This is a genomic window from Mycoplasma sp. AC157 (assembly GCF_054343415.1).
This window is the reverse complement of sequence record NZ_JBTGVE010000006.1, coordinates 1-52,210: the sequence shown is the minus strand read 5'-3', so window position 1 is coordinate 52,210 and position 52,210 is coordinate 1. Positions and strand designations below refer to the sequence as shown.

At 24.7% G+C, this 52,210-nt stretch carries 51 protein-coding genes; 34 read left to right on the top strand and 17 right to left on the bottom strand.

The window, feature by feature from the left end; all coding sequences use genetic code 4:
• Positions 1-63: 63 nt before the first annotated feature.
• Positions 64-396: a hypothetical protein gene (locus tag ACXX84_RS01780; RefSeq protein ID WP_458572783.1), complete on the bottom strand. Its 333-nt coding sequence runs from the start codon at positions 394-396 to the stop codon at positions 64-66.
• A gap of 195 nt (positions 397-591) precedes the next feature.
• Here ACXX84_RS01780 and ACXX84_RS01775 point away from each other — a divergent pair, with 195 nt between their 5' ends.
• Genes ACXX84_RS01775 through ACXX84_RS01735 form a run of 9 tightly spaced genes read left to right on the top strand, consistent with a single transcriptional unit; the run spans position 592 to position 7,797 of the window.
• Entirely contained in the window at positions 592-1,647 is a 1,056-nt protein-coding gene (locus ACXX84_RS01775) for a phospho-furanose lactonase (protein WP_436358720.1), read from the top strand.
• A gap of 23 nt (positions 1,648-1,670) precedes the next feature.
• Positions 1,671-3,404, top strand: coding sequence for a PTS ascorbate transporter subunit IIC (locus ACXX84_RS01770; RefSeq protein WP_436358719.1), 1,734 nt, complete (start codon positions 1,671-1,673; stop codon positions 3,402-3,404).
• Positions 3,405-3,455: 51 nt separating this feature from the next.
• Positions 3,456-3,752 (top strand): PTS sugar transporter subunit IIB, encoded by a 297-nt coding sequence (locus ACXX84_RS01765; protein ID WP_436358718.1) that lies wholly within the window; start codon positions 3,456-3,458, stop codon positions 3,750-3,752.
• Positions 3,752-4,231 carry a PTS sugar transporter subunit IIA gene (locus ACXX84_RS01760; RefSeq protein ID WP_436358717.1) on the top strand — a complete coding sequence of 160 codons (480 nt, stop codon included), beginning with the start codon at positions 3,752-3,754 and terminating at the stop codon, positions 4,229-4,231. The genes ACXX84_RS01765 and ACXX84_RS01760 overlap by 1 nt, the downstream gene beginning before the upstream one ends.
• A gap of 10 nt (positions 4,232-4,241) precedes the next feature.
• Positions 4,242-4,898 (top strand): 3-keto-L-gulonate-6-phosphate decarboxylase UlaD, encoded by a 657-nt coding sequence (locus ACXX84_RS01755; protein ID WP_436358716.1) that lies wholly within the window; start codon positions 4,242-4,244, stop codon positions 4,896-4,898.
• The gene (locus tag ACXX84_RS01750; protein WP_436358715.1) at positions 4,873-5,748 is read left to right on the top strand and encodes an L-ribulose-5-phosphate 3-epimerase; all 876 of its coding nucleotides are present in this window, start codon (positions 4,873-4,875) and stop codon (positions 5,746-5,748) included. Before ACXX84_RS01755 ends, ACXX84_RS01750 begins: the two co-directional genes overlap by 26 nt.
• A complete protein-coding gene (locus ACXX84_RS01745) occupies positions 5,741-6,454 on the top strand; it encodes an L-ribulose-5-phosphate 4-epimerase (protein WP_458561101.1) in 714 nt (237 codons plus the stop codon). Before ACXX84_RS01750 ends, ACXX84_RS01745 begins: the two co-directional genes overlap by 8 nt.
• Entirely contained in the window at positions 6,438-7,304 is an 867-nt protein-coding gene (locus ACXX84_RS01740; RefSeq protein ID WP_436358713.1) for an HAD family hydrolase, read from the top strand. The genes ACXX84_RS01745 and ACXX84_RS01740 overlap by 17 nt, the downstream gene beginning before the upstream one ends.
• A 7-nt stretch (positions 7,305-7,311) precedes the next feature.
• Entirely contained in the window at positions 7,312-7,797 is a 486-nt protein-coding gene (locus ACXX84_RS01735; RefSeq protein WP_436358712.1) for an MPN499 family protein, read from the top strand.
• On the opposite strand, the gene ACXX84_RS01730 is transcribed toward ACXX84_RS01735, so the two are convergent.
• The 4 genes from ACXX84_RS01730 to ACXX84_RS01715 all read right to left on the bottom strand — a co-directional run bounded on the left by ACXX84_RS01730 (position 7,794) and on the right by ACXX84_RS01715 (position 13,649).
• A complete protein-coding gene (locus ACXX84_RS01730) occupies positions 7,794-8,417 on the bottom strand; it encodes a signal peptidase II (RefSeq protein WP_458561100.1) in 624 nt (207 codons plus the stop codon). The two genes, ACXX84_RS01735 and ACXX84_RS01730, sit on opposite strands and share 4 nt — an antisense overlap.
• Before the next feature lie 31 nt (positions 8,418-8,448).
• Positions 8,449-11,121, bottom strand: a complete 2,673-nt coding sequence (ileS, locus tag ACXX84_RS01725) for an isoleucine--tRNA ligase (protein WP_458572782.1) — start codon at positions 11,119-11,121, stop codon at positions 8,449-8,451.
• A 295-nt stretch (positions 11,122-11,416) separates the two neighbouring features.
• Positions 11,417-13,465, bottom strand: coding sequence for a heavy metal translocating P-type ATPase (locus ACXX84_RS01720; RefSeq protein WP_458572781.1), 2,049 nt, complete (start codon positions 13,463-13,465; stop codon positions 11,417-11,419).
• Positions 13,446-13,649: a heavy-metal-associated domain-containing protein gene (locus tag ACXX84_RS01715; protein ID WP_436358708.1), complete on the bottom strand. Its 204-nt coding sequence runs from the start codon at positions 13,647-13,649 to the stop codon at positions 13,446-13,448. The genes ACXX84_RS01720 and ACXX84_RS01715 overlap by 20 nt, the downstream gene beginning before the upstream one ends.
• A gap of 219 nt (positions 13,650-13,868) precedes the next feature.
• On the opposite strand from ACXX84_RS01715, the gene ACXX84_RS01710 reads away from it, so the two are divergent.
• From ACXX84_RS01710 to ACXX84_RS01700, 3 genes are all read left to right on the top strand, one after another.
• On the top strand, positions 13,869-14,144 hold the full coding sequence (locus ACXX84_RS01710; RefSeq protein WP_458560491.1) for a hypothetical protein: 276 nt from the start codon (positions 13,869-13,871) through the stop codon (positions 14,142-14,144).
• A gap of 108 nt (positions 14,145-14,252) precedes the next feature.
• A complete protein-coding gene (gene lepA, locus ACXX84_RS01705; RefSeq protein ID WP_458572780.1) occupies positions 14,253-16,055 on the top strand; it encodes a translation elongation factor 4 in 1,803 nt (600 codons plus the stop codon).
• Complete coding sequence (locus ACXX84_RS01700; RefSeq protein WP_458572779.1) at positions 16,055-16,921, top strand: MSC_0882 family membrane protein; 867 nt, start codon at positions 16,055-16,057, stop codon at positions 16,919-16,921. Before lepA ends, ACXX84_RS01700 begins: the two co-directional genes overlap by 1 nt.
• A 35-nt stretch (positions 16,922-16,956) precedes the next feature.
• Here ACXX84_RS01700 and ACXX84_RS01695 read toward each other — a convergent pair whose 3' ends face one another.
• On the bottom strand, positions 16,957-17,433 hold the full coding sequence (locus ACXX84_RS01695; protein WP_458572778.1) for a hypothetical protein: 477 nt from the start codon (positions 17,431-17,433) through the stop codon (positions 16,957-16,959).
• Between the two features lie 135 nt (positions 17,434-17,568).
• On the opposite strand from ACXX84_RS01695, the gene ACXX84_RS01690 reads away from it, so the two are divergent.
• Positions 17,569-18,561, top strand: a complete 993-nt coding sequence (locus tag ACXX84_RS01690) for an Eco57I restriction-modification methylase domain-containing protein (RefSeq protein ID WP_458572777.1) — start codon at positions 17,569-17,571, stop codon at positions 18,559-18,561.
• Positions 18,551-19,465 (top strand): hypothetical protein, encoded by a 915-nt coding sequence (locus ACXX84_RS01685; protein WP_458572776.1) that lies wholly within the window; start codon positions 18,551-18,553, stop codon positions 19,463-19,465. Before ACXX84_RS01690 ends, ACXX84_RS01685 begins: the two co-directional genes overlap by 11 nt.
• Positions 19,466-19,588: 123 nt before the next feature.
• On the opposite strand, the gene ACXX84_RS01680 is transcribed toward ACXX84_RS01685, so the two are convergent.
• The 8 genes from ACXX84_RS01680 to ACXX84_RS01645 form a co-directional block, all read right to left on the bottom strand.
• Entirely contained in the window at positions 19,589-19,942 is a 354-nt protein-coding gene (locus ACXX84_RS01680) for a hypothetical protein (RefSeq protein WP_436358703.1), read from the bottom strand.
• 19 nt (positions 19,943-19,961) lie between these two features.
• The gene (locus ACXX84_RS01675; protein ID WP_436358702.1) at positions 19,962-20,879 is read right to left on the bottom strand and encodes a DUF4231 domain-containing protein; all 918 of its coding nucleotides are present in this window, start codon (positions 20,877-20,879) and stop codon (positions 19,962-19,964) included.
• Position 20,880: 1 nt separating this feature from the next.
• Complete coding sequence (locus ACXX84_RS01670) at positions 20,881-21,402, bottom strand: hypothetical protein (protein ID WP_436358701.1); 522 nt, start codon at positions 21,400-21,402, stop codon at positions 20,881-20,883.
• The gene (locus ACXX84_RS01665; protein WP_436358700.1) at positions 21,395-21,631 is read right to left on the bottom strand and encodes a sigma factor-like helix-turn-helix DNA-binding protein; all 237 of its coding nucleotides are present in this window, start codon (positions 21,629-21,631) and stop codon (positions 21,395-21,397) included. Before ACXX84_RS01665 ends, ACXX84_RS01670 begins: the two co-directional genes overlap by 8 nt.
• Positions 21,624-22,715, bottom strand: a complete 1,092-nt coding sequence (ftsY, locus tag ACXX84_RS01660) for a signal recognition particle-docking protein FtsY (protein WP_436358699.1) — start codon at positions 22,713-22,715, stop codon at positions 21,624-21,626. The genes ACXX84_RS01665 and ftsY overlap by 8 nt, the downstream gene beginning before the upstream one ends.
• 66 nt (positions 22,716-22,781) lie before the next feature.
• Positions 22,782-23,099, bottom strand: a complete 318-nt coding sequence (locus ACXX84_RS01655) for a thioredoxin family protein (RefSeq protein WP_436358698.1) — start codon at positions 23,097-23,099, stop codon at positions 22,782-22,784.
• Between the two features lie 18 nt (positions 23,100-23,117).
• Positions 23,118-23,924: a hypothetical protein gene (locus ACXX84_RS01650; RefSeq protein WP_458560493.1), complete on the bottom strand. Its 807-nt coding sequence runs from the start codon at positions 23,922-23,924 to the stop codon at positions 23,118-23,120.
• A complete protein-coding gene (locus ACXX84_RS01645) occupies positions 23,914-25,575 on the bottom strand; it encodes a ribonuclease J (protein ID WP_436358696.1) in 1,662 nt (553 codons plus the stop codon). Before ACXX84_RS01645 ends, ACXX84_RS01650 begins: the two co-directional genes overlap by 11 nt.
• Before the next feature lie 194 nt (positions 25,576-25,769).
• Here ACXX84_RS01645 and ACXX84_RS01640 point away from each other — a divergent pair, with 194 nt between their 5' ends.
• Both ACXX84_RS01640 and ACXX84_RS01635 read left to right on the top strand, forming a co-directional pair.
• Positions 25,770-27,566 (top strand): LppA-related lipoprotein, encoded by a 1,797-nt coding sequence (locus ACXX84_RS01640; protein ID WP_458572775.1) that lies wholly within the window; start codon positions 25,770-25,772, stop codon positions 27,564-27,566.
• A 98-nt stretch (positions 27,567-27,664) separates the two neighbouring features.
• On the top strand, positions 27,665-28,582 hold the full coding sequence (locus tag ACXX84_RS01635; protein WP_458572774.1) for a hypothetical protein: 918 nt from the start codon (positions 27,665-27,667) through the stop codon (positions 28,580-28,582).
• Between the two features lie 53 nt (positions 28,583-28,635).
• On the opposite strand, the gene ACXX84_RS01630 is transcribed toward ACXX84_RS01635, so the two are convergent.
• Both ACXX84_RS01630 and ACXX84_RS01625 read right to left on the bottom strand, forming a co-directional pair.
• Positions 28,636-29,928: a glucose-6-phosphate isomerase gene (locus tag ACXX84_RS01630; protein ID WP_458560966.1), complete on the bottom strand. Its 1,293-nt coding sequence runs from the start codon at positions 29,926-29,928 to the stop codon at positions 28,636-28,638.
• Positions 29,916-30,251, bottom strand: a complete 336-nt coding sequence (locus tag ACXX84_RS01625) for a S1 RNA-binding domain-containing protein (protein WP_436358692.1) — start codon at positions 30,249-30,251, stop codon at positions 29,916-29,918. Before ACXX84_RS01625 ends, ACXX84_RS01630 begins: the two co-directional genes overlap by 13 nt.
• A 216-nt stretch (positions 30,252-30,467) precedes the next feature.
• On the opposite strand from ACXX84_RS01625, the gene ftsH reads away from it, so the two are divergent.
• The 14 genes from ftsH to ACXX84_RS01555 all read left to right on the top strand — a co-directional run bounded on the left by ftsH (position 30,468) and on the right by ACXX84_RS01555 (position 49,067).
• The gene (ftsH, locus tag ACXX84_RS01620; RefSeq protein ID WP_458560497.1) at positions 30,468-32,645 is read left to right on the top strand and encodes an ATP-dependent zinc metalloprotease FtsH; all 2,178 of its coding nucleotides are present in this window, start codon (positions 30,468-30,470) and stop codon (positions 32,643-32,645) included.
• A gap of 206 nt (positions 32,646-32,851) precedes the next feature.
• Entirely contained in the window at positions 32,852-34,318 is a 1,467-nt protein-coding gene (lysS, locus tag ACXX84_RS01615) for a lysine--tRNA ligase (protein ID WP_436358690.1), read from the top strand.
• Positions 34,319-35,134: an HAD family hydrolase gene (locus ACXX84_RS01610; RefSeq protein ID WP_458557578.1), complete on the top strand. Its 816-nt coding sequence runs from the start codon at positions 34,319-34,321 to the stop codon at positions 35,132-35,134. It abuts the gene before it with no gap.
• A gap of 115 nt (positions 35,135-35,249) precedes the next feature.
• Complete coding sequence (locus tag ACXX84_RS01605) at positions 35,250-36,866, top strand: ABC-F family ATP-binding cassette domain-containing protein (RefSeq protein ID WP_436358688.1); 1,617 nt, start codon at positions 35,250-35,252, stop codon at positions 36,864-36,866.
• Positions 36,866-38,194, top strand: coding sequence for a tRNA uridine-5-carboxymethylaminomethyl(34) synthesis GTPase MnmE (gene mnmE, locus ACXX84_RS01600; protein WP_458572773.1), 1,329 nt, complete (start codon positions 36,866-36,868; stop codon positions 38,192-38,194). The genes ACXX84_RS01605 and mnmE overlap by 1 nt, the downstream gene beginning before the upstream one ends.
• A gap of 206 nt (positions 38,195-38,400) precedes the next feature.
• The gene (locus ACXX84_RS01595) at positions 38,401-39,153 is read left to right on the top strand and encodes a hypothetical protein (RefSeq protein ID WP_458560501.1); all 753 of its coding nucleotides are present in this window, start codon (positions 38,401-38,403) and stop codon (positions 39,151-39,153) included.
• A 17-nt stretch (positions 39,154-39,170) separates the two neighbouring features.
• Entirely contained in the window at positions 39,171-39,905 is a 735-nt protein-coding gene (locus ACXX84_RS01590) for a hypothetical protein (RefSeq protein ID WP_458560502.1), read from the top strand.
• Positions 39,906-39,924: 19 nt separating this feature from the next.
• Entirely contained in the window at positions 39,925-40,377 is a 453-nt protein-coding gene (locus ACXX84_RS01585; protein ID WP_458560503.1) for a hypothetical protein, read from the top strand.
• Positions 40,378-40,568: 191 nt separating this feature from the next.
• Positions 40,569-41,045 (top strand): hypothetical protein, encoded by a 477-nt coding sequence (locus ACXX84_RS01580; RefSeq protein WP_458560504.1) that lies wholly within the window; start codon positions 40,569-40,571, stop codon positions 41,043-41,045.
• On the top strand, positions 41,026-42,546 hold the full coding sequence (locus ACXX84_RS01575; protein ID WP_458560505.1) for a hypothetical protein: 1,521 nt from the start codon (positions 41,026-41,028) through the stop codon (positions 42,544-42,546). The genes ACXX84_RS01580 and ACXX84_RS01575 overlap by 20 nt, the downstream gene beginning before the upstream one ends.
• Positions 42,547-42,750: 204 nt before the next feature.
• On the top strand, positions 42,751-45,054 hold the full coding sequence (locus ACXX84_RS01570; protein WP_458572772.1) for an alpha-amylase family glycosyl hydrolase: 2,304 nt from the start codon (positions 42,751-42,753) through the stop codon (positions 45,052-45,054).
• Positions 45,055-45,205: 151 nt separating this feature from the next.
• Complete coding sequence (locus ACXX84_RS01565) at positions 45,206-46,219, top strand: hypothetical protein (RefSeq protein WP_458560392.1); 1,014 nt, start codon at positions 45,206-45,208, stop codon at positions 46,217-46,219.
• Between the two features lie 24 nt (positions 46,220-46,243).
• A complete protein-coding gene (locus ACXX84_RS01560) occupies positions 46,244-48,055 on the top strand; it encodes a S8 family serine peptidase (protein ID WP_458560391.1) in 1,812 nt (603 codons plus the stop codon).
• 1 nt (position 48,056) lies between these two features.
• The gene (locus ACXX84_RS01555; RefSeq protein ID WP_458560390.1) at positions 48,057-49,067 is read left to right on the top strand and encodes a hypothetical protein; all 1,011 of its coding nucleotides are present in this window, start codon (positions 48,057-48,059) and stop codon (positions 49,065-49,067) included.
• Between the two features lie 23 nt (positions 49,068-49,090).
• On the opposite strand, the gene fmt is transcribed toward ACXX84_RS01555, so the two are convergent.
• Positions 49,091-49,930, bottom strand: a complete 840-nt coding sequence (gene fmt, locus ACXX84_RS01550; RefSeq protein WP_436358680.1) for a methionyl-tRNA formyltransferase — start codon at positions 49,928-49,930, stop codon at positions 49,091-49,093.
• A gap of 113 nt (positions 49,931-50,043) precedes the next feature.
• Between fmt and ACXX84_RS01545 the strand changes: the two genes are divergently transcribed.
• The 4 genes from ACXX84_RS01545 (at position 50,044) to ACXX84_RS01530 (ending at position 52,199) form a co-directional block, all read left to right on the top strand.
• The gene (locus ACXX84_RS01545) at positions 50,044-50,199 is read left to right on the top strand and encodes a hypothetical protein (protein ID WP_436358679.1); all 156 of its coding nucleotides are present in this window, start codon (positions 50,044-50,046) and stop codon (positions 50,197-50,199) included.
• Positions 50,200-50,274: 75 nt separating this feature from the next.
• Positions 50,275-50,514 (top strand): hypothetical protein, encoded by a 240-nt coding sequence (locus tag ACXX84_RS01540; RefSeq protein ID WP_436358678.1) that lies wholly within the window; start codon positions 50,275-50,277, stop codon positions 50,512-50,514.
• Entirely contained in the window at positions 50,504-51,730 is a 1,227-nt protein-coding gene (dcm, locus tag ACXX84_RS01535; RefSeq protein ID WP_436358677.1) for a DNA (cytosine-5-)-methyltransferase, read from the top strand. Before ACXX84_RS01540 ends, dcm begins: the two co-directional genes overlap by 11 nt.
• Positions 51,723-52,199: a hypothetical protein gene (locus ACXX84_RS01530; RefSeq protein ID WP_458572771.1), complete on the top strand. Its 477-nt coding sequence runs from the start codon at positions 51,723-51,725 to the stop codon at positions 52,197-52,199. The genes dcm and ACXX84_RS01530 overlap by 8 nt, the downstream gene beginning before the upstream one ends.
• The last annotated feature ends 11 nt before the right edge of the window (positions 52,200-52,210 follow it).

Here is a 52,210-nt window from a genome sequence, read left to right as displayed (position 1 = left end):
TAAAAATTCCTAATATAAAGGAATTTACTGTATTTTTAGGAATTTTCAAGTTTATACATATTTTTAATCTATTTCTGCTATTCATCTGTTTGTTAGAATAAATGCAGCTATTCAAACAAAGGGAATAACTGCAGCAAGAATTCAAGCAGTTTTAGCTTTTGCTGCACTTGGGTTATTAAATATAACTGATAGTTTTAATGTTAATAAAAATAAAAACACCAAATAAGTAATATAAATAGCAGAAGTTACCAATAAAAACAAACCTTTGAAAGCTAGTGCTCATAAATTAAAAAATAAGAAAGAAAATGTTATTAAAAACATTAAAACTATATTTACTATTGATAATATGAAACAAGTTAAATTATTTTTTCTAATTTGTTCTTTTTCAAATGACATTATTTTCTCCTTTCAAGATTTATATATCAATAAAAACATTATACAGTGAAACAAAAAAAAAAAAAAACGAAGCAAAAAATAGAAAATTTTAAGCGTTTTTACGCTTTTTGCCTTGCTGATTGAACTTTTATGAACTTTTTTGAACAAATATGAACAAATTAGTATATAATAAGATTGCAAAGAATTGGAGGAAAAATGAAAAAATTTGCTAGAACAGTTCTTGGAGATATTGATCCAAAAGAACTTGGAGTGGTAGATTGCCATGATCACCTTATAAAAAATTATGGACCAGAAGCACATGAACATCCTGATTTTGTTATGATGTCAGTTGATGCAGCATTAAAAGAAATGGATGAATTTGTTGCTAAAGGTGGAAAAACCATGGTAACAATGGATCCGCCTAATGTAGGACGTGATGTATATAAAATGTTAGAAATTGCTGAAAAATTAAAAGGCAAGGCAAACATTATTATGGCTACAGGATTTCATAAAGCAGCCTTTTATGACAAAGGAGCTTCATGATTATCACTAGCTCCAATTGATGATATTGTTGAAATGGTAAAAGCTGAAATTGAAGTTGGTATGGATGAAATGAATTACAGTGGACCTGTAGTTAAAAGATCTAAATCTAAAGCTGGAATTATTAAAGCTGGTACTGGATATGCAGCAATTGATAGACTAGAATTAAAATCTTTAGAAATTGCAGCAAGAAGCAGTATTGAAACAGGGGCTCCTATTTTAGTACATACACAATTAGGAACAATGGCTTATGAAGCAGCACAACACTTAATTGATTTTGGTGCTAACCCAAGAAAAATTCAATTATCACACTTAAATAAAAACCCAGATAAATATTACTATGAAAAAATAATCAAAGAATTGGGAGTTACTTTATGTTTTGATGGACCTGACAGAGTTAAATACTACACAGATGCAACTCTTGCAGAAAACATTAAATATTTAGTTGATAAAGGATACCAAAAACACATTACTATGGCTCTTGATGCAGGAAGAATTCTATATCAAAGACATTATGGAATTGAAAAAGGTAAACAAACATTTGGTTTAGGATATCTATTTGATAGATTCATCCCACTATTAAAACAAGTAGGTGTTAGTGATGAAGCAATTCAAGATATTCTTGTAAATAACCCAAGAGAAATTTTAACTTTTGATGAAAAAAGAACATATGATGTTTCAAAAGTTAATCCACGGGTATTAGAACTTAAAAAAGCTTTAAAAGTTAAATAATAAAAATAAAAGAAAGTAAAAAAATGATCGAAAAATTAAACAAAAAGAAAAAAACAGGTTTAATAGTAGGTTGAGTTGTTTTTGCAGTAATTAACTTAATAATTATTTTAACTACTTTATTAGTAAAAGCTGCAAATCACACAAATGCATGAAGTGGACAAGCATGATTAGATGCTTTCTTCTTCTTATTAAACAAAGTATATTTAGATAACTTCTTTAAACTTCCTGCCTTATTATTAGGTTCTTTAACTTTTGTTGGTTATCTAGTAATTGGTAGGGGTATTAGAGAATCCTTTATAGGTTTTCTAAAAACAGTTATAGGATTTATTTTATTACAAATAGGTTCTGGAACACTTGTTGGTTTAGCAAAACCTGTATTTAACGGAGTAAGTCACATTGGTGGAAATTCAGTAGGAATCGTTCCTTTAGACCCTTACTTCTCACTTGCTAGTCAGCAAGCCTTTTTCTCAGGAAAAGACTTTACTTCAAACTATGCATCTTTAATCTCATTTGCATTTATTTTAGGTTTTGTTGTAAATATTATTATGGTTGCTCTTAAAAAATGAACTAACACAAATAGTTTAATGATTACAGGGCACGTTATGTTACAACAAGCAGCCGTTGTTACAGCAATTTTCTATGCAATCTTATTTAGAGACTTTAGAATTTTTGATGGAACAATCACAGTTGGAGAACAAGTTGGATTAATAATTATGTCAGGGATTTTCCTTGGTGTTTATTGAGCTACTGCTTCAACTTCAACTGTAAAAGGAACAAATGTAGTAACACAAAATGCTGGATTTGCTGTTGGACACCAACAAATGTGAGCAATTGCTACTACATACAAACTAGGAAGATTTTTTGGAAACAAAAATGATTCAGCAGAAAATAAAAAATTACCTTCATATTTAAAAATATTTGAAGATAACATCTTTACACAAACAATAATTATTTTAGTATTATTTACAACATTATTTGTTATTTTAATTGCTGTAGATCATACAAAAGTTATTGAAAATGATTTAATTAAATTTACAAAAGATTATGCAATATGAAATAGTTCATTTGGTGGAGCTAACTTTGTATTAAATATCTTTGGTGGTTCTCTAAAAATAGTTGCTTCATTATTAGCAATTATTACAGGGGTTAGAATGTTTATAACAGAGTTACAACAATCATTCCACGGAATTAGTGAAAAAATAATTCCAGGAGCAGTTGTTGCGGTTGATGTTGCAGCTGTTTATGGATTCTCAATCAACTCTGTAACATTTGGTTTTTTATCCGGAGTAATTGGACAATTTTTAGGAGTAGCAATTGTTATTGGATTAGCAGCTATTCCAGGACAATCAGTTGTTTTTGTTGCAATTCCATTATTTATTACATTATTCTTTAACTCAGGTTCATTGGGAGTATACGCAAATGCAAGTGGTGGTTGAAAAGCGGCTTTAATCCTTCCTGGACTAATTGGTTTCTTAGAAATAATAATTATTTCCTTCGCAACAAGAGCAATTTCAAATGGATTTGGAACACATATCTCTCCAGTAGCAACTGGATATATTGGAATGGCAGATTGAAACTTATTCTTTGGGTTATTAATTTGAATTTCTTCATATCATATTGTTGTTGCTTGAATTTTAGTTTCTATAGCAATAATTGCTATGGTTGTTATGGGAATGATAGTAGATAACGGTTCACAAACAAAACCAACAATATTACAAAAAGTTCTAAAATTAAAACCAGCATTAGTGACAAACTAATTCTGAAAGGTTAGTTTATGCTAACCTTTTTTTAAAAGAAAAGAGGCAAAAATGAATAATAAAACTTTAAAAATTATAGCAGCATGTGGTAACGGAATGGGAACCAGTATGATTATAAAATTAAAAGTACAAAAAATTACAAAAGAATTAGGAATCGATGCAACCGTAGATGCTTTATCTATGGGACAATCAGTAGGAATGACTAATTCAGTTGATATCATTATTTCATCAAAACACCTATCAAGTATGTTTAATCACGATCAAAAAGCAAAAATTGTAGGTGTAACTAATTTAATGGATGAAAACGAAATAAGAGAAGCTATTAAATCCGCCTTGGAGATTCAATAATGGCAAAAATAAACCTATTAAATATTTTAAAAGAAAACGAAACAATTAATTTAAATTTAAGTGCAAAAGACTGAAAAGAAGCAGTGTATTTATCAATAAAACCATTAATTGATAAAAAAATGGTTGAGAAAAAATACTATGAAGCTGTTATTGAAAGCACACAAAAACACGGTCCTTATTATATTATTGCAGATAACTTAGCAATGCCACACGCACAAAGCGATGCTGGAGTTAATGAAAACAGTTTTTCATTAGTTACTTTAAAAGAACCAGTTTATTTTGAAAACGATTCAAGACCAGTTAGAGTTTTAATTGCTTTAGCAGCAACAAGTGCAGAAGTACACACTTCTGAAGCATTACCACAAATAGTTGCTGTTTTTGAAGATGAAAACAATTTAAAAGCAATAATGAACGCACAGACAAAAGAAGAAGTTTTAGAAATTATTTCAAAAACTGATTTTCAAAAATATTTACAATAAAAGGAGAAAAATGGCATTACCATTATTACAAATAGCTCTTGATAATTTAACAATTGAAGATGCTATTAAATCAGCAAAAAAAGCAGAAAAGTATATTGATGTTATAGAAGTAGGAACTATTTTACTTGCTTCTGAAGGGAAAAAAGCAATTAGTGAATTAAGAAAAGCTTTTCCTGACAAAATAATAGTTGCAGATGGAAAAATTGCAGATGCAGGGAAAGTTTTTGCAAAAATGTTTTTTGAAAGTGGAGCAGACTATGTTACTGCAATTTGTGCTGCAGAAAATGCAACAATGGATGAATTAGTAAAACTTTCACAAACATATGGGAAAAATAAAGAATTACAAATCGAAATGACAACAAATTTCACTTGAGAACAAGTTGAAAATTGAAAAAAATCTTTAGTTCCACAAATTGTTTGACACCGTTCAAGAGATGCACAAGCTTCTGGTGTAAATTGAGGACAAAAAGATATTGATACAGTTGCTAAATTAGCATCAATGGGATTTAAGGTAACAGTTACTGGTGGAGTTACTGTGGAAGATATTAAATTATTTAAAGATATTCCTGTATTTATTTTTATAGCAGGTAGATCTATTAGAGATGCAGAAAACCCAGAACTTGCTGCAAAGGAATTTAAAGATGAGTTTAAAAAATACTGAAACTAAAAAAAGATTTGTAGGAATATATGAAAAAGCAATTAACAATAAATTTGATTGAAGCGACAAAATAGATATAGCTAAAGCAGCTGGTTTTGACTTTATCGAATTTAGCGTTGATGAATCTGATTTTAGACTTGAAAGATTAGAATGGGATAACCAAAAAATTAATGATTTAAGAAAATTATTAATTGAAAAAGACTTTTATTTTAATTCCATGTGTTTAAGTGCACACAGAAGATTCCCTTTTGGTTCACAAAATAAAGAAACCAGAGAAAAAGCTTTTGAAATAATGGAAAAAGCAATAATACTTGCAAAAAAACTAGGAATTAGAATTATTCAAATTGCAGCTTATGATGTATATTATGAAACTTCAAATTCTAAAACTAAAAAAATGTTTATTGAAGGAATGAAAAAATGTGCTAAATTAGCACAAAAATACAGCATAACTCTTGCTTTTGAAACAATGGATACTCCTTTTGCAGGAACTATTTCTAAATGTTTATCTTTTTTAAAAGAAATAAATGAACCTAATTTCTATATTTATCCTGATTTAGGTAATTTAAATCAATTTACAAAAGATATAGAAAATGAAATATTTTTAGGAAGAGAAAAAATAGTAGCTTTCCACTTTAAAGACACTTTACCTACTAAATTTAAAGAAGTAGGATGAGGGAAAGGAACTGTTAATTTTGCTAAATCATTAATAGAGATAAAAAGAAATGACCTTAATGTACCTATTTTAATTGAAATGTGATCAAAAAATTTTCCAGATGAATCAAAAGAAAAAAACATTTATAAAATAAAAGGCGCTTTAGAATTTTATAAAAAACAATGAAAGAGAGCAAAAGGTGAATAAAGAAGAAATTGAATTATTAAAAAAAGAAGTTTATGATGCTAATATGCTTCTATATAAGTACAAACTCGCAATTCATACTTGAGGAAATGTTTCTGGAATCACAAAAGACAGAAAATATATGGTAATAAAACCTTCTGGAGTTAGTTATGAAACAATGACACCAGATGATATGGTTATTGTTGATATGGAAAATAATGTTATTGATTCTAAATTAAAACCATCTAGTGATACTCCAACACATACACTTTTATATAAAGAAGATAAAAATATAAAAGGAATTGTTCATACCCACTCACCATTTGCTGTTGGTTTTGCTCAAGCAGGAAAAGAAATTTCTTGTTTTGGAACCACACATGCAGATAATTTTTTTGGAGCAGTTCCTTGTACTAGAGAATTGTCAGATGACGAAATTAATGGAGCATATGAACATAATACAGGTTTAGTTATTATTGAACATTTTAGAAAAAATAAAATTGATTTTGCTTCAACAGAAGCGACTTTAGTAAAAGAACACGGACCTTTTGTTTGATCAATGGATAGTCCAAAAAAAGCAGTAGATTTAGCTTTAACTCTTGAAGAAATTGCTAAAATGGCAATTAATACTTTAATTATTGATCCACATAAAAAAGAAGCTAATAAAACCTTACAATTAAAGCACCATTCAAGAAAACACGGTCCAAACGCATATTATGGACAAAATAAGTAAGTTAAAAATCGAAAACATATTTTTTGATTTAGATGGAACTCTTTTAAATTCACAAAAGAAAATAACTAACAAAAGTATAGAAATTATTGAAAAATTAAGACAAAATAAAGGAATAAAAGCATCAATAATAACAGGAAGACCATATTATTTTGCAAAAGAAGAATACTATAAAATAAATTCTGATTTCCCCATTGTTAGTTGTAACGGTTCTTTAATTTATGATTTTAAAAAAGACAAAGTTATTTTTGAAAATCCTATTAATAAAGAAAAAACAAAAGAAATTTTTGGTATTTTAATTAAAAATAATATAACTTTTTTAATTTACACAACAAAGAAAATTTTTGGTTTTTACAGTAAAAAAGAGTTCCCGGAATGATTTAACTGATTAAAAAATACAGTTGATTCTAAAGAAGAAAAATATAGGTTTGATATCGTTTTTTCACAATACAACAATTTAAAAGAAAACTATTTTAATATTCAAAATCACAGCATTATAAAATTTTTAATTATTAAATCAGATTCTGAACCTAACAATATAACTAACTTCAAAAAAGAAATAGAAAAAGTAACCAATATTTATTTAATTAACTCTCAAGAAAAAGTCATTGATATAATGCCTGAAAATTCTTCAAAAGGAAAAGCATTGGAAATCCTTTCTAAAATAGAAAAAATAGATTTAGAAAAAACCTTGGTTTTTGGAGACCAAGACAATGATGTTTCTATGTTTGAAGTAGCTAAATTTTCAGTAGCAATGGGGCAATCAAAAGAAGAAATAAAGGAAAAATCAACCTTTACCACGAATAGTAACGATGAAGAAGGAATATATAATTTTCTTAGAAATTTAATATAATTTTATTATGAAACAACAATCTTTAGAAAGAATAAAAGTGAATCAAACAGAGCAAGGTTTTTGACTTGTTCCTTCAATATTTAAATTATTTACTCCTAAATCTCGTAATTTTGTAATTAAATTTTCAAAATCATTAGAAGATTTAATTGAACAAAATAAATTACTAAATAGAGAAATAAAGTTTTCTTTTAATGGTGATAAGAATTTTATACTTTTTAATAAGTTAATAAAGCAGAGAGAATGGGATTTTGAACTCCCTGCTAATAAAATAAATAAAATGAAAGAAGATGACTATATAGATTATGAAGTTATACCCAATTTAAAAATAAGATTTAATTTTAAAACAATAAATAATATTTATAAAGGTAACATATTTTTTGTATCTAATGAATATTTTCAAGAATTTTATAATAAAAACAAAACAAGTGATAATGATATATTGATATTAGAATGGACGAATTGAGATTTTAATATAATAAAAAACCCAGATTAGTTTTCTGGGTTTTCTTTTTCTTCTGATTTGTTTGAATCTAAAGTTTGGTTTTCTCCACTATTACTATTGTTTGTAAAATCATTTTTATTATTAATATTTTTTTTCTTGTTAAAGTAAGGTTCAATTAAGCTTGTGTAAAGTAAAATTATAGTTGAACCTATGGAACCAATTACGATAAAGGTATCAGCAAAGTTGAATGTTCCGTTATCGTGTCATGGTAAGAATAAAATATCTTTAACTCCATTTTGATTTATAAAACGGTCAAGCATATTTCCAAAAGTTCCTGCTCATAAAAATCCTAAAAATACTAATGTGTAATATTTTTTAGAAAAAACCATAAAATAAGGAACAACAATAACAATTAATAAACTGAAAATATGGATTAACGTAAAACCTAAATATTTATTTAATCCTGAAGTTACACCTCTATGTAATAAAGGTCTAAAACCAATAAAACCATAATTATAAAGGGTTTTTCCATCAATTCATTCAGCTCTTTCTTGAAAATATTGATGTTCAAAAATAAGATTTTTAGTTAATTGATCAATTAGTGTTAAAACTAATAAAACACCAAAAGTAATAAGTGCATTAATTATTAATCTTTTTTTATTAAAACTCAAAATTTTTGTTTTTCAATTCTTGAAAAAAATGTTAATTTTGTCCATCTTTTAAAACCTCAAAACATCTTAAACATATGTCATCTTTAATTTGAGTCATTTCAAAGTGATTTCAACATCTTTGACATTTTAATGAATCAAAAGCAGTAACTTTAGTTTCATTTGCAAATTCCACTGTACCAACCATTAAGAGTTTAACTAAGTTAATTTTTTTAATAAATTCACTGTCTGTTTTTATATAAACTTTAGCTTCATTTTGTCTTTTGATAGCTCCATTTTTAATTTGTTCTTCAATTAATTTATATATTTCATCTTTAAGTGTAAAGAACTCTTTTCACTCTTGATCTATTTGTTCATCAATTTTTTTCTCTTTTAAAAAGTCTTCTAAGTGAATTGAAATTTGTTTATTTTCTTTTTTAAAGAAAGAATAAGCTTCTTCGGTTGTTGTTGGTAAAATAGGAGCTAAAGAAATTAAAAGTAATTGAGTTAAGTTGTAAAGGTTTTTTTGAATCATTAATCTTTCTGGCGAATTTTTTTTATCTGCATATAAACTATCTTTAGTTATAGAAAGATAAAATCCAGAAAAATCAATAATGAAATTATTTATTTCTTTTACAACCAACAAGAATCTAAAGTCATTATAGTGCTTAATAATTTCATTATTTAACTTATTAATTTTATTAGCAATAAATTCATGTATTCCTTCAAGTTGAATATTGTCAATTTTTTCATAATCAAAATCATTAATATTTCCAAGTAAAAATCTAATTGTATTTCTTATTTTTCTGTATATTTCTATGTTTTGTTCAAAAATTTTAGTTGAATAAGAAATATCATCAGAATATTCGCTGTTGGAAACTCAAAGTCTTAAAACATCAGTTCCGTGTTTGTTAATTAGGTCAATTGGTTCAACTCCATTACCAAGAGATTTAGACATTTTTTGTCCTTTTTCATCAACAATAAATCCGTGTGAAAGCAGTTCTTTATATGGAGCAGTTCCTCTATAAACTACTGAATTAATTAAAGAAGAGTTAAATCAACCACGATATTGATCTGAACCTTCAAAGTATAAATCAAAAGGTTTTGTTGTTCCTTCTATTTCTACTCCTATAGAAGTAGAACCAGAATCAAATCAAACATCCATAATATCTTTTTCTTTTGTTCAACCTAAATTTCTATATTTTTCAGGTAAAAGATCATCAACTTCTTTTTCATATCAAACATCGCTTCCGTTTTGTTTGACTAAATTAATTACATAGTCAAAAATTTCTTCGTTAATCACAGGATCTCTGTTTTTATCATAGAAAATTGTGATTGGAACTCCTCAAGTTCTTTGTCTGGAAATTGTTCATTCAGCACGATTTTCAATCATTTTTGATAAACGTTTTTTACCTCATTCATTGAAGAATTTAACTTCATCAATAGCTTCTAAAATTTTATTTTTAAATTTATCAATTGAAACAAATCATTGTGGTGTTCCTCTAAATATAATAGGTTTTTTAGTTCTTCAATCATGTGGATATGAGTGTTTTATAAATTGTAATTTTAATAATTCACCTTTTGATTCTAAAAACATTCCTATTTCTTTATTAGCGTCTTCATAGAACATTCCTTCATATTGTTCTGCTTCTTTATTTAGAGTTCCATCATCAGCAACGTGCATTATCATATCTAGATTTTCTTTTTTACCAATTAAGAAGTCATCTTCACCAAATAAAGGAGCCATATGAACAAGACCAGTACCTGCTGTGATTTCTACGTGATGTCCTAAAACCACTTTACCAGTTAAATCTCTTTTTATAGGTCTTATGTATTCTGCTCCATATAATTCTTTCCCTTTTGTAGTTTCAAGAATTTTATATGATTCTCATTTAAACTCTGCTGCAAGTTTTTCAACCAATTCAGTTGCTACTATATAAATTTTTTCTTGTACTTGAACTCTAGAATAATCAAAATCTTGCCCAATAGCAACACCTGAGTTAGCAATTAAAGTTCAAGGAGTTGTTGTTCAAATAATTAGATTATCATTTTCTTTTATAAAGGAATTTCCCTTTGTAACAAGATAACTAACATAAATTGAAGGAGATCTGTGTTCTGCATATTCTACTTCAGCTTCAGCTAAAGCTGTTTGGCTTGAAGGTGATCAATATACTGGTTTTAATCCTTTTCTTAATAAACCATCTAAAGCCATTTTTTTAAGTAATTCAAGTTGTTTTGCTTCAAATTCAGGTCTTAATGTTATATAAATTTCTTTAAAATCACTAAGCATTTGTAATTTTTGCATTTGATTTTTTTGATTTTCTATTTGCTCTAAAGCATATTTTTTTGATTCTTTTCTAAGTTCTAAAATAGAAAAATCTTTTTGATTTTTATTCAAATTCTGTAGCATTTTTAACTCAATAGGTAGACCATGAGTATCTCAACCATTTACAAAAGGTGAGTAGAAACCACTCATACTTTTATATCTAACTATAATATCTTTAATAATTTTATTTAGAGCATGTCCTAAATGGATGTTTCCATTTGCATAAGGTGGACCATCGTGTAAAACATATTGTGGTTTACCTTTATTTTTCTTTAAAACTTGTTGGTAAATTTCTTTTTCGAGTCAGAATTGTCTGTATTTTTTTTCTTTTTCAACTAAATTTGCCTTCATTTCAAAATCTGTTTGAGGCATATTTAAAGTATCTTTATATTGTTTTTCCATAACTACTCCTTTTTAAATAAAATAAAAATCTGCATTCAAGGACTAACGTACCACCTTGAATCAGATTCTCTTTTTTGTTCGTTTCGTGAACCAAACGCCTTGTTAGGTCTCGGAAGTGATATTCAAAGGATCCAGATTGACTTGCACCAACCGTCAATTCTCTAGTGCTTTAACTCTTTGAACGTGTCTTCGTCATCGATATTCTATTATTTTTAAATTATATAAAAAAAATAGAAAAAATTCATTTTTTTGTTTTTAAATTATTGTTTATTTACAATTTTTATCCAAATATAAATTATTCAACAATAGTTTTGAGTTTTTTAGATGTATGTCTTTTAAAGTATAGTGTATTTACTAAAAGTAAAATATTGGAAAGAATCATTATAAGAGCAGCTATTCAAGGAAAAATTAATCCACTAATAGCTAAAGGAATTGCAAGTGAATTAAATAAGAAAGCTCAAATAAAATTCATTTTGATAACCATTAATGTTTTTTTAGCTAAATAAATTGCTTGATAAACAGCATATAATTCATTAGTCATTAATGAAATATCGGCTGTACTATTTACCAAATCAGACCCACTTGCAAAAGCAATTCCTAAATCTGCTTGTTTAATAGCTAAAATATCATTTAGGCCATCTCCAACAAAGATAGTTTCACCTTTTTCTTTGTATTCACTTATTAATTTGAGTTTATCTTCTGGTTGCAATTGTCCGTAAAATTCCTTTATATTCAACTCAGATGCAATTTGTTTTACAACTTCTTTATTATCTCCAGAAGCAATAACTACTTCTAATCCGAGTTTATGAAATTTTTCTATTATTTTTTTAGCATCTTGCTTGATTTGATCACCAAGAGCATAAACAAAAACTATTTTATTGTCCTTTGAAAGAACAACATAACTATATGCTTCAAAAGAATTGATTTTTACTTCGTCAATAAAACCTTTTTCTAACATTTTTTTATAAGATCCAAGTTCGTATTGACTTTGTTCAAATTCACCTATGATTCCATATCCCGGAATCTCTTTTTCATTAGAAATAGAAACGGGATTAAATTTTTTATAATTAGTTATAACTTGAGATAAAGGGTGGTGAGATTTGCTAGCTAAACTTTGAGCAATTGTTTCAAAATTGCTATCTCCAAAAACTTTAACAATTTCAGGTTTTCCTTTTGTTAATGTTCCTGTTTTGTCAAAAATTAGGTATTTTGCTTTTTTAAGTTTTTCATAAACATCAGCAGAAGAAAAGAGAATTTTATTTTTTGTTGCAAGTCCGCTTGCAGAATAAATAGCAGCAGGAGCCGCAATTCCAAAAGCACAAGGACAAGCTATAACAACAACAGTTACGCCAATTTTTATTCCATAATAAATTGGTTGTAGATCTTTTTCTAAATAAGAAGGTCAATACTTAGAATCAATTAGATATAAAGAAATTGTTCAAGCAAGAAAACTTATAAGAGCAATTGATAAAATAACAGGAATAAAATATTTAACTATTACATCAGCTAATCTCTGTATTTTCGAAGTTGAATCAACTATATTTTCAAGTTTATCAATGATTTTAGCAAGAGTAGATTCTCTTGCTGTTTTTTGTACTTGAATTTTTAGTGAAGCAGTTAAATTGATAGCACCAGAAACCACAAAATCCCCTGGTTGCACGGTTTTTGGTAAAGGTTCACCATTAATTGCTGCCATATCTAACTCAGAAGTATTTTCTAAAATTATTCCATCAATAGGCACGTTTTGCCCTTTTGGTAAAATGATGACATCACCTACTTTTAAAGTACTTGTTGATACTTTTTTAGTTGTTCCATCTTCTAAAACAAGCATTGAATAGCGATTTTGTAATTTTAATAATTCTTTAATTCCTATACTTGATTTTCTCATTAATTTATTTTCTAAATAGTGTCCAATGGACACAAAAAGAAGCAAAGCAGAAGGAACCTCTCAAAAATACATTTCTATTTTGTAGTATCCACCATCTTTAGAAAATAAAGTATATAAAGTCATTATTAATGAGTAAAAATAAGATATATGAACCCCGATTGCAATTAAAAGGTTCATATTCATTACACCTTTAAATAGTCTTACATAGTTTTTGAAGTATTCTACAGAAACTACAAAAACTATAAAGGTTGCAAGAATCCCTAAAACTATAAAAACTCAATTTTGTTGATTATTATAAATAATTTCGTGTTTATTGTTAATTGCACCAATTATATTAGTTAAAATAACTAAGAAAAAAGGGATAAAGATGATAATTTGAATTACCATATTGTTAAATGGGGTTCAAATTCATCTTAAAAATTTTGACCAAAATTTTTTAGTATGGTTCAGCATCATATCCAGCCTGTTTTGCTAATTTTATAATTAATTCATCTGGATAAAGTTCATCATCTGCATCTACTTTTAACATTTTATCCATTAAATTAAGTGAATATTTAATTTCAGGATATTGTTGAAACTGTTTATCAATATTTGATTTACATGATGCACATGAAACATTGATAGTAAAATATCTTGACATTTTTCCTCCTTGTTTTTATGAATAAATTTAAATTTATTTCGATTATATTATATAAACGCACTTAAAAATTTTTTATTTTTTTATGTTTTGAATAAAAAAAAGGCAAAATTTTGAGATTTTTTATTTTGTAGTGAATAATTTTATCTACAAAAAACAGAAAAAAATAAAAATAAATAATAAAAATGTTATAATTTTATATATTTAAATTAATGAGGTAATATGAAAAAAGAAATGACGTTAGAAGAAAAAGAAGTAAAACAAGAAAAATCTCAAAAAAAATCAAAAGAAAGTAGAAAAGCTAAAACAAGACAAGGAAGAAATAACAGATGACTTTGAGGAATTTTCTTAGGATTTGCATCTGCTGTATTTTTAGGTGCTTCTGTTTGACTAATTGTTCAAAAAGTGCAAAGAGATAATTCTGTAAATCCATCTGTTCCTACAACTCAAAGAATTCAAGATGATAAAAATAAAGACAATTCTAACAAAGAAGCATAAACTTCAACTAACAATCCAAGCACTACTACAACAAACTAATTTTTAGAACCTTAAGAAAAGGTTCTTTTTTAATATTTGTTTTATAAAAATATTGTAAAATTTATAAATATGAAGAAAGAGAATATAAGAAATTTTTGTATAATTGCACACATTGATCATGGAAAATCAACATTAGCTGATAGAATACTAGAATTAACTGGTGCTGTTGCTAAAAGGGAATTAAAAACTCAACATTTAGATTCAATGGACTTGGAAAAAGAAAGAGGAATTACAATAAAATTAAACGCTGTACAACTAAAGTACAAGGATTTTACTTTTCATTTGATTGATACTCCTGGTCATGTTGATTTTACTTATGAAGTTTCTAGATCGTTAGCAGCAACAGAAGGAGCTTTACTTCTTGTTGATGCTACGCAAGGAATAGAAGTTCAAACATTAGCTAATGTATATTTGGCAATTGATAATAATTTAGAAATAATTCCAATAATTAATAAGGTTGACTTACCTTCTGCTGATCCAGAAAGAGTAAAAAAGGAAATTGAAAATGTTATTGGAATCCCTGCTGATGAAAGTGTGCTTATTTCCGCTAAAACTGGTCAAAATATTGATCAAGTTTTAGAAGCAATAATTAGTAAAATTCCTGCACCTAAAGAAGCAGATGATAATAAACCTTTAAAAGCTTTAATTTTTGATTCTTATTTTGATCCATATAAAGGCGTTGTTCTTTTAGTAAGAATTGTAGAAGGAAAAATTAGAGTCGGAGATAATTTCTTTTTATTTTCTTCAGGAAAAAAATTCCACGTGGTTGAATTAGGAGTTAGAACCCCTGCTGAATTAAAAAAGGAAGAATTAGTTTCTGGTGAAGTTGGTTGAATTGCTGCTTCTATTAGAGATGCTAAAGATATTTCTGTAGGAGACACCATTACTTTAGTTGATAATCCAGCAGATAGTGCTTTACCTGGTTATAAAAAACTAAAACCTGTTGTTTATACAGGGTTTTATCCAATAGATGGAAAGGATTACGATTTATTAAAAGAGTCTTTAGAAAAAATTTCTTTATCAGATTCTTCAATAACATTTGAACCAGAATCCTCAAAAGCCCTTGGTTTTGGTTATAGAATTGGATTTCTTGGAATGCTTCATATGGAAATATTACAAGAAAGATTAGAAAGAGAATTTAATATCGATTTAATAGCTACTGCTCCTTCAGTGGAATTCCATGTGTATAAAACTGATGGTTCAATGGAAATTATCGCTAATCCTTCTAATTTACCTGATCCAACATTTATTTCAAAAATCGAAGAACCTTATATTAAAGCATCAATTATAGTTCCTGAAAATTATGTAGGTTCTATTATGGAATTATCACAAAATAAAAGAGGAACTTATGTTGATATTGAATTTATAGATGCCAATAGAAGAAGAGTTATTTATGAATTACCTTTAGTAGAAATAATTTTTGATTTTTTTGATAAATTAAAATCTATTTCTAAAGGTTATGCTTCTTTTGAATATGAATTAATTGGATATAGAGAATCAAATTTAGTTAAACTAGACATCCTTTTAAATGGAGATAAAGTCGATGCTCTTTCAATGATCGTACACAAAGATTTTGCTTATAATAAAGGAAGAGAACTAACTGAAAAGTTAAAAGAAGTTATTCCACGTCAATCCTTTGAAGTTCCTGTTCAAGCAGTAATTGGTTCAAAGGTAATTGCTAGAGAAACAATAAAAGCTTATAGAAAAGATGTTACAGCAAAATTATATGGTGGAGATCCGACCAGAAGACAAAAACTTCTAAAAAAACAAAAAGAAGGAAAAAAACGTATGAAAGCAATTGGTTCTGTAGAAGTACCACAAGAAGCATTTTTAGCAATTTTAAAAACTGACAACAATGGTGGTAAAAAATAATGAAAATAACACCATTAAATAATACTGAAACCGTTAGATTTACTCATTTTAAAGTTGCAGAAACAGAGAAAAGACAGTTAAAATATAAAAACAGTTATAAAGATCCTGAAAATGTAATTCCCACAGGTGCTTATAAAATTTTCGCTCTTGAAAACAAAATAATACTATCTATGATTTTATTTTATTCAATAATGATATTAATAATTTCTATTTTAATAACACTTATTGCAACAAATAGTTTTAAAGCAATGAAAATTGTTGATAGAGATTATAGTTGAAGTTGATTGATTATTCCTGTTGGTTTATTATCATATTCTTTTTTTAAATTTATAATGAAGTTAATTGAATTTTCTTCTATTAAAAAAGCTTTAAAATTTTATAGAATAGAATTAGAAAAAAATACACAAGCTATTCCTACATTTATAGCTCAGCTGTATAAAAAACTAATAAAACAACAAATTCATCACAATTGATTTTTAGTGTTTTCTATTTTTTATATGGGAATTTTTACCTTATTTATATGATATTTTAAAGATAAAAATTATCACGATATATTTTTAAATTTTAAAGCTTGAATTAGTGCTTTAAGTCCTAATCCACAATTACTTTCAATAATTCTTTCTTTAATTATTTTGGGAAACATAGTTATTTGAGCAACATTAACAATAGCTAGAAAAAAAAGAACAAATGATATACAAGATTATTTTGGTTATCAAATAGTTAAAGATACAGAAATTGATCAAATGAAGATTAAAATGAACAAAGGATATTTAAAATTATTTTTCTTATCTATTGCAATCATTTTAATTCTTCCTATAATTACCTTATTAATAGTAAAAAGAATAATCTTAAAAAGAAAAAAATAAAGGAAATTCCTTTATTTTTATTTTATTTGTTTTATTTAGAACACAAAAAGAAAATCGAAGAAGCTTGAATTTTTCTTAGCTCATTTTAAATATCTTTCGTGTTTATCAAGTTGCTCAATTGCATCTAATGCAGCATAATATTTACTTAATGTAGAAATTCTTATTGATTTGTTTTTAGATAATGAAAGTTGAATTTCTTCATCTCCTGCTTTTTTTCCTAGTTGTTTTAAAGCTTTTTTATTATTAACAAAATTAACTATAAAAAATATCAATAAAATTATAGATATTAAAATTGTTATTGATGAAATAATTGAATATGCTACTTTATATGAATTTTGTCTTTCTAAAGGAAGAACAGCATAAATTATTCCGTGAAAAATTGAAAACAATGCAAATAATATAAAAGGCAATCAAAACATAAAGAAGTTTTCTCTAGAAGCATAACCAATAACTTTTTTAATTTTTGTTTCTTTAATTGTAAGTTCAACTTGAGTATTTTCTTTATTTTTCATATCACTCCTATTTGTTTTGTAATAAAATTACTAAATAATTATAATACAAAAAATGTTTTTATAAAAGAACTGAAAAATTTCTTATTTATACAAATAACTATTTCCAAATTTAAAATTTTATTATAAAATTATTTTATGACACAAAGTTATAAAAAGAAAAGTTTAGGGCAATATTTTACTCAAAAAAATAGTTGATTAAAAAAACAGGTTTTAGATTTTATAAAATTAAGCAATAGACAAAATATTTATGATCCTTTTGCTGGTCATGGAGATATTTTTTCAACTTTAAAAGAATGGGGTTATTGCAAATTTATAGGTTTGGATATAGATAATAAATTAGAATATGAAATTAATGATAGTTTGTTATTTATTCCTTATAAAAAAGATTCCATTATTGTTACAAATCCACCATATTTAGCTAAAAATTCAGCTACTAGAATGAAAATTGATTATTTCAAATATTTTTCAAATAATAATTATGATGATTTATATTTAATAGCTCTCGAAAAAATGTTAGAAGCTAATGATTATGTTGTTGCAATTATTCCTGAATCTTTTTTACATTCTAATTTTAAATTTTTTAATAAATTAAAATTAGTTACAATTATTGAAGAGAATCCTTTTGTAGATACAGAAGTTCCTATTTGTGTTGTTTGTTTTGATTCAAAAGAAAAAGATTTAGCAAAAATAGATATTTATAAAGGAGAAAAAAAAGTTTGAAATTTAAAAGAATTTTTTAATTTTAAATTTAAACCTAATAAAAAAATAAATATTGAATTCAATAATCAACAGGGGTGGTTAGGACTTAGGGCTATTGATAGCACTAATAAAAATAACTTAATTAAGTTTGCGTTTAAAGAGAATATAGATTATGATTGAAAAAATAAAATATCAACTTCTTCAAGGCATATTAGTTTAATAAAAATAGATATACAAGAAAGAAAAAAAGAAAAATTTATTGAATTGTGTAATTTAAGATTAAATTATATTAGAGAAAAAACTAATGATTTAATTTTAACAGCGTTTAAAGGAAATAGAAAAGACGGAATTAGAAGAAGGAGACTTGATTTTAAATTAGCAAGATGAATAATGGAAGAGTGTTATAAGGAAATAGAAAATGATTGATAATTTAAAATTATTAGAAATTTGTTCTTTAGAGAAAAATAAAGAAAAAATAGAAAATTGATATTCACATACTGAAGTTAATCCAAAAATAGATGAATATTTAAAAATTAATAAACAAATTAGCAAAACATTAAAAAATATAAAAACATTTAAATCACAAAAATATTATCAGGAACTTTTAAGTTTAGTAAATGATTATTACGGAACAAAAAATGAATTTAATTGTTTTTTAGCCGCTTGTGATATAAGTGCTAAAAATAAAGAATTAAATATTAATTCCATAAAAATAATTGTAGATATGTATTTAAAGAAAAGAAATGTGGAACAAACACAAGATCGTCATTTTGTTCAAGCACTAATTGATAAAGGTTCACAAAGAGCAGTATCGAATAAAGCGGAAAAGAAATTAATTTATTACTTAAATAAATTTAGTTATACTCAAAGTAATAATATAAAGGAATTTTTAGATTCAAATAATCTAAAAACTTGAATTAAATTTAGTAAAAAATATTTTACAATTGATTTATTAAATCAAAATTTAGGTTATACAATCGATTTTGGTGGTCAAGGAAAAATGTTGGATCTTGCTTTTAAATTCAAAGAAAAAATTTTTGTTTTAGAAGCAAAGCATCTTAAAGATTCTGGTGGTGCTCAAGATAAACAAATGAGAGAATTGATTTACAATATTTCTGTAGATAATCCACATGAAAATTTATATATAATTTCTTTTTTAGATGGATCATATTCTAATATGCTTCTTGATGAATTTTTAACTAAATTAGAAGAACAAAAAGACACAAAAATAATAAATCAAATAAAAGAAATAGTTCAAATTTTAAAAACAAACAAAAGAAGCTATTGATTAAATACATCTGGATTTATAAAATTTCTAGAAGAATTAAATTAATTTTTTATTTTTTTATTAAATGAAGTAAAAAAAATAAAATTTTGTTTTTAATTCATTATAAAAATTAAAAAAGCTAGCAGTAAAATGTTAGCTTTTTTAAGAAATGAATATATCATAAAAAAATTATTTTTCTTTATATAATCATAAAGGATTTTGTTTTACTTTAAAATATACATAAATTTCTAAACTATAAAAGGAAACAGAAAGAATATAAATTAAAGTAGAAAATAATGTTAAGAAAACAGCAACAGATAAAGAAAAATGGTTATTGAATAATTGATAAATTACATTCACTAAACCACCTAATGAAGCAAAAACATAAGTGTTATAAGTTAGTAAATTGAATTTTTCTATTTTACCTCATACATGAGTTTTTCTAAATGTTTTATAAGGTTTTTTAATTCTGTTATATAAAATTGCAGCAGATGCTATATTTCATAAAAAGAAAATTATAATTTGAATTATCGGTAATCACATATTTTAATTATATTAAATTTTATAATAATTCTCCATAATTTGATATAGATTCAATTCATTCATTTAGATTTTCAATTGGAACTGTTTTAAATTCTTCTAATTTTTTTTCTAACTCTTTAATATCACTATTAATTTTTTCTCTTTTTTCTCCAAAGGCAAAAAAGGAAGAAATAGAAGTAAGTAAGGTTGTTAAAGCAGATGCTAAAGTTATTTCTAGTAAGTAATAAATTGATTTTTCTGTTCCTTTTATGTCAGGAAATTGATTAAATCTTAATGAGTATAAGTTGAATACAATCATTAAGGAAGTCATAACTATTACTAAAATATTAAGTAATAAAAATAAATAGTATGAAATTATAAATTTTCTTTTATATTTGTTTCTTGTTTTATTTACAAGTTGTAATAATTCCTTTTCTTCCATATTTTCTAGGTTTTTTAATACATATTTTTTATGTGTTTGACTTGCGAGAATAGTTTCTGAAGATACATCACTTTCTCTATCTAAATAGTTTCATTTTAATATTAAAAATAATCTTTTTAAAAGGATTTCTCCTTTATGCTTGTTTTTTTTGTACAGACCAAGATTAGCATCATAAAGAGCTTTTTCTAGTTTGATAGTAGTAAGAGCTTTTTTATTTTTTTTATATTTTGCTTGCATTGCAAAGAAAGAAATAATAGATGTTATGAAACTACCTGAAGCAGATAATCAAGCAATTATAATTGCATAGTTATTTCTAAATTCGCTGTTTGTGAATTGTTCTGGCAATACCGGTCTAAATCTTTCTCCTACTCCGGCTAAAAAATAAGCAGTAAGCATAGAACTTAAAAAGACCAAAATAAAAGTCACAAAAGTTAATGTAAAGAAAAGAAATCTTAATACAAAAACTTTGGAAAAAAGAATATTATATATTTTCTTGTATTTTTTTTCAATTTCCATATTAGTTTACCTTCTTCAATAGAGTTGATTTTAATTCTTTTTTTAGACTTTTTTTGTTTCTGTTAATTAGTATAGGTTCAACTAACTCTAATTCTTTCTTAAATTGTTCAATGGTATATTCTTCATCTTGTGATTCATATTTTATGAGTAAATAAGTTAACTGTCTTTGGACTTTTTTATATTGATTGTAGTGAAAAGAAGTTTTAAATATAGCTAAAAATAAACTTAGGAAAAAGATGGTGATAAGAAATACAACAAAAATCGCAGTATATGAAAGAGTTTTTAAAATTTCAATTCATTGACTTTTTGAAGTTATGTGTCTTCCTATCTCTGAATTATCTTTAACTAACTCAGTGGCAGCATAGTCTAAATAGATAATAGCGCTAATTATAGAGTAAATATTTAAGATAATAATTAATGCTGAAAAAGCAATGTTTGCTCAAAAATATATTTTTGATATTTTTTTCAAACTTTTTATCTTATTTTCTATATGTTTTATTATTTTTACATTAGGTTTAAACATCTATTTCTCCTTTCTCTATTTCTTTATAAAATTTAGTTAATTTAGTTTTTGTTTTTTTCAATGAATCAAAAACTGCACTTCTTGTTGTGGCACAAATTTCTGCAATTTCTGCCAATGAAAGATCTTCAAAATAAAAAAGCTGGAAAATTTGTTTTTGATTTTGTGTTAATAATGAAGAATATTTATCGAATAATTTAATTAATAAATCTCTATCTTCGATATTACTCATTGCTTTCCTTATTCATAAAGTCTTTAGTTAAAGCATAAATAAATGCATCTAAATCAAACTCTTCTAAATCTTCCATTTTTTCACCAAGACCTATTAATTTAACATCTAAATCAAGTTTTTCCTTTATGGAAAGAATTATTCCACCTTTACTTGTACCGTCCATTTTAGTTAAAACAATACCAGAAATAGGGGTTACTTCTTTAAAGTGCATAGCTTGAGAAATTCCGTTTTGACCTGTAGTTGCATCAATAACTAATAAAGATTCATGAGGTGCTTCCGGTATTCTTTTTTGAATAATGTTATTAATTTTAGCAAGTTCATTCATTAAATTAACTTTATTTTGTAATCTTCCGGCTGTATCTATTATTAATAAATCATAGTTTTCAGCAATCGCTTTATCTAAAGACCTATAAACTATTGAAGCAGGATCGTGTTCATTTGGATTAGGCATAATAATATCCGCTCCTGCTCTTTGTGCTCAAATAGATAATTGTTCTACGGCAGCAGCTCTAAAAGTGTCACCAGCAGCAACTAAAACTTTTTTATTTTGGTCACAATATTTTTTTGCTATTTTGGAAATAGATGTTGTTTTTCCTGAACCGTTAACACCAACCATTAAAATAATATTTAAACGGTTTTCTTCGATGTTTAGTTGAGTGTTAATTATTGAATTATTGGCATAAATTGTGTAAATTTTGTCAGCAATAATTTCACCTATTAATTTAGGATCACTAAGATTTTCTCTTTTTACTTCTTTTTTTATTTCATAAATAATCACTTCAACAAGCGAATAAGAAATGTCAGACATAATAAGAATTTCTTCTAATTCTTCAAACATTTCTTCATCAATTTTTTTATAAGAATTTTGTAAATTTATAATTTTTTCAGTTAAAGAAACATTGGATTTTTTTAAACCAGCAACGTATCTTTCTACTTTGTCTTCTTTAATTATTTTCTTTTCTAAATCTTTTTCAATTTTCTTTTCTAATTTTTCTTTTTTCTTTTCTAATTCAAGTTCTTTAAGTTTTTCTTTATCTTCTTTTGAACCGAATAATCTTGTTTTTAGTTTTTCAAAAAATTTCATAATTATAATTATAAATGTTTATAAAAAAAATTCTAAAATATAAATAAAAAAAGTACCTTCAGGTACTTATTTTAGAGCGTTTTCAATTCACTCAATTAAGACTTCTTTTGGAAAATATTCAAATCCTTTGTTTAAAATTTTTCCATCTTTTAAAACAAGGTGAGTAGGAACTCTTAAAACTTCAAAACGAGTTCCTTCTTTTCTAAATAATTGTGCTTCTTCAGCATCAACATTAATCATTTTTAAACCTGAGTTTTCATCAAAGTGATCTGCAACTTTTTGCACCACTGGTGCCATCATTTTACAGTCTCCACATCAAGTTGTTGTAAATTCTAAATAAACAACTCCGTTTTCAATGTGTTTTTGAGCTTCTTCTCAACTCATTTTTTTTATTTCCATATATTAATCAAAAGGATTTTCAAAAGGTAAAGTCTCATTTAAGTCTAAATTATTTTTAGATGGGTTATCTTTATTTTCATCAATTACTTTCTGATTGTCATAAGTTTCTTGATGTTGCTTAACACTAACTTCATCTTTTGAAATTCCTTCTTTATCCTCCGTTGATTCTTGATTTATTTTTTTCTTTTTAAATTTTACTATTTTTTCTTCATTTTTTTCATTTTTCTTAATTTTGGGCATTTTTTTCATAAAAATCAATATTTTTACCAATAAGTAAGTTATAAATGCTACAAGAGGAACAAGAATAACCCCTATTACTGAAGTGGTGGATTTTAGTACAGAATAAAGAAAAATATTGATAAATCCCAAGTGATTTAAATTTGGTAAAGATGAATTTACTTTTTCAGGAGCTAAAGTATTTCATCACTCTTGAAAATTGTGATTTCAAACATTAGCACCCACACTAAAATAGAAATTGCCTTCATATTGCACAACTTCAAGCACTATAAAAGAAACAAACATATTTACAAAAATTAAAAATAAACTAATTAAAAACAAGTCTATTTTGAAATTTTTAATAAATATAATTTTAGGCGTACTTAGTTTTATTATGCACAAAATAAAAACTATTAAAAAGTAAGAATATGCTAAATTTCCAAATAAAAGACCAATAGTGTAAGAATAAATAGTAGTTAAACCTTTGATATTTAAAAATGCAAAAACAATTAGTGCTAAGTGAATAATTATGATAATAAATCAAAGAAATTTATTTTCTAAAATTTTTTCAACATTTCTGTTTTTAAATTTCATAAAACACCACAACAATGATTGGTTCCTTATCAAAAATTTTGAAAATTTTCTTTTTAATTATTTTTTTAATTTTTTCTTGTAAATCTTTTAAAACTATTTTTTCTGCATCTAAAAAAGATTGATAAAAAGCAGAAGTTATTATTTCATGAATTATATTTTTGTTTTCTTTAGAAATAATTCCAGAAGAATTTATTTGTAAATCACCTTGAAGTTTTTTGGTTTTATATTCCACTAAACTGGTTATTGTTATGATTCCATCACGGGCAAGAGTTTCTCTTTCTTTTATTACTTCAGAAGAAATATCTCCAATTCCAAAACCATCTATAATTACTTCACCAACTTGTTTTAGGGTTCCTTTTTGTGAAAATAAGTTTCCATCAATAAAAGTTGCTATTTTTCCATTTTGTAAAATTATAGAATTACTTTTATTAACTCCAGCAAGTGCTGCTATTTCAGATGCAACCACAAGATATCTATAAAGTCCTTGTAAAGGGATAAAGTATTTAGGTTTCAAACTGGAAACAGTTTGGAAAATATCTTCTCTTGCGGGTCTTATTCTATAATATTCATTTTCTGTAATATCTACAACTTTAGGGGTAATTCTTGCAATTTCATCTAAAGTCATAGCATAAAGAACTTCTAAACCATTTAATGGTGGTGCAATCATAATTACTGTATCAGTGCTTAATAATTTAAAAAATACATCGTTATTTTCTGTAATTCTTAAGAATCTTTGATACAGTCTTTCACTTGTAGAGGTGATTAATACAACAGCATTTTTATGATTATTAACTTCTTTATAGTCGATAAATTTAGGTAATTTTAAAAATTGACCTTCATATTTTATTTTTTTAATAAGATCTACAAGTTGTCCGTATGTTCTACCATAAACAGCAACAGGTCTATCATATTTTTTAGCTAAATCTAAAATTTCTTGTAAAAGGGCCATTTCTTCATCAAATGAACCAATAACAATTCTAGAATTTTGATCAGTTTTGAAAAAAATATTTTCAATAGATGGAGTCACATCTATTTTATCAATGGCTTTTCCTTTATAATTAGCTCTTCCAGAATCAATTAATAAAGTGTGAATTCCTTTTGGAGATTCAATTGATGATTTAATATAATCTAAATTTGTAGTTCCATATATATTTAAAGATCCAACAACAAAATTAAGCATCACAACAATAGATCCATCTTCTGTTTCAAAGTTGTATCCATAAACTCCAGGCATTGATCCAGCAAGTGGAATAGATTTAACTATTGCATCATTACAGTCGATTTTTTCATTTGTTATTGAAATAACTTCAAAATCTGTGTGTCCTATTTTATACTTTGAAATCCTGTCTAAAATTAAAAATTTAGTAAAAGGTGAACAAAATATTTTTAAACCTTTTATTTTCATCAATAATCAAGGGATTGCTGAAAAAGATTCATTTTTCCCATCTGTAATGAATATTCCTTTAATTTTGTCTTTGTTTTGTTCTAAATAGGTAAAATCAGGGATTAAAGTATCTACACCATTAGTTGAACTTATAGGAACCTTTGCTCCTGCATTAACTAGAAAAATAGAGTTGTTTACTTCAATAACATAGGAGTTTTTTCCATTTTCATCTAATCCCCCTAAACCAAAAATGCTAATTTTTGCCATTTTTTCCTTTCTTTTCATTATTAATTATTAATTTAATAAAAACATCTTGTAATTTCTTTTTTAAATTATACTTTTTTTTATTGAAAAAGTAAGATAATAATGAATTTTATATAAAAGATTATCTAATTCTTTTTATTTTAAAAGAAATTTGTCAAATTTTATAAATTTAAAATAAAAAGTGTTATATTTAAAATATGATAAAAAAGAAAAATAAATTAATAAATTTAGTTTTAGCAACATCAATAGTTACAACATCTATTGTTGCTGTTTCCTGTAAAAAAGAGCAAAATGAATCTGATATTTCACCATTCACTCCAATTAAAGTAATTTCATATGATGTTAATGATTTAAAGTTTAAAAATGTTAAAGAAACTTCTGTTGAAATTGAAGTAGGTTTTAATTTAAATGTTGAAAAAGATGTAACTTTTTCTTTTGTTCTTAAAAATTTAGATACTTCCGAAACAAGAGAATATTACGTAACTCCAAAAGCAATTGAAAACAAAAGAGAGTTTAAAATTGAAAATCTTGAAGAAAATACAAATTATAAATTAATTTCAATCGGTGCAAATAAACCTAATTCTGATATTTCTATATCAATTTCCCCTATAAAAGAAGAAATAAATACAATTTTTAGAACAAAAAATAGCAAAATTTTAGATGAAAATGAGCAAGAAATAATGAAATCAATTGACCAACTTGGTAATTCATTAAATGTAATTGATTTTTATAAAACCTACGATTCATCTTCATTTTATGAAAGATTCAAAAATAACGATACAGAAAGTTTAAGTTCTAGCATAAGTTTACCTTATGATATTAGACATAAATTTTCTAAAATTATAGCTACTTTTTCTAAAGAAATTAGTGATGTAAAAAATAATGTAGGAATAATAGATAATGTTAAAATTTCCTTTTATACAGAAAAAAACAACAAAAAAGATATTTTTGTTTCTTTAAAAGGTTTTAGTTATTTTCAAAACAAAAATACAGAAAAAGACACTGAAAAAGAAAACTTTTTAAGAGCAAAAGAATTGTCAGCAGAAATAAAAGAACTTTATCCTTCATTAATAGCAAGTTTATTACTTTATAACGAAAATAGAGAGAGTTTTCAAGATATAGAAAATCAACCGAAAAGTGAAAATGAAACGATACTAAATTATGAATTTTTAGTTTCTGGCACAAATGCAAAAGACTTATTTAGAAATCCTAAAATTAAACTAAATCCTTCATTAATAACAAAATTTTTAGAAAGAAATATAGAAAATAATAATAATCCAAAATTTCATTATGAAGTTTTAGGTGTTAAAGCAGATGATTTAGCAGGAACATTAGATATAGAAGTTGGAATTTACAATAGAGATGAAGAAGAAGTTAATGCAAGTGTTCCAAGGTATTTAAAAATATTTAGTTTTTCAGGATTAAGAAAACATAACATAAATGAAAAAGGCAATGTTGATAATGAATTATTTAATTTCAGTATAAATAAAGAAAAATTTAGTGAATATTTGTCTAAATTGAAAGTTAAATCACTTTTAGAAGAAGAATCTAAAAATCTAAATAATACAAAAACCAAAGTCAATGTTAATTCATTAATTAAAAATGCTAATTTATTTGAAAGAATCAAAAATTACGTAATTAATAATTTACTAGTAAAAATTAAAGATAGTAATTCTTCTAAAACTTATGAGTGAAAATATGACTTTTTACCTTTAAATTCATTAATTTCAAGAAACGATCGTTTAACTGCTTATCCTTTTGTAACCATTATAAATAATTCTAATTTTGACAACATTAATTTTTATTTAAATAAAAAAGAAAATAATGAATACGAACTAAGTCTTGAATTAAATGCACAATTTCCTTTATATAAAGCAGAAAGAATACAGGACATTAATTCCTTTGATTCATTTTCTGATAAAAATCTGGTCTATACAGGAGAAATATTTAAAGTAAATATTGATGAATTAAAGTCAACTAATAAAAGTAAATAGAAAAATACAAAAAGTTTAATTGAAAAAGTTTGAACTTTTTCTATTTTAATTATGCTATTTTATTCAAATTATGTATAATTATATTATAAGGAGGGAAAGTGAAAAAAAGATGAATTTTACTCAATTTAAGTGCTTTTGTATTTTCATCTATTGCCATAACTTCTTGTAATTCTAAAACAGAAGAAAACAAGAAAATACATAGTGATTCTGAAGGTGGAGAATTTCGTTATACAACAGAACCTTTAGTTGATGATTGAAATCCTGATATTCATACTTTTAATAATCAAAACCTTAAGAACATAGAAAAACTAAAAAATATTTTTGGAATAGATTTAACCAATTCAGATACTTTTGAAAACAAAAATTTGTTTTTAAGCGACAAACAACACAACATTTATTTTAATAATGAATATATAAATCATTCTAATAAAGAAAAAGAAGAATTTTTAGAATTTTCAAAAAATAGCGAAAATGCTTTATTTTCTATAGAAAACAACTTAAATATTTCTAATTTTGAAAATTATAATTTTGCTTTAAGTGTTAAATTATTGAATTATAAAAATTTTAGATATGACATTAATTTATTACCAAGTATTTTAAGCGAAGCAGTTCTTATAAACTTTTATGTTAAGGCTCCTTCTGATTTTAATCAAGAAAATATAAAAAAATCAGGATTAAATATTGATGTTTCTGATAAAAAAGATAGTTTATCTTTAGGAACTATAGTTAAAAATAATTCTCTAGATTATGATGTTTTAAAACGAATTTATCCTATGTTTAATTCAATTTATTTTGATTATAACAACAAAACACTTCATATGAATTTTCGGTTAGAAAAATCAAAAGAAAGGAAAACTGATTTTAAATTTTTAAAACAAACAAAATTAAATAATTCATACAAAATATTGCAATTTTCCTTTATGGTTCCAATTAATAGTATGGATTTGAAAGACTTTAATTCTATTAGTGATTCAGAAGTCAAAATAAATAATTGAGAGCAAATTTTTACTAAATAAGTTAAGTTACTTTTTGATAAAAAAATCATAAACCTGTATAAGATTTATGATTTTTATTTTCATTTTTTACCAAGAATTTTAAACATATTTGATTTATAAACTTCAACACCTGGTTGATTAAATGGATTAACTCCAAGTAAGTATGCTGAAATTGCACAAGCTCTTTCAAAGAACATTACTAGTCATCCAAAACTTCTTTCTTTGGAATCTTCTAATAATAAGTGAATGTTAGGAACTTTACCTACATTTACGTGTGCATCCATTGTGGCTTCAAAAGCTGCATTATTTACAAAATGAACTGTTTTATCTACTAAATAATTTAATTTATCTAAATTCTCTTCATCTTCATTAATTATTAAATCGTGTTCTGGATGTTTTAAGGTTATTATTGTTTCAAAAAGAATTTTTGATCCTTCTTGAATAAATTGACCTAATGAATGAAGATCGGTTGAGAATATAGCAGATGTTGGTAGCAATCCTTTTTCATTTTTACCTTCACTTTCTCCAAATAATTGTTTTCATCATTCATTAAAGAAAGCAAAATTAGGTTCATAAGAAACGAGCATTTCTGCTTTATATTTTTTACCTAAAAGGAATCTTGCAACAGCATATCTATAAGCATCATTTGTTTCAAGCGAACTATTTTTATAAATTTCATTAGCTTCTGCAGCACCTTTAAGAACTTCATCAATATCTACTCCAGCACAAATTAAAGGGAATAAACCAACAGGAGAAAGCACACTAAATCTTCCACCAATATTATCTAAAATAACGAATTTTTGGTATTTTTTAATTTTTGCCATTTCAAATAATGTTCCTTTATTTGCATCGGTAGTTGCAAAAATTAATTCTTGTGCTTGTTCAACACCTACTTTAGATTCTAAAAGAGATTTAAAGAATCTAAAAGCTATAGCAGGTTCTGTTGTTGTTCCTGATTTGGAAATAACATTGATTGCAAATCTTTTGTTTTCCACATATTTTAATAATTGATATAAAGAATTTGAACTAATGGAAGTACCTGCAAAAATGATTTCCATTTTTCTTTCAATTCCAGGATACATACCTTGAATAACATCAATAGCGGCTTTAGCTCCTAAATATGAACCCCCAATCCCTATAACTACTAAAACTTCAATATTATCAGTATGAAGTTTTTTAGCAGCTTTTTTCATTTCATTTATTTCTTTTCAATTGCTATTTTCTGGTAAATCTTTTCAACCTAAAAAATCAGAACCAACTGCAGAAAAATCATTCATTGAATCATTAATTTTAGTTACTTGATCTTGAAATTTTAAAATTTCTTCTTCTTTTATTGCATTTTTTAAATTTAAAGTTATTTTTTTCATTTTTCTACCTCGTTTTTTGTAAATCTTAATAAATTTTTAAAACCATTTTCTGTTTCTGTTAATTTAAAAGAAAAAGGACTTTTTAAGTATTTAGGTCTTATTTGTTTAAAAGAAAGCGTTGCTTTTTTTGTATGGTGATTTATACTTAAAATTTTTAGTTTTATTTCATCCCCTATTATAAACATTTCTTCTAAATTTTGAATGTAATAATCACTAATTTCCTTTATAAAAACAATACCTTGATAACCATCTTTTAAATTGACACAAAAGTAATTTTTAAAGATTTTTTTAACTTTACCTGTTACTATTTCTCCGTTTTCCATAATTATTTAAAATTATAGCACTATAAATCAAAAAGAAATCAAACTGTTTTTAAATTTATTTTTTTACACAAAGAGTGAAAAAATTGGAAATTTTACTTTTAGAAATGGAAAAAAGAGACTTTTTTCCCAAATAAGTATCATTTTTATAAATTTTATTAATAAATCAATTAAAAGTCTTATAATTTATAATACTTAATATGAAGAAAGGACTAATTAATGAATTTTTTAAAGAAAAAAAAGTGAACTGTAATATTAATTACAATTTTAACTATCATACTTTTATGATTTTTATGGCAACTAATTTTTGGTTATCATCCACAAACAATTAGTATTACTCAGTTTGAAGATAAAATAAGAGAATATAGTGCATCAACTACTGATGATAAATTTTTCGCAAATATAACAATTAGTGAAAACGAATGAGTTTTAAGATTTCAGGAAATAGGTGGACAAAAAAATAATCATTTTTATGTTCAAGATTACATAGTGCAAATTTCACCAACTATTGCAAATAAATACAATGGAAATATAGCTAAAATAATGGGTGATACTACTTATTTTGAAGCAATTCAAAAAGCACTTGCTTATAAACAATTTGATCAAAATGGACAAGAAGTTAAAACTGAACTTTCTAAATTTATTTTAAATAACAGAATTCAAACTGGTTATTATAGTTTAGGAATTCCACAACCATCAACTTTAAGTAGAATTTTAGGATTTATTCCATTACTAGTTTCTGTAGGTTTCCCTTTAGTTTTATTATTTTTTATTTATAGACAATTTAGAGGTTCAGGAAACGGAAATGGATTATTTGGTGGTCTTCAAAGTAGTCAAGCAACTAAAATAACTTCTGACAAAAAATTTAGCGATATCGCTGGAAATAAAGAAGTAAAAGAAGAAGTTATGGAATTAGTGGATTATTTAAAATATCCACAAAAATATCAAGCAGCTGGAGCAAGAATTCCAAAAGGAATTTTACTTGGTGGTCCTCCAGGTACGGGAAAAACATTACTTGCAAAAGCAACCGCAGGTGAAGCTAATGTACCTTTCTTATTTATTTCAGCTTCTAATTTTGTTGAACTATATGTAGGTATGGGAGCAAAAAGAGTTAGAGAATTATTTAAAGAAGCAAGAAAAGAAGCACCAGCAATTATATTTATTGATGAATTAGATGCTGTTGGACGTTCCAGGGGTTCAGGTATTGGTGGCGGAAACGATGAAAGAGAACAAACACTAAATCAATTACTTGTAGAAATGGATGGAATGGCTGATAATAGCGGTCTTTTAGTAATTGCTGCAACAAACAGAACAGATGTTCTAGATCCTGCTCTTCAAAGACCTGGTCGTTTTGATAGAACTATTACAGTTGGTTATCCAGATGTAAAAGAGAGAGAAGAAATTTTACAATTACACGCAAGAGGTAAAAGGGTTGATAGTTCTATTGATTTTAGAAACATTGCTAAAAGAACTCCTGGTTTTTCTGGTGCGCAATTAGAAAATGTAATAAATGAAGCTTCAATTTTATCAGTTAGAGAAAAAACAGAAGTTATAACTCCAGCACAAATTGATGAAGCAATTGACAGAGTTATGAGTGGTCCTGCTAAAAAACACAGAACAATTACAGAAGCAGAAAGAACAATGGTTGCTTACCACGAAGCTGGTCACGCCGTTGTTGGTATTAAAGTTCCAGGCGGAAGTAAAGTACAAAAAATCACTATTATCCCAAGAGGGAATGCTGGTGGTTACAATTTAATGCTTCCAGAAGAAGAAAAATATAATGCAACTAAATCAGAATTGTTAGCAACAATTGCATCATTTATGGGTGGTAGAGTTGCAGAAGAATTAATTTATGGACAAAAAGAAATTTCTACCGGAGCAGCAAACGATATTGAAAAAGCTACAAAAATAGCAAGAAGAATGGTTACTGAATTTGGTATGTCTGCACTTGGACCAATTCAATATGAAGAAAATACAGGTTCTCCATTCTTAGGTAGAGATTATGCAAAAAATATGTCATTTTCACACCAAGTGGGACATGAAATAGACTTAGAAGTAAGAAAAATAATTTCTGAAGCTTATGAACAAGCAAAAGAAGTGGTTAAAAACAACAGAGAATTATTAGAATTAATTAAAGATTCTCTTCTTGAAAATGAAACTATAGTTTCAGAAGAAATTGAATATATTGCTAAATATATGAAATTACCAGAAAGAAAAGAAAAAGAAGAATATAAAAAACAAGAAGAAATTGATATAGATAAATTAATTGAAGATGTTCAATTGGAAAATTCTAATGAAAAGAATTCTGAAATGGAAACAGAAAAAGAAACTCAAGAAACACAACCAATCTTAGATTCAGAAAACCAAGATAAAGAAGATGAAAATAAAATAATCTAAAATATTAAAAGGTGAGCATAAAAAAGTTCATCTTTTTATTTCTAAATTTACTTCATTAAATTAAATTCTGCTTACAGAACACAATTTAATAAAAGCAAGATTAGAATATTTAAAATTAAATAATAAATAGCATATTTATTTATATAAAATAAATAATTTATAATATAATTTAATATATTAATTTATAGTTAGAAAGAAAGGGTAAAATGGAAAGAAATTTTAATGAACAAGAACTAATTAGAAGAAAAAAAATAGACAAATACAAAGAAATGGGTATTAATCCTTTTTCACAAAATCAACCAATTAGCGATAACTCAATTTCACTACTTGTTAAATATAATTCTTATAGCAAAGATGAATTACACAATAAAGAATTTAAAGCTTCAGTGGTTGGAAGAATAATGACTTTTAGAGGACCTTTTATTGTTATAAAAGATGAAGAATCAAGAACACAAATTTATTTTAATAAAAAGGAAAATACTGTATATTCAGAATTAGTAGAAACTTTAGATATAGGAGATATAGTTTATTTTGAAGGTATTGTAATGAAAACAAATACTGGAGAAATTTCACTAAAAGCAGAAAAAGTTCAATTATTAACTAAAGCACTTAAACCACTTCCGGAAAAATATCATGGTTTAACTGATATCGAAGAAAAATACCGTCGTCGTTATGTGGATTTAATTATCAATGAAGAAGCAAAACAAATTTTTTGAACAAGAAGCAAAATTATTTCTTATGTTAGAAAATTTTTCGATGATTTAAAATATTTAGAAGCTGATACTCCTGTATTACATCCTATTTTAGGTGGTGCAAGTGCTCGTCCATTTACCACTTTTCACAATGCTTTAAGTATGGACTTTTATTTAAGAATAGCTACAGAATTGCCTTTAAAAAAACTTTTAGTAGGTGGTTTTGATAGAGTTTATGAAATAGGAAGAATTTTCAGAAACGAAGGTGTCGATACCACTCATAATCCTGAATTTACTTCAATTGAGTTTTATGAAGCTTATTCAGATTTACACGGAATGATGAAAAGAACTGAAGATTTAATTTCATCTTTAGCTAAAAAGTTAGGAAAAGAAGAAATAATGTATGGTGGTCATAAAATTTCACTAAAAGCACCTTTTAGAAAAATTGATATGGTAGATGAAACCTCTAAATATGTAGGTATTGATTTGAAAAAAGCAACATTTGAAGAAATTAAAGAAGTTGCTATCAAAAACAAAGTAAAAATTGAAAAATATTTTACATCAGGTCACTTAATTAATGAATTATTTGAATTATTTGTTGAAGATACATTAATTCAACCAACATTTGTTTATGGACATCCAATCGAAATTTCTCCATTAGCAAGAGAAAACGAAAAAGATCCAAGATTTACAGACAGAGCAGAATTATTTATCAATAAAAAAGAATATGCTAACATGTTTAGTGAATTAAACGATCCAATTGATCAATTAAAAAGATTTGAATCACAACTAGAAGAAAAAAATGCTGGAAATGATGAAGCTAGTGAAATTGATATGGATTTTGTTGAAGCTTTAGAATACGGAATGCCGCCAGCAGGTGGTTGTGGTATTGGTATAGATAGATTAGTAATGCTATTAACTCAAAAAGAATCAATTAGAGAAATACTTTTATTTCCACACTTAAAAAATAAAGGAAACTAAATGAAAAAATTATTTGCATTTGATTTGGATGGAACATTACTAAGAAGTGATGGAACAATACATCCAGAAACTATTAAAATTTTAAAACAAGCAAAAAGTAAAGGTCATTATTTAGCAATCGCCACAGGTAGAGCAATTGCTTCAACTACAATCTTTTTAAATCAATTTAGTGATTTTGATTTTTTAGTTTCAAACAATGGAGTAGCCATTTATGATGTTAAAAATCAAAAAACTACAATAAAAGAGTTTTTACCTGTTGAATTACTTAAAACACTTTTAGAAGAAGCGAAAGAAAGCGAAAGTTTCTTTACATTAAGTACAGAAAAAAACGTTTATCCTTTCAAAGATAATAGCAAAACTTTTTCATGATTAACAGAACAAGAAAAAATGGATTATGATGAGCAAGGTTTTAAAACAGAAGAAGAAATTTTAAATGCAATTTACAAAAATAATGAAAAAATAACCCAATTAGCTTTAAGAAATTCTGAAGAAAAAATCAAGCAATTATTTGATAAATACAGCAAATTAATAGGGGATTCATACACTTGTTTGTTAACAAATAGAGTTTATTTAGATGTTAATCCAAAAAATACAGATAAATTTTATGGACTAAAAAAAGTTTTAGAATTATTGAATTTAACAACAAATGACTTAATTACTTTTGGTGATTCAGGAAATGATGTTTTAATGATAAAAAACGCTTATAAAGGATTTGCTATGGAAAACGGAACAGTTTCATCAAAAGAAGTTGCTTGTGAAGTTATTGGAAATCATAATACAGATGCTATTGCTAAAACAATGGAAAAACTAATTTAAGACACAAATTAGTGTCTTTTTTAATAAAATGAAATTAAACATATATAATTTAATATAAATTACTAACTAATAAAATAATAAATTAAATACTATTAATAAAAAATAAAGGAGTAAAATGTTAGAAATCAAAAATCTGTCCAAAATTTTTTATGATAAAAAATTATTCGACAATGTTAATTTAAAATTCACTGAAGGAAACACTTACGGAATTATAGGAGCAAATGGAGCTGGAAAATCTACCTTTTTAAAAATAATTTCAGGGCAAATTGAAGCTTCTTCAGGTGAAATTATCAAAGATAAAAACCAAAGAATTTCAGTTTTGAGTCAAGATCACAATATGTATAATGATTTTAATGTGACTGATGTGGTTATTATGGGAAATGAAGAATTATTTAAAATTCAACAAGAAAAAAATGCAATTTATGAAAATCCAGAAGCTACAGAAGAAGACTATACAAAAGCAGGGGAATTAGAAGAAAAATTCGGTCTAATGGGCGGTTGAAACGCTGAAAATGATGCACAAATTTTATTATCTGGGTTAGATATTCCTAAAGAAAAATGGAATGTAAAAATGAGCGATTTAAAAGCTTCACAAAAGGTAAAAGTTCTTTTAGCAAAGGCTTTATTTGGAAATCCAGATATTTTGATTATGGACGAACCTACTAATCATTTAGATCTAAAAGCAATCAAATGATTAGAAAACTTTTTAGTTGATTATCAAAATATTGTTATTGTTGTTTCACACGATAGTGACTTTTTAGATCAAGTATGTACTAACATTGTAGATATTGATTTTGGTGAAGCTAAAATGTTTACAGGTAATTATAGTTTCTGAAAAGAATCTTCAACATTAATAAGAGAAATGCAAAAAAATTCTAATGCTAAAAAAGAAGAACAAATTGCTAAATTACAGGCTTTTATTGCTAAATTCTCTGCAAATGCTTCAAAATCATCTCAAGCAACATCAAGAAAAAAATCACTTGAAAAAATTACTCTTGAAGAAATTAAACCTTCTTCAAGAAAATATCCTTTTATTAGATTTGATATTTTTAAACAACCAGGAAAGCAAATTTTAAGAGTAGAAGACTTATCTTATGTTAATCCAGAGACAGGAGAAACTTTGTTTGAAAGTTTATCATTTGATATTTTACCTGGCGAAAAAATGGTTTTACTTGGTGAAGACGACATTGCTAAAACCAAACTACTTGAAATTCTGCTTGGACTTGAAAAACCAACTTCTGGTCAAGTTATTTGAGGATCCACAATAACTCCAGAATATTTCCCATCAGATAACTCTAAATATTTTGATAAAGATGAAAACTTAATGGAATGATTAAGCAAATGACCAATTGAAAATACAGAAGAATCTAATAAAGATAACTCAGATCAAAGAATGAGAAGTTTTTTAGGTAGAATGCTTTTTAGTGGTGATTCTGTTTTTAAAAATGTTAAGGTAACATCCGGTGGAGAAAAAGCAAGATTAATGTTTTCTAGAATGATGCTAAAAGAATCTAATTTTCTTGTATTTGACCAACCTTTAGATCACTTAGATGCAGAATCAATTGATTCAGTAATTGAAGGACTTGCTGATTATAAATCATCTATGATTTTTACAACTTATAATCGTGCTTTAGTTAAACAAGTTTCTAATGTAATTTTAGAAATCAAACCAGATTCCTCTTTTATTTTTAGAGGGACATTAGATGAATATGAGAAAAAAATGGGATACTAATGTTTGATAATATTGCCGCGATTTCATCTGGAGGTTTGGTTAACCAAGCAATTTCCATAATTAGGATCACTGGTCCAGACGCTTTTTTGATTGTTAAAAAAATTTTCACAGGAAAAGTTGGTAAAGATAAAGAAATTACTTATGGTTGAATAAAAAATCAAGAAGAACTTATTGATGAAGTTTTAGTAATGTGATTTGAAGGTAAAAATAATTTTATAGGGGAAAATACAGTAGAAATAAACGCACACGGCGGTATAGTTAATACTAACTTAATTTTAGAATTAGTATTAGCTAATGGAGCTAGAATGGCTGAACCAGGCGAATTTTCCAGAAGAGCTTTTTTAAATGGAAAAATGGATTTAATCAAAGCAGAAGCTATCAATGATTTAATCCATGCTAAAACCAAGTTACAAACAAAAGCATCTATTGAAAAATTTGATGGAAAAACAAGTAATTATATTAAAAATTTAATTAGTGAATTGTTAGAAATAATAGCAATTATAGAAGTTAATATCGATTATCCTGAATATGATGATGTAGAAATTTTAACTAATCAAACCCTTTTACCAAAATTAGAAATATTAAAAGAAAAACTCAAAACCACTATAGACCTTTCGGAAAGATCTAGAGTTATTTATGATGGTGTAAAAATCGCTATTGTAGGTAAACCAAATGCTGGAAAATCTTCTTTATTAAATGCTTTTTTAAATGAAGAAAAGGCAATAGTAACAGACGAAGCAGGAACCACAAGAGATGTTATTGAATCTGAGTTTGTTTTAGAAGGTATACCTTTTATAATAAAAGATACTGCTGGTATTAGAAATTCAACAAATAAAGTTGAAAAAATAGGTATAGAACGCTCTTTTAAACAAATAGAAGAATCTGATATTGTCATCCATTTACTTGATGCATCAGTAGAAACTGACCAATTCGATCAACAAATTGTTGATTTTTCTAAAAATAAACAATATATCCCTGTTCATAATAAAAAAGATTTATTGGATTCTAAAAAATTAGATAATACCAAAATTTATATAAGTGCTAAAAATAAAGAAATAGAAAATCTCGAGAATGAGATTATAAAAAATTATCAAAACATTGATATTAATAATGAAAAAGTTATTACAAATATAAGACAACTTTCTTTAATAAAATCTTCTTTTCTTTCAATAGAAAACGCCATTTTTTCTTTAAAAAATGGTTTTGAACCAGATATAGTTATAGTAGATTTAAGAAAGTCGTGAGAAGACTTGGTAAATATTAAAGGTAAAGCAGATAATGAAACCTTATTGGATTCAATGTTTAAAAATTTTTGTCTTGGAAAATAATTATATTTTGAATAAATCATACCAGTAATTTTTACTGGTATTTTTAATTTCAAAAACTATTTAAACGGTATCACTATTTTGCATATTTCAAAGAAAAAAAATCGAAAATGAAAAAAAATGAATTATTTTATATTTTTTAAATTTATTCTATTGAAAAAATAAAAAAAAGAACAAATAAGAATAAAATTGTATTGAAAGGAGAAAATATGTTCATACCAAATACAGTTATAGAGAAAAAAATTGACTTTAAAAACGAAATAAATCAAAAGTTACAAAAACTAGATTACTTAATATTGTTAAAATCAATGTTTTTAGAAGCAGAAAGTTCTTATTCTGCTAAATTATTTAAAATTAGATTATTAAAATATATTAATAATTTATCTTTGCTTCCTGAAAAAGAGCAAAAAACTTTTTTAGGAGAAGACTCAACTACTAAAATTAAAATTTTAAAGAATATGTATTTTTACAAAAAATTTAATAAGGACGTTGGTCATTTATTAAATATTAGTCAAAGAAGCGTTATAAAAGAAGATGCAGCCAAAGTAGTAAGTTCTCTTCACTCACTCTTAAATCAACCTTATCTAGATTCTTTGAAATATCAACTTTTTCAAGATGTTTTTAATATTATTTATATAGCAGTAAGTCCTTTGTTACCCATACCAGAGGAAGTTTCTATTGGTTTAGATCTTTCTGATTTATTAAATGAAATTATTAACGATGTTCGCCAAAGTAATACTTTATCAGATCCAGATAGAGCAAAAAAGTTATTTTCCATAGTATTGAAAGACAAAAGAAATGGAAAAAATTCAACAATAAGTCAAGATAACGAAATTCTTGATTCTATAATAAAATTATTAGATGATAGACCAGTATTTAAGTTTTATAAAAAATACTTTGAATCTTTAAAAAAAGATAATTTTATTGATAATAATTATGATTACGACATAAATAGATATTAAATTAAAGGAGAAAAAATATGTTTATTAATATTCCAGCACCTGTTCAAAAAACAGAAATAAAAACAAACTTTTCCAAAAATGAAATTAATTTTTTTGATTTCTTAATTTCAAATAAAAATAATGAACTTTTAAAAGAAAGTCAATATAAATCAAAAATTTTCAAAATTAGAGTTTTAAAACAAATTAAATTAATAGATGATGCCTCTGTTCATCAACTTACTCAAGTTTTCGGTCAAACAAATGCATTAATGCTTAAAAAAACAATAAAAGATATTAAAGAAAATTCTATAATGTATAAAAAATTTCAAAAAGAAGTTTCACATCTTTTAAATGTAGGACAAAGTAGAAGCGTTATAGAAGGAGAAGTTCTTGACAAAGTAGAGGAACTAAAAAAATCATATGAAAGTTTTCTTAAAACTGAAAAAGAACATTCACAAGCACTAAAATATACAACAATAGGTTTTACTTTAGGATTTTTCACTATTCCTGGTGCAATAGTTACAGCTAGTGTACGTGCTTATGTGGACTCACAAATAAAAAAATATGAAGAATTTTTAGATAGATTAGCAAAAATAACTTATAAAGATTTAGAAAATGGTGATAATTCTACCAATTCTCAAGATAGAGATGTTCTTGCTCAATTGGTTCAATTATCTGAAGATTCAGATTATAATTATTACAAAACCTTTTTTAAAAATAAATTAGATGAAAAATTTATATCAGATAACTCAAATTATGATTATAGATATTAAAAAATAAAAGAGGAAGAATATGGAAAAAATATTTTATAGATTCGCTTATGCGATAATAAGAAACTTTATTTTGTTACTTGTTTATAATGTATTATTAATAATTTATTTATCTTTACTTGCATATTTTACAATAATTAGAGATCCATTTTTTTGACAAAGTGAATGAACTTTATTTTTTGCTTTCATTTGACCCGCTTTCATAATTGTACCTTCATACATCTGAAACACAGTTTTTCTTTTTAAAATTTTTAAATTAACAAAAAAAGCAGAGAAATTAGAAGAAGACAAAATAAAAAAAATAGAAAAATATTTCAAATTTTTATTTATAGTTGCTTTTTGAGGTAAAAAATCACAAGAAAAACTTGAAAAAAAATCAATTAAACAAAAAGAAAGATTAGAAAAAATTTCTGGAATAAATCCTTTATTTGGATTATTATTTCCAATTTATTGAATTATTTTCTACTCAAATTAATTGTTTATAATAACTATTTATAAACAATTACATTTAATAAATAAAAATCTAAATATTCAAATAAAATAAATATCACAGTTACAAATAAAGAAAAAATCAAAAACAAATTTGTAAAAACTAAAATTTAGTTTTTTGATTTTTTAATTTTAGACAAAATAATACTTTTTTAAAAATAGTAAAAGGAGCTTAATATGGAAAAAATATTATATAAATTAGGTATAGTTATAAAAAGAAATATTTTTTTAATTCTTACAAATTATTTATTATTTTGAATTTATTTTATTTTACTTACATATTTTACAATTATTAAAGTAACTTTTTTTTGAAAAAATTGATGATTTTTTGTTTTAGTTAGTTTTGCACCAGCTTTTGCAATAATGCCTTTATATATTTGAAATTTATATAACTTATTGAAAATTTTTAAAATCACTAAAGACAAAGAAAATTTAGAAGAATGAGAAATAACAAAAATTAATAAATATTTTAAAGTTTTATTTTTAATAGGATTTTGAGGAAAAAAATCAGAAAATAAATTAGAAAAAAAATCAATTAAACAAAAAGAAAAATTGAAAAGAATAGCTTGTACACATCCTTTATTGGGTTTATATGTTCAAATAAATTTAGTTTTCTTTACTAAAGAGGTGAAAAATGATAAATTTAAAAAATAAAATCAGAATTTCTTTCTATTTAAAGACTTATTCTAACATTTTATTTTTCATTTGAATAAGTGTGATAATAATAGTATGAACTACTCTTTCTTTAGATTATAAATATTTTCCATTATTTTGATTTGGTTGAGGAACTTTATGAGTTGCTGGTATTTTATATCTTTATATTTTGTTTGTATATATGAAATTAATAAAAATAAGAATTAAAGTAGAAGAGAATCCTGATATAGAGATAAAATTTAAATCCTTTTTTATTTTTTTTATAAAAGAAAAAACAATAATGAAATTTATTTCTGATTCTAAATATCAAGCAAAATTAAATTTTGCTTTAAAAATGTATAATAAAAGATTACTATTAAGTACTTTTTTACCTATTCCTTATTACTTAATTTTAAAGTTAAAAATTAAAAAGGAAGAAAAAAACCAAAGAACTTTAATAATGGAAAAAATAAATCGTATTTCTGAAGATTTGGCAAATTTAAAAATTAATACTATAATAAAAGGCAGTTTTGCTTTTAATTTCTTTAAAAATTTTAAATTTTTAGGTAAATATAATGATGTTGATTTATTTTTAAAGCATGGGGATTTAATTGATAAAAAAGAAATTTTAAACATTTTTGAAAAACATGGAAAAGTTGTTTTTCACAATTCTTTTCTTATTTCTTTAATAATAAATCTAAAAGATAAAGAAACTCGTTTTGAATTTTTTCTAACTGAAGATATTGATTTATCTTTATGTAATAAACAAAATGAACATTTATATATTGCACCAGTAGAATACTTATTTTTAGCAAAAATATTTCACTTGCCTAAATTAGAAAAAACAGAAATATTCCCTTATGATGAAAAAATGCAGAAAACTATTTTCATTATTAAACAAATACTGAATAATAAACAAAAATGAAATATGAATATTATTAACTCACTAATAGAACAAATATATTTAAATAATTTAAAACTTATTTTTCACATTGAATACGACGAAAAAGATTTAAGTATTTCATCTTTTATTCAAAAGAAAAAAGAGTGAGTAGAAAAGAAATTTACAAGCAAAGATTTACTAAATTTAAATCAATTTACGGAAAAATTCTTTTTAAAAAATAAAATGTCAGATTTTTTTGATTTTCTTTTTTTAAAAAGAAAAATAATTATTGAAAGTTTATATGAAACACCAATAATAGAAGTTATTAATACTTATGAGTGAAATTTTAATAACTCACAGTTATTATTTAATTCAAGCATTTCTTTTGATGAATTTTATGAAAGTAATACTAAAATTATTAATAATATTATTTATACTAATTCAAAAGAACAAATATACTGATTAATGCTAAATATCTTAATAAATGAAAATGAAGAAAATTTAAAAACAAAATTAGAGATTGATTTAAATAAAGAATTTTCTGAAATTTTAAATAAAAATAAAGATATGTATGAAATTAACATAAATGATTTAATATTAAAAATAAAAGAAATTTATTTTAAATCATCAACAATGTAAATTGTATATTTAAAAACATTTTTAATCCTAATAAAATAATAAACCGAAACACATCTAAAAAGATTTGAAGAGAATGTGTTCCGGTTTTTTTCAATGAAAATTTGAAATTTTTCTTATTTTATTTATTTTTTGTTCATAAAAATTAAAATTCTATGTATTATATTTGATATAATTAAATATATAAGTATTTAAAAAGGAAAAAGTATGAAGAAAAAAAGAAAATCTTTAAATTTATTATGAACAATTCCAACTGTTACATTTTTCTCTTCTCTTACTGTATCTTGCAAATATGGAGAAGAATCAATAGAAAAAACTAAAATAAATAATCCTAAAACTCCAACAGAAAATGAAAAAAGAAAAGAAAAAACTGAGGTCCCAATTGTCCCAGTTGCTGAAAAACAAACAAAAAAACCTGTAGAAAAAGGTAAAGTAGAGAATACAAAACCAGAAGATCAAAAAGAAGAAAAAGATAATATTACAACTAAAACAGATGATCAAAAAACTAAAGTAAATTCTGAAAACAAAAATTCAGAAAATCCAGACAAAAATAATTCTCCAGTAGATAATCAAAATGAAGAAGAGATTATTAATAAAACTCCTGTTTGAGATGAAGAAACTCCTGATTTAACAGGAAATAGAGTAAATAAATATAGTATTGAAGAATATTTAAACTCTCCTGAAAGAGCAAAATTATCTAAAATAAAAACTTTAAGAGGTTGATCAAATGAAAAGTTTTTAAAAGAAATTAAAAAATCAGGAGCTTTGGATAATTTAACTTATAAAGATGAAAGCGATTCTGTCCAATATATTGCTCCTTTTGATAAAAGTAAACCTAAATCAAATACAATTTATCAATTAACAGTTTATTCTTTTGCTGATGGTAATAATGATGGAATTGGTGATTTTATAGGATTGAAAGACAATATAGATTATTTTGTTAATTTAGGTATTGATACTTTATATTTATCACCAATTCATCCTGCAAGTTCTTATCATGGTTATGATGTAATTGATTATACAAAAGTTGCTCCTGAACTTGGTGGATTAAAAGCATTTGAAGAATTTTTAAAAGTAGCTCACTCTAAAGGAATTAAAGTTGTAATAGATATGGTATTTAATCATACTTCTTATGAGCATCCTTGATTCCAAAGAGCACTTGCTGGTGATGAAAAATATCAAAAATATTATTATTTTTACAATTCAGAAAACAATCCATTAGGAAATGAAGGACAAGATAATATAAGACAATACTTTAAAAATGTTTATGATAAAGTTCATCTAGAAAACAATCCAAAATCTTCAAATAAAAAATGAGTTGCTCAATTTTGAGCAGGAATGCCTGATTTAAATCTTACAAATGAAGATGTTTTAAAAGAAATAGATTATGTCCACAAATTCTGAGCAGCAAAAGGAGTTGATGGATTTAGATATGATGCTTTTGAACATTACTTTAAATCTGGTAATCCTAAAAAACCAAGAGCTAATAATAGTGATATGGTAAGAAATTTATTTGAAAGATGAAGAGATGTTGTACAAGGTGAATATAAAAAAGCAAATACTGCAGGAATTTCTAGATTTAGCGATAGAACCTTTTTATTTGGTGAATGATGAAGAGATCCAGCAGAAGCAGAAATTAAAGGTTATTGAGGAGGATGAGAAGGTTCAAAACCAGGTTTAAGTTCAGTTATTGATGGAACTAAATGAAAAAATAAACTTAATGTCTCATTAAATCCAAATGATGAAAAAAATGTAATAAAAAGTTTAACAGATACTTTAAACCAAAAACATGAATGATTACCTTTTTTAGATAATCATGATGTTGAAAGATGAATTATAACTTTTAAAGAACAAAATAATAGACCAGTAATAATTTCACCACATAGATTAGATGATGATGAAAGATCCGCTTATGAATATGCTCTTACTTCCTTACTTTCTCGTGGTGGTCATCCTATTTTATATGATGGAAATGAACTTTTAATGCAAGGTGGAAAAAAAGACGGGCAAACTGATACACACATTAGAGAAGCATTTAATTGAAAAGATCTCAAAAAACGTGTATTTTTCCAAGATGAAAGAGATAGAGATAACTTTATCACAACATTATCTTCAGCGGGAGAAGGAAAAGTAGAAGATATTGTTGCTAATGAAAATTCAGCATATAATTTAGTTTCTAAGATAAATAAAGCAAGACAAAGATTTATTTCAATGAGAGAAATGGATGAAAAATATGTTGGTGATCCAAATGAAATTCTTTGAATTTGACACGATAATGCACTTAGATATGATGAAATGACAGTAAGAAAAAATGAAGATGGCACATACTTATTAGCTATTTATTCTTGAGGTAATAGACCACAAGCAAACACTTCTTTAAAAGAAGGATTTGAAATTGAAGAAACCTTACTTTCTAAAAATATAACAACAAGAGTTTCCGATGGTTCAACTTTTATTGAAGGAACAGGAAATGGAAAAATCGGACTATTTTTAATTAGAAGAAAATCTTAATATAATAACAGAATTCCAGAAAACTGGAATTTTTGTTTTTTAAAATCAAAAATATGTTTAAATAAAGGAAATTCTAAATAAATATGCACTTTTTATCTTTGTAAAATAAAAATTTATGAATAAGTTATATAATTAAATAAAGGAGGTGTTTATGAAATTATTTAAAATAAAAAGAAAATTTTTATATTCTACAATTATTACAACTATTCCTGTTTTTTCTATTATTTCTTGTTCTAACCAAGCTTCAGTTGAAGAACAAAAAGAAGATAAAATCAATGATTTTTATTATTGAAATTTAAATAAAATAGAAGATTTAAGAGAAAAAGATAACATAGATTTTATAGACTTAAGTAGAGAACAATCTAATAATCTTTTTCAAAATCAAACATCAAAAGTTATATTTTTTAATAAAAAAGAAGAAAAAGAATTAGATTTAAACAGATTTTGATCTTATCGAACAAAATATGAACAAACTAAATTTGACTCTAAAGTGTTTAACATTACAGAAAATAAAGCAAATTACAAGTTTTTAATTTCAGAAGAAAGTATTGATTCACAAATTAAAAATTATGACTTTGCTTTAGAAATCAAACTTCTTAATAAAAAGAATTTAGAAAAAACTTCTTTTTGGTGGTCTAAACAAAAAGAAAAAGAAAATTTTCTTTTAGTAAATTTATATAGAAGAGTACAATCTAAAATAGATTATAGTTTAAACTACAGATTGAATAATGAAAAAGATAAGGTTGACACAACAAAAGAAAAACCAATTGTTGATTTTTATAAATATTATGATTTAGTTGCTTCTAATGTTAAATTCAATTCTTTTAACTTTGATAAAACTGAAAAGAAAGCAAAAATTTCAATTAATTTTGATAAAGGACAAAATTTAAAATATAGAAACTTTAATTTATTAGATCAAAATGATTATTTTAGTATAAAAACCATTTCAATTGATACGCCAAATAAAAATTGAAGTAAAACAAGTCAACAAAAAATTCAATCTTTTGAACCGCATCATTTAGTTAAAGATTATATTTTAGAAAAAACAATTTTTAATCGTTTAATTCAATATTCTTTTATTGTGTCAACTGATTTAACTGAAAAAGAATTTAACTCATTAAAAGACATAAACTTGATTTTTAATGATAATGCAGGAGTATATTAAAAAAATTTAATTAAAGAGGAAAAAATGAAAAGAAAAAAATTATTTAAAAAAATATTACTATCAGTATCTCCTATTTTTACACTAACCACTTTTGTTTCAGCAAAAATGGAAACTACTGATACAATTGAGAGAGATCCTAAAATATATAATGATATGTTTTTTAACTTATTTAATCATTTAGGAATAAAAAAAGAAGAACTTAGTTATGCTCCAGTGAAAATTGGAATTATTGATGGAGGTTTAGTTGATTCAAATTTGCTAAAATACAATGGACAAACTTTAAAGGAATATAGAAATTCTGATACTTACAGTTTGTTCCATAATGAAAATCGTCTAAACAAAGATAAAGTAATTTACAATGAAGAAGAATTAGATGATTTAGAAAAAACTGACAAAAATAAGCAAAAAACTTTTGCTGAATTATATAAAAAAAATAGTCATGCTACAGAAATAGCTTCCATTTTAGGAAGTGATTCAGGTTTTTTTAAAAATGCTATTTTTTATTCAACAACATTTAAAGGAAAAAAAGATGGTTGAAATGGAAAAACATATGATAATGTAGAAGTATTAAGAAAAAATTTAGAATTTATGAGAAAGAATAATGTTTTTTACGTTAATATGAGTTATGGTAGTAAATTAGATGAATATCTTTCAGATTTTATAAACTTGAAAAATTATTTTCTTTTTTCTCCTGATAAAGAAAAATTAGAAACTTTTTATAATCTTTTACAAAAAATAGATTCCTTTGAAACAAGTTATTATATATATGATAGAGAATCATCGTTATTAGATGAGTATGCTTATAAATATAATATGAAATTTTTTATTTCAGCCGGTAATGGAAGAGAAGAATTTTCTAATTTTAGATCAGATTTTATAAAAAATAAAGATTTTATATTTTCTACATTAAATAAAATTAAAGATTTAAAAATAACAGAAAATATTAAAGACATTTATAATAAAATTTTGAATAAAATAGAAAATAATCATAATTTTTATCAAAGAGATAATTCTTTAGTTTCATCTAAAAATACTTTTATAATAGGAGCATATGATATAAATACTAAAAAACCTGAGTACTATTCTGAAAATGCAACTGATAATAATAAAAATTCTCCACTTGGTTTAGGACCAGATAATATGCAAATACCTGTTATTTCTATTCTTAATGAAAAAAATAAAAAAAATTTAACTGGAACAAGTTTTTCAACACCAGTTCTTTTAGGTATGTCAATGTTGTTAGAAATAAAAAACAAAAAACCATTTTATGTACCTCAATTAAAAGCTATTCTTACAGCAAGTTTTGAAAGTAAAAACTCTTGAGAACAATATAACGATTTAGAAGGTTTTGGTTATATAAGTTGAGAAAAAATGAAATATTTTAGAGATAAAGCTAAAAAATTAAATATTTATCGTTATCCAGTTGCGGATGGAAATACACATCATTATTATTTATATTCCAATTTAAAATTTTCATCTCCAACAACTGTTGTATTTTCTAATTACTCATATTTACATGAAAAAAATGAATATTATAAATTAGAAAATTTTGATAAATTAAGTGAAGAAGAAATAAAAAAATATGTAAATCCTTTTACTGTTTCAGTGGATGTAGAAATAGTTGCAGATTCATCTGCAGTTTATAAAATTTATCATTTAAGTCATTATGAAAGTACAGCTGCTTATTTACCTGAAAATAGATTGCAAAATGTATCTAAAGTAATAATAAAACCAAGTTCTGATTTAGCAACTGAATATAAACTTAATGTTTTTTCAAATAATGATGTAAATGCAAAAATAATATGATTAACAGGAGTATGAGCAATACTTGATTAAAATGAAAAAATTATTAAATATTATCCCTTTTATTTCTTTGCCTTTAATTGTTTTTTCCTGTTCTAATCAAAAAGTAAATAGAGAGGAAAATAAATTAAAAGAAACAGAAGAAAAACAAAAAAATGAATTTTATAATTTAAATTTAGAAAATATAGCTGATTTAAAAAATAATTGAAAAATTGATTTTATTCAATTAAACAATGAACAAAATAGAGAAATTTTTGCAAATAATGAATCTAAAATAATCTTTTTTGAAAAACCTTATCAAGAAGTAACAGAATTATCTAAAACTCAAAATTCAGAAGAAAAAATAAATGTTACATCTAACAAAAGAGATTATACATTTATTAATAAAAATCAAAACATAGGTAGTGAAATTAAAACTACTGATTTGGGCTTAGAAATTAAACTTCTTAATAAAGATTATTTAAAAAACAAAATTAATTTGAAATTTAAAGAAAATCAAAATTTATTATTAGTAAATTTTTATAGTACTGCAATATCAAGACTTATTGATGGGCATCCTAAAGATCTACACGATCCTTTTAACAAAAACATTACAACAGATATTGTAAAACCAATAGTTGATTTTTCAGAATATCAAAAGTTGGTTTCTTCAAAAATTAAATTTAACTCATTAAATTTTGATAAAAATCAAAATAAAATAAATTTAACTATTGATATAGATGAAAATCAAACAGAAAATGAAAAAATGATTAATTTATTAAATCAAAATTATTTTTTCAATATAAAAACAATATCAGCAATAAAAAAAGAAAAAAAAGATTTTTATATCAATGCAGAAGAACCAGTATATGAACCCTATGGAGTTTCTAAAAAGTATATTTTAAATAATTGAATTTTAGTTCGTTTACTTCAATATTCATTTATTATTCCTGTAAATATTTCAGAAAAAGAATATAATTCCATCAATGATATTAATTTAACACTTAATGATAATGCAGGAGTTTTTAAACATTTAGTACAAGAATCAAAGATTTTAGAAAATTAATAAAGATATTAAAAATTTAGAATTTAAAGAACATTTACAACTTTTTTACCTTCATATTGATATTCATAAATATATAAAATCCCGTTGATAAAAGTTAATTTTAAAGCATTTTTAATAGGAGAGAGTGAAGCTCTAAAAAGTTTCACTCTTTTATTTTGTTCGTTAATATAAAAAGCACCAGGATTATCGTTTAAAGCCTTTATTTTTCTATATGCTTGAATATAATCATCACTTAAAAAAATTTGAGCAAATTCTTTTTCTATTTTAGGCGAAAAAACTACAAGATTGTCATCTTGTTTTTCAGATTTAAGTTCATTTTTAGATAATTTATTTAATCACTGGACAATATTATTTTTTGCAAGTAAAGAAAGTTTATGAAATAAATCTTTTGATGTGTCTTCTTCTTTTATATCTAATTTTGCTTTTGCAAGCATATCTCCTGCATCCATTTCTTTTACCATATACATTAAAGTTACTCCTGTTTCTTTATCACCGTTTAATAAAGCGTGTTGAATAGGAGCAGCACCTCTATATTTAGGAAGTAAGGAACCATGTATATTAATAGCGGCTATTTTAGGTATGCTTAAAACTGAAGTAGGAATTCATTGTCCAAAAGCAGCAGTGACTAAAATATCAAAGTCTATTTTCTTTAATTCTTCCGTAATTTCTGAAATTTTTGTAGGTTGAAATAGCTTTATGTTATATTGGTTAGCTAAAATTTTTACAGGTGTAGGTAAAATTTTATAACCTCTATTTGATGGTTTGTCTGGTTGACTAATAATTGCAACCACTTCAAAATTATTAATAATTTCTTCAAAAATAGGAACTGCAAATTCTGGAGTTCCTGCTAATACAATTTTCATCTTTCTCCTTTAGTTTTCTTTACTTTAAATTATAAAATAAAGAAACAAAAATTTTAATTTAAAATGAATTAATTTATCTAAAAGTAATATAATTAAATTATAGGATAAAAAAAATGAGCGGAATAATTGTTATTATAATTTTAATATTAGGATTAGCTGGATTAGTTTGATTAATTAAACTAGCTAAATTTCTATTTTCTTTAGCAGTAGGTGCTGTGATTATAGGATTAATTTTACTTTTAATTTTTGGACATCATTTCCTGTTTTAGTTAAAGAAAAACTAACAAAACAAGTCTTTTTTACCAAAAGATTTGTTTTTTTTTTTTTTTTTGTAAAATTGAATTATGCAGAAGAAAGAAAAATTAGAAGATTTATCAATTTTTTCTAATTTAATGGGTAAATTAAAAGAAAAATACAGAAATTTAATTAGTAAACTAATAGATAAATTTTGTATCTATTTATTAACATTGCCAAAAGCAAAATTTTTACAAAATATTTCAATATACAAAAATACAATACTTGCTATATCAGTTTTTAATAAAAAAATCTTAATAAAAAATTTTAAGGTAGATTTTGTCTTCTAAAAAAATAATAAATGTTCTTGAAACATTTGCAGGTATTGGTGCACAACATAAAGCTATAACAAAAATAAACAAAGAAAAAAAGATTTTTGAGATTGTTTCAACAGTGGAGTGAGATGCAAGAGCAAATATTGCTTATGGTTTAATTCATAATTCTTTAGATAAAAAATTAAAAAAAATTTTGAAAAACAATAATTTAACTTCAGAAGAAGAAATAAACAAATTTTTATTAAATTTTACAATTTCTTTAGATTCTAAAAAACCAGCAAAGATAATTTCTAAAGACTATGAATTTAAGCAACTGTTAGCTGCTTCGATTATTTTATCAAACAATAATGTTGATATAACTAAATTAGATCCAAAAATTATTCAAGAAAAAGATATAGAACTTATAACTTATTCTTTCCCTTGTCAAGGTTTATCAATAGCAAATATGGGAAGATCAAAAGGAATTAATGATGATAAATCAACTTCTAGTTTAATTTGAGAAATATACAGAATTTTAAAAGGAGCAAGTAAAAAACCAAAATACTTATTAATGGAAAATGTAACAAATCTATTAAGTAAAAAATTCAAACCTGAATATGAAAAATGGCTTTCTGTTTTAGAAGATTTTGGTTATAAAACTTTTACAACCACTATTAACAGCATAAATGCTGGTTCTATTCAAAAAAGAGAAAGAGTTTTTGCTTTAAGTGTTAAAAAAGAAATAAAAACACCATTTAATGATGATAAAAGTTTTAAAGAATTTGTAGATAATATTGCATTTAAAAATAAATTAAGCCTAAATCAAAGAAAAAAAGTTTTTGAAAAAATCTTTAATTTTGACTTAAATTACAGCGAAAACCTAGATGTTTTAATGAATAATACAAAATCTAGAATAAAAATGGTCAAAACACAAAAGATTATTAATAAAAGTGAAAATTATATTATTAATACCTTGACAACCGTTCAAGACAGAATACCTTGTGTTGGAATTATTGAACATAAAAACAATTTAGAGCATAAATTAGATTATCGTTATATAACACCAAGAGAAGCTTATAAATTAATGGGTTTTAGTGATCAAGATTTTAATAAATTAAAACCATACTATGAAAAAAATATTCTCACAAAAGAAAGTCTTTATAGGCAAGCAGGAAATTCTATTGTAGTAGAAGCAATAGAGAATTTATTTAAGGTAATAAAAATCATTGAAAAAGGACAAGATAATGAATAAAAACATAAAATGATGAAAAGACAGAATGAAAGAAAATAATTTTATTACTTGAACAATTGGAACTAATATTTATTCTTATTTAAGTTTCACAGTACTTCAGTGACTTAATGAAGTTGATGAAAATGAAGAAATCATTTTAACAATCGATAAAAAAGAAGTTTTAGCTGAATTTAAAAATAACACACAATTCCCCTTTTATAAAGACAAAAAGTCTAAATCAGACTCTACAATTAGACAAATTTTAGATGTTTTATCTTCTCTTGGGATTATAGAACCGATAGGAGATAATTACAAAATTAATAAAGAATTAATAGATGTAAGAAAGACTGAATCAAACAATTTCTATGCTCTTAAAAAATTTGTAAAATCTAATTTTGCTAATTATATAAAAAAATTTGTTATAGATAAATTAAGAGACATTAAGGATATTAAAACAGAAATAAAATGTCACCCCCCATTCCCAATATAAAATGTCACTTT